This is a genomic window from Pseudomonas sp. AP19 (assembly GCF_001728855.1).
In the GTDB taxonomy this organism is placed as follows: domain Bacteria; phylum Pseudomonadota; class Gammaproteobacteria; order Pseudomonadales; family Pseudomonadaceae; genus Aquipseudomonas; species Aquipseudomonas fluorescens.
Genome location: NZ_LXJP01000008.1, coordinates 115,343 through 159,259 on the forward strand (window position 1 = coordinate 115,343; position 43,917 = coordinate 159,259).

Genomic DNA, 43,917 nt, shown 5'->3' on the forward strand with positions numbered 1-43,917 from the left:
GAGGCGGAACATTTTCCAATGCCAGCTTCAGACCCAGTGGAAGCGATTAAATTTCGTATGGAGCAGTTGGGCATGACTGCGCGTGACCTTGAGCCTTTTATCGGTACAAGCGGGCGCGTGTCCGAAGTGCTGAATCACAAGCGAAAGCTGAGCCTGGCGATGATCAAACGCCTGCATGAAGGCTTGAGTATTCCTTATGAACGCTTGCTGGCCGAGGTTTAGGCGCTGACTGAGCCGGCTTCATCACAGGCGAGCCCGTGATGAGGCCAACAGCATCAACCCATAAACTACAGGCTCAACGGCCGATTCGACGCCTTGATGAACTCTTTTTTCAAGTCCTCAAACGTATGCACCGCTGGGAACTGCGGGAACTCGCGAATCACATTCTCCGGCGCATGGAACAGAATCCCACGGTCAGCTTCGCCGAGCATGGTGGTGTCGTTGTAGGAATCGCCGGCGGCGATCACTCGGTAGTAGAGGGTCTTGAACGCCAGCACCGACTGGCGTTTGGGGTCCTTCTGGCGCAGTTGGTAGCTCACCACCCGGTCGTTCTCATCGGTAATCAACCGGTGGCACAGCAAGGTCGGAAAACCCAGTTGACGCATCAGCGGCTGGGAGAATTCGTAGAAGGTGTCTGACAAAATCACCACCTGGAAGCGCTCGCGCAGCCAGTTGACGAACTCGATGGCACCGTCCAGCGGCTTGAGGGTGGCGATCACTTCCTGGATATCGGCGAGCTTAAGTCCGTGTTCGTCGAGGATGCGCAGGCGCTGCTTCATCAGCACGTCGTAGTCGGGAATATCCCGGGTGGTGGCCCGCAGGGATTCAATACCGGTTTTTTCGGCGAAGGCGATCCAGATTTCCGGAACCAGCACCCCTTCCAGGTCGAGACAGGCAATTTCCACAACACACCCCTATTTATAGTGTTCAAGTTGAGCGAGCAAAAGGACTGCCGAACTCTAGCGACTCAAGCTCGGCCCCGCAACGCAGGGCGGATTTTGATACCATCGCTCCCCTATAGAGCGCTCAGCGCCACTGACCTGTAGGAACCGTCCTGATGAACCAAGCCTTTGACGTCGCTGAACTCGCTGCGACTTACGCAAACAAATCCGCCCAGGACATTCTCAAGCTGGCCTTCAGTCAGTTCGGCGATGACCTGTGGATTTCCTTCAGCGGCGCCGAGGACGTGGTGCTGGTAGACATGGCCTGGAAGCTGAACAAGAACGTCAAGGTGTTCAGCCTCGACACCGGTCGCCTGCACCCGGAGACCTACCGGTTTATCGAGCAGGTGCGCGAGTTCTACAAGATCGACATCGAGCTGATCTCGCCGGACCAGCGCGCGCTGGAACCGTTCGTCAAGGAAAAGGGCCTGTTCAGCTTCTACAAGGACGGCCATGGCGAATGCTGCGGCGTGCGCAAGATCGAGCCGCTGCGCCGCAAACTGTCCGGCGTAAGCGCCTGGGCCACCGGCCAACGCCGCGACCAGAGCCCGGGCACCCGCAGCCAGGTGGCGGCACTGGAGGTCGACAGCGCGTTCTCCACTCCGGAACGCACGCTGTACAAGTTCAACCCGCTGGCACAGATGACCAGCGAGGAAGTCTGGGGTTACATCCGTATGCTGGAGCTGCCTTACAACAGCCTGCATGAGCGCGGCTTTATCAGCATCGGCTGCGAGCCGTGCACCCGGCCGGTATTGCCGAACCAGCACGAGCGCGAAGGCCGCTGGTGGTGGGAAGAAGCCACGCAAAAGGAATGTGGCCTGCACGCCGGGAATCTCATCAGCAAAGCCTGAAGACCAGCGCAGTCAACCCTGTGGGAGCGGGCTTGCTCGCGAATGCCGTGGATCAGTCGACCTATTCAGTGACTGGCACTGCACATTCGCAAGCAAGCCTTCTCCCACATTTGCGTTGTGGCGAACATAAATCTTGTACACACCAATGTAACCATCGGTGCCATTTATGTGTGCAATCCATTTAAAAGCGCACCATAACGTAACACCTGTTCCCGGCTCTTTTCGTTCTGTCCCGCACTGCCTCTGCTGCCTGAAAAATAAATACCTGTTCAAATGGTCAATTTATATCGCTTTTAATTCAGTCAGTTATTTGAGAAGCCTACAAAAACGAAATTAATTACCCGTTTCATAGATCCAAAACTGGCACGCATGTGGCTTAAGGTGAAAAGCGCTTTGTATACAATAAATACAAAACATACATACACTTTGCCATCCGCGGCTCGCTCGCCGATGCGCTGGAGCCTGCCGGAATGCGTACCAGCCTCTCAAATAACATCGCACTGGATCTGCCCTCCTCCGCCCTGACCCCGGAGGCTGCAAGCCCCGGCCCGCTGGTGCTCAGCCCTCGCCTGCACAATCGGGACCTGGCGCCCACCAAGGTTGAGGGGCGTCGCTGGGGTCGCTATAGCATTTTCGCGTTGTGGACCAATGACGTGCACAACATCGCCAACTATTCGTTCGCCATCGGTTTATATGCACTGGGCCTTGGCGGTTGGCAGATTCTGTTATCACTGGGGATTGGCGCGGCGCTGGTGTACTTCTTCATGAACTTGTCGGGGTACATGGGGCAAAAGACCGGCGTGCCGTTCCCGGTCATCAGCCGTATCAGTTTCGGTATCCACGGGGCACAAATTCCGGCGCTGATCCGGGCGGTGATTGCGATTGCCTGGTTTGGTATCCAGACCTACCTGGCGTCAGTGGTTTTCCGCGTGCTGTTATCGGCAATTCATCCAGGCTTTGCCGACTACGACCACAACTCGATCCTCGGCCTCTCGACGCTGGGTTGGGCGTGTTTCGTGACGATCTGGTTTGTGCAGCTGGCGATCCTGGCGTACGGCATGGAAATGGTGCGCCGCTATGAAGCGTTCGCCGGGCCGGTCATTCTGGTGACGGTGGCCTCCTTGGCCGGTTGGATGTATTTCCAGGTCGGCGGCAATATCGCCTGGTCGATCCGCGAGCCGCTGAGCGGTTCCGAGATGTGGCGCAATATCTTTGCCGGCGGCGCGTTGTGGCTGACGATCTACGGCACGCTGATTCTCAACTTCTGCGACTTTGCCCGTTCCTCGCCGTGCCGCAAGACCATCCTGGTCGGTAATTTCTGGGGCTTGCCGGTGAATATCCTGGTGTTTGCCGCCATCACCGTGCTGCTCTGCGGCGGGCAGTTCCAGCTCAATGGACGGGTGATTGAAAGCCCGACCGAAATCATCGCGGCGATTCCCAATACCTTCTTTCTCGTGCTGGGCTGCCTGGCATTCCTGATCGTCACCGTGGCGGTGAACATCATGGCCAACTTCGTCGCACCGGCCTTTGTGTTGAGCAACCTGGCGCCCAAGTACCTGAACTTTCGTCGTGCCGGGCTGATCAGCGCCACCGTGGCGGTGCTGATCCTGCCGTGGAACCTCTATAACAGCCCGCTGGTGATCGTGTATTTCCTGTCCGGACTGGGCGCGCTGCTGGGGCCGCTGTACGGGGTGATCATGGTCGATTACTGGCTGATTCGTAAAAGCCAGGTGGACGTTCTGCAGCTGTATAGCGAAGACCCGAATGGGGTTTATTACTACAGCCGAGGCGTCAACTTACGCGCAGTCGCGGCGTTTATTCCTGCGGCGGTGATCGCGATCCTGCTGGCGCTGTTGTCGGGCTTTACCAGCGTCGCTCCCTTTTCCTGGCTGTTTGGCGCTGGTATTGCAGGGCTGTTGTACCGGCTGATCGCCAAACGCCAACCGTTCTACGCCGATGTCAGCGGCGAAAGCATTGCAGTCGATAACGTCAGTCATTAACCAAGGACATTCCATGCGCATCCTCGTGGTCAACGTCAACACCACCGCATCCATCACTGAAACCATCGCCGAGCAGGCCCGCGCTGTGGCCTCGCCCGGCACCGAAATCGTCGGTCTCACACCGTATTTCGGCGCCGAGTCGGTGGAAGGCAATTTCGAAAGCTACCTGGCCGCTATCGCCGTGATGGACCGGGTGATGGCCTACGATCAGCCGTTTGATGCGGTGATCCAGGCCGGCTATGGCGAACATGGCCGTGAAGGTTTGCAGGAACTGTTGAATGTACCGGTGGTGGACATCACCGAGGCGGCGGCCAGCACGGCGATGTTCCTGGGCCACGCCTACTCAGTGGTGACCACCCTGGACCGCACGGTGCCGCTGATCGAAGACCGCTTGAAGCTTGCCGGCCTGTATCAACGTTGCGCGTCGGTACGCGCCAGTGGCATGGCAGTGCTCGAACTCGAAGAAGACCCGGTGGCCGCCATGGAAGCCATCGTGCGCCAGGCGGAACTGGCGATCCGCGAGGACAAGGCCGAAGTGATCTGCCTGGGCTGCGGCGGTATGGCCGGGCTGGATGAACAGATTCGCCAGCGCACCGGCGTGCCGGTGGTGGATGGGGTGACGGCGGCAGTGACCATTGCCGAATCCCTGGTTCGGTTGGGGTTGTCGACATCGAAGATCAGGACCTATGCCACGCCGCGGCCGAAGAAGGTCATTGGTTGGCCGGGCAGGTTGGGCCGGTAGACCGAGTCGCCTGCGATGGCCGCGACTCCCTGAGCAGCCGTCGTCAAATCGCGCTGAACCGCTGCCCCAAGCCCTTCTCGGCAAACTGCTCGATGATGAAATCCACAAACGCCCGGGTCTTGCCGGGCAGCAGCTTGTGTTCGGCGTAGTAGATGGAGATGTTGCCATCGTCGACGTACCAATCAGGCAACACCCGCACCACCGCACCGCTGTCGAGGAACGGCACGGCCATCGGCATACTGACCAGCGCAATCCCCAGGCCTTGAGCGCTGGCGCAGCAGGCGGCTTCGGAATCGCTCATGGTCATGCGCGGCTTGAGCACCAGCGGGCGTTGCTCACGCTCCGGGCCGGTGAGCTGCCAGGTTCGCACGCGGCCGGTTTGCGGCGACCGGATCAAGATGCCCAGGCAATGCGATAAATCTTCGGGCCCCCTTACGGGCAGGCGTTGCTCCAGGTAAGACGGCGAGGCCACCAGGATTCGATGCGCAGGTGCCAGCTTGCGCGCCACCACGCCTTGGGGCAGCTCAAAGCCGCCGCCGATAGCGGCATCAAAGCCTTGGCCGATCAGGTCCACCTGGCGATTCTCAAAATGCCAATCCGGGCTGATCGCCGGAAAGCGCCGCATAAACTCCGCCAGTAACGGCACCACATAACGATTACCGAACACCGTGCCCATGCTGACCTTGAGCGTGCCCACCGGGCGGCCTTGCGCGCTCGCCAGGTTGGCCACTGCGTTCTGGATGGTGATGAGGCTGTCACTGACTTCTTCAAGGAACAGCTTGCCGGCTTCGGTCAGGGTCAGGCGTCGGGTGCTGCGTTGAAACAGGCGAACACCGAGGCGTGTTTCCAGCTTGGCGACGCTCTTGCCAACCGCCGCCGGCGTCAGGCTCAGGTGCCGGGCCGCCTCGGCAAAGCTGCCGCCTTCAGCACTGCGCACAAAGCATTCGATACTGCCAAAGCTTTCCATATCGCACCATTCTAAACTTTTGGTTTACACAGACTATAGCAATCACGGTCTACCGGGCTGGCTGGGTGAGGTCGATACTCGGCCCATCAACTACTTGGAGATCGACATGACCACACACAACCTCACCGGCAAAGTCGCCTTGATCCAGGGCGGTTCCCGCGGCATTGGCGCTGCCATCGTCAAGCGCCTCGCCGCACAAGGTGCAGCCGTTGCCTTTACCTACATCAGCTCGGCCGCCAAAGCCGAGGAACTACAGAACGCGGTGATCAGCGCAGGCGGCAAAGCCCTGGCGATTCAGGCCGACAGTGCCGACGCCACGGCGATTCGCAATGCGGTCAACGCGACCGTCGAAGCGTTCGGACGCCTGGATATCCTGGTGAATAACGCCGGTGTATTGGCGATCGCCGCGCTGGAAGATTTCAAGCTGGAAGACTTCGACCAGACCCTGGCGATCAATGTGCGCAGCGTGTTTATTGCCACCCAGGAAGCGACCAAACACATGGGTGAAGGCGGCCGCGTGATCAACATCGGCAGCACCAATGCCGAACGCATGCCGTTTGGCGGCGGTGGCCCCTATGCGATGAGCAAGGCCGCACTGGTAGGCCTGACCAAAGGTTTGGCGCGGGACCTGGGGCCACGCGGCATCACCATTAACAATGTGCAGCCGGGGCCGGTTGACACCGATATGAACCCGGCGAACAGTGAGTTTGCCGAGACGCTGATCGGGCTGATGGCGGTGGGGCGTTATGGCCATGCCGAGGAGATTGCCAGTTTTGTGGCGTATCTGGCCGGGCCTGAGGCGGGCTATATCACGGGGGCAAGCCTGACCATCGATGGCGGTTTCAGCGCCTGACCCACTGGCAGCGGGCGTGCCGGCGACAGCGGTCTTGAGGACGCTATCGCCGGCACACCCGCTGCCACAGTGTTGCCCGTGTTCAGTCAGGGAAAAGGTGGCAAGCCATAGGCGGCGAGGTCGAAGTCCGCAAGTTTGCGGATGATCTGGTCGGCATGCGGGTACTTGCTGTCAGCCATGGCTTCATCCGGCACAGCGATGGCCGTCATGTTGGCGGCTTTGGCGGCCGTCACACCGAACGGCGAGTCCTCGAACACCAGGCAATCCTGCGGCGCGATGCCCAGGCGACGCGCGGCGGTCAGGAAGATATCCGGCGCAGGTTTCGCGGCGCCGACTTCCGGGTCATCGGCGGTGACGATGGTGCCGAACAGGCCAAACCATTCGCGGTGCAAAGTGGTCTTGTGGCCAAACGAATTGCGCGATGAGCTGGTGCCCACTGCGATCGGAATGTCATGGGCCTTCAAGTGCCGCACCAGCGCCTCGGCCCCCGGCATGCCCAAGGCATTGGGGAAACGCTCGCTCATCAGCGGTTCACGGATTTTGAGAAACTCGGCTGCCGTGATTGGCAAGTCCAGTGCCTTTACCACATAGTCAGCCAGGTCCTGAGCGCCCCGGCCGATGATGTGCTGCTTGATGCCCCAGTCGTAGGTTCGGCCGTAGCGTTCGGCGATGATCTGCGTGACTTCGGTGTAGATGCCCTCGGTATCCAGCAACAACCCGTCCATATCGAAAATCACGGCCTTGATCGGGCCGACTGCGGTACGCGGTGCATTCATCACAACAGAACCTTGGGGGAAGGACTAAAAGGATTCAGCACAATAACGGCCCACGTTGCTTGCAAGCAACCATCACCGCCACAAACCTGCGCCCACCGTCACGCCTGACTCGGCAAAGCCCGTGCCCGACTTGCTAAGCGGTGAGTCGGTAAAAACACTGCTCGACGGGCTGATCCGCAGCGCGTGGCAGGCGAATGACTTGGTTGCCGTAATATGGCGAAAAACGGCCTGTGTTTATCGACGACCTGCCAGAACACTTCGGCGCCTGACACCGGCCCACTTTAATAAGCGAACCCGATCATGCTCTACCGCGTAGCCGCCGACAGCCTGGTGCTGTTCCACCTGTGTTTCATCTTGTTCGTGCTGTTCGGCGGGTTGCTCGCCCTCAAGTGGCGGCCCGTCATGTGGCTGCACCTGCCAGCCGCTGCCTGGGGGGTGGCGGTGGAAGTGTTCCACCTGCCCTGCCCGCTGACCCGTTGGGAAAACCTGTTGCGCCATCTCGCCGGGCAGGACGGTTATGGCGGCGGGTTTGTCGAGCATTACATCCTCACGCTGATCTACCCGGCCGGGCTGACCCCGAACATTCAATGGGTGCTCGCAGCCGTGGTGTTGCTGATCAACATTGCGGTGTATGTGCGCTTGATCAGGCAGACGCAGGCAAACAACCCAGTTCGGCCAATGTAGCCTCCACCGCCTGCTCCAGCGGCGTGTGCGGCTCGCGGCCCAAGGCGCCCAGCAAGCGCTGGTTATCCAGGCACAACGGGGTTTGCCACAGGTAGCGCATTTCCTGCATTTCACGGATTGTGACGACAAAGGGCGCTACCAATTTCATCAACCACCAAGGGAAACGACCTACGCGCGGCTGATGACCCGTCCGGCGCAGCACCACGCGCTGGATTGCCTCGGCCATCTGCGTGCCGTCGGCGTCCATATGCCCGGCCATATGAAAGCGCGCGAACGCATCGAGGCTCGCCCGGCGCTCAATCAACTCGAGCATGGTGCGCGCCACATCCGGCAGGTACGCCCATTGATGTGCCACCCCGGGAGTGCCTGGGTAGCTGACCGCGCGCACCGGTTTGCCGGGTTTGACCAGGCCTTGAGCAAACCAGTTGTTGGCGACCCGCGCGCCGAAAAAATCCCCGGCACGCACGATCAACACCCGAGCGCCCTGACGGGAAGCGTCCTGTAGACGCTGCTCCAGTTGCACACGAATCGCGCCTTTGCGTGTCTGCGGGTGCTGAGGCGAGTCTTCGTGCAATACGGGAAACGCATCCGGCCCGAAGTTGTAGACCGTGCCAGGCAACACGATGGTTGCGCCCTCGGCAATCGCCGCCGCGATGCTGTTATCGATCATCGGCACCACCTGCTCGGCCCAGTTGCGATAGCCCGGCGGGTTGACCGCATGGACGATCACCGCACAGCCACGCGCCGCGGCGAGCACCGCCTGGCGATTGAGCGCATCGCCCTGCAGCCAGGAGAAGGCAGCATGCTCACGACGCGCCTTGTCCACATTCCGAGTCAACGCACACACCTCCCAGCCTGCCGCACTCATCTGCCGCGCCACTTCGCCTCCGATCCCGCCCGTCGCTCCCAGTACCAGAACTTTGCTCATGACCCTCTCCCACGTTGGTTGGTGAGGCCATTGTGTGGCGGGCTCGGCTATCGATAAATTGCCGAAGAGCATCGAGCCGCTATACATTTATGCATGCCTGCGAATATTGGTTGGGAGCTTTACCGGTCGTTCCTCGGTGTACTGAAGGAAGGATCGTTGTCGGGGGCCGCGCGGTTGCTTGGCATCACACAGCCGACGGTCGGCCGGCACATCGCTGCGCTGGAATCGGCGCTGGGCGTGGTGCTGTTTACTCGCTCGCCCAGCGGGCTGTTGCCGACGGCAGTGGCCCACACGTTGCGCCCCCACGCCGAAACCATGGAGCGCACGGCCGCCGCCCTCGAACGCGCCGCGTCGGCTCAAGGCGATGAAGTGCGTGGCGTGGTGCGGATCTCGGCCAGTGAAGTGGTCGGTGTGGAAGTGCTGCCGCCGATCATCACGCAGTTACGTCGCCAGCACCCGCACCTGCGGGTTGAACTGATCCTGAGCAACCGCCTGATCGACCTGCTGCAACTGGAGGCCGACATCGCCGTGCGCATGGTCCGACCGAGCCAGGCGCAATTGCTGGCAAGGCGCGTCGGCCTGATCGAAGTCGGCCTGTATGCCCGCGATGATTATCTGCAACAGCACGGCATCCCGCTGCTGATGCACGACCTCGTCGGCCACTCGGTGATTGGCTTTGATCAGGAAAGCGCGTTTATCCGCAGCTTGCCCATCAAAGGCTTTGATCGCAGTGTCTTCGCCATCAGCAGCGACAGCGACCTGGCACAACTGGCGCTGATCCGTGCCGGTGCCGGAATCGGCGGTTGCCAGGTGCAACTGGCCAAGCAAACCCCGAGCCTGCAGCGGGTACTGCCCGACGCGTTTGCGTTCAAGATGGACACCTGGGTCACCATGCACGAAGACCTGCGCAACAGCCCGCGCTGCCGGGTGACCTTTGATGCGCTGGTGCAGGGTTTACAGCGTTACGTACAGGATTGAGACAGCTGAATTGGTAAAGAATCAGACTCCCTCATTCCGTTCGTAGACGCCCCCATGTCCGAAGCCTTCGAAGTCCCCAGCCCCCACGAAAAGCACATCGAACACACCACCGAACATGCCCATGGCCGCGGAGACAATTTCGCCAGCCGCATCGCCGTGATGACCGCCCTGATGGCCACCCTCGGTGCCATGCTCAGTTACCAGGCCGGCTCGACCGAAAGCGAAGCGGCGATGGACAAAAACAACGCCGCCATCATCAAGACCGAAGCCGCCAACCAGTGGAACTACTATCAGGCCAAATCCAGCCGACAAAACCTGGCGGAACTGGCCACCCATATCCCCGGTGTGGATGCTGCGCATTACAAGGACGAAATCGAACGCTACAGGGGCCAGAAGGAAGAAGTGCGCAAGCAGGCCGAGAAGCTTGAGGCGACGTCACGGGACTGGGATCAGAAGTCCGAAGAGGCGCTGCACCAGCATCACCGATGGGCCCAGGCGATGACGGCGATTCAGATCGCGATTTCGCTGGCGGCGATTACGTTGCTGACGCGCAAGGAATGGTTGAAGCGGATGTCATACACCGCCGGCGGCGTGGCCGTGATATTGGGCAGCCTGGCGTGGCTGCATCTCTGACTGACCGAACGCGGTCAAAAAGTGGGCGCTGGCTGGCCTGCGATGCGGTGGGTCAGGCCGCATCAATGTTTGCTGAAACCGCGCTATCGCAGGCAAGCCAGCGCCCACAGGTGCTCTTCGGGGTTATCAGAGTTGGGCTCTGCATCGTATCGCTATATAGTAAAACGCATAGCGACCAGTACAGCTTGAACGCGAGGGAAAACCGGTGACTGCACAACCCAAAGAAGCTGTGGGCGCCGCCTACAGTATCGACTGCATGCGCTATGCCCAGGCCATGACGTGGCAAGCCATCGACCACCTTGCCCAACGTATACGCCCCGGCATGCTCGAATCCGAAGCGCGCGAATTGGGCAAGCAGGTGCTCACCGAACTCGACATGCAACGCATCTGGCACCCGCTGCTGGTGCGATTCGGTGCCAACACCCTCAAGACGTTCAAGCAACGCTCGGACGGCGACCCGGTATTGGCTGAAAACGATATCTTCTTCATCGACATGGGCGCAGTCTGGCAAGGCCACGAAGGTGACGCCGGTGCGACCTTCGCCACCGGCAACGACCCACAGATGATCGCCTGCGCCAGCGCCGCCAAAGCGCTGTTCGACCGCGTACAGTCACGCTGGAAAAGCGACCAGGTCGCAGGCCTTGAGCTTTACCGCTACGCCGAGGAGCAGGCCCAGGCCATGGGTTGGCAACTGAACCTCGACATCAAGGGGCACCGCGTCAGCGACTTCCCCCACGCGATCCACCGTGGCGGCGACCTGGGCGATTTCGAACACTGCCCGAATGCCGGGCTGTGGATCCTGGAAATCCAGATCGCCCACCCGAACAAGCCGTACGGCGCCTTCTACGAAGATTTACTCGCCTGACCCACCAAGGAATCAAAATGGAACACTCCACCCAATTTCCCGTGCTGTTGTTTTCCTACGGCACCTTGCAAGACAAGGCCGTGCAACTGGCCAACTTTGGCCGGGAATTAGTCGGCCAGCAGGACGCGATGCTGGGCTATTCACAAAGTTGGGTAGAAATCACCGACCCCGAAGTGCTGGCCACCAGCGGCAAGACCCACCACCCGATTCTCGCACCGACGACAGAGAAGGCTGCCAGCGTTGAAGGCATGGTCTTTCAGATCAACGAGCAGGAACTGGCCGCGGCGGATGCGTATGAAGTGTCCGACTATAAACGGGTCTCGGTCGCGCTGGCTTCCGGGCTGACGGCTTGGGTGTACGTACAGGCGTGACGATCAAAATGTCGACTGATTGATGTCAATCCGCCCTGGCCACGTTTAAAGTGTCGCCCCCTCGTGAATTGAATCGCGAGGGTTAGTCCATGGAGTTACACAGTGAAGTACGTCAGTAAAGTGGTTGCAGCAGCAGTTCTCGGTTTCGCACTGGCAGGCTGCACCGGCACCGCCATCAAATCCCCGCAGTACGACAGCAGCCAGTACACCGTGCTGGGCCACAGCGAAGCCAGCGCCACCGGCATCATGTTGTTCGGGGTTATCCCGATCGGCCAGAACAGCCGTTTTGTGCGCGCTCAGGATGCAGCCATCAAAGCCAAAGGCGGCGACGCGCTGATCAACACCCAAGTGCAGGAAAAGTGGTTCTGGGCATGGGTATTGAGCGGTTACACCACCAAGATCTCGGGTGATGTGATCAAGCTGAAAACCGCGCAATAAATGTAAAAGTGTCAAAATCGCCAGGGCATTAGCGCCTGCGCGAGACGTATCATGGGCCTGACCTTCGAGGATGGCCCATGAACCTCAGTATCCTGTACGCACTGGCCGCTGCCGCCCTCTTCGGCGCCAGCACGCCGCTCGCCAAAAGCCTCGGCCTGGGCCTCTCGCCCGTGCTGCTCGCCGGCCTGCTCTACCTCGGCAGCGGCGTCGGCCTGGCCGGCGTGCGCCTGATCCGTGATCGCGGCTGGAAACCCAGCGGGCTGACCCGTTCCGAATGGCCGTGGCTGATCGGCGCCATCGCGTTCGGCGGCATCCTCGGGCCGGTCGCATTGATGTTCGGCCTGACGCGCACGGCCGGCGCGACCGCCTCCCTGATGCTCAACCTTGAATCGGTGCTGACCGCCGTTATCGCCTGGCTGGTATTCCGAGAAAATGCCGACCGGCGCATCGTCCTGGGAATGCTCGCCATTGTGCTCGGCGGCGTGGTGCTGTCAGGCGCCGGCGGTGGCGGCACAAGCCACGATTGGACCGGGCCGTTGGCCGTAGCGGTTGCCTGTTTGTGCTGGGGGATTGATAACAACCTGACGCGCAAGGTGTCTGCGTCTGACGCGGTGTTTATTGCGGGCGCCAAGGGTTTAATTGCCGGGGTGGTGAATTGCAGTTTGGCGCTGTATCTCGGCGCGCAGGTTCCGGGCGTGGCGCAGCTGGCGCCGATCTTGCTGGTCGGGTTTCTGGGGTATGGCATCAGCCTGGTCATGTTCGTGCTGGCATTGCGCGGCCTGGGCAGTGCACGCACCGGCGCCTACTTTTCGACCGCGCCATTCCTCGGTGCCGCGGTGGCCTTGCTGGTGATGGGCGAGTCGGTGAGCGTGGCGTTCTGGGTTGCGTCGGCGCTGATGGCCGTGGGTGTGTGGCTGCACCTGACGGAGCGGCATGCGCATGAGCATCTGCACGAGGCGACGGAACACGGGCACCGGCACGTGCATGATGAGCATCATCAACATGAGCATGGGTTTGAGTGGGACCCGGCAGAGCCGCATAGTCATGTGCATGTACACAGTGTGATGCGGCATAGCCATGCGCATTTTCCGGATGTGCATCATCGGCACAGGCATTGATGCACTGACGGCTGGGCGGCCGGACATTGTGAGAAATGGCGAGGTAGCGTCGCCCTGCTTTTCAAGGCCAATCGTCAATAAAAAACCAGCTGATGGTGAGGCCGAAAAGGGAGAGACAGGTAACGAACGTTGGTACGACCATCCAGTACTTTAGGTGCCGAGGTATTTTTTCAACATCCTCAACAAGTACCATCCCTCTCCACTGAATGACTTTTGGGATAAGAATGACGGTAGCCATGGCGTATACGCGTTGGGGCCTTCCTTCAAAGGGCGCATTACGAAAAGTGTGCCTGCATCCGACTATGTAGCTGCTGTATTGCATATAGCGCTCGGCGGCATCGAGTTTTTTGAACATGGCAGAAAACATGATCGGGAAGCTTAGTAGCAAGAGGGCGCACGAGCCCAACACAAAATATTCCAAGTACATTCAACTCTCCACGGACTTATAGAGAAATTTTCCTACAAATTCTCCAGCGTTGCTTCCGAACTTGCCTGAGGTGAGTCCGCCCGCAGCACCGCCGACGATGGCGCATGCCAAAGCTCCGGCGCCCATTGTAGGTATGCCAAAAACAATCGCGCAGGCACTGGTACCGACAAGAGCACCCAGTGTCCCGCCCACGGATGCGCCGCCAACGCCAATCACCAACTTGCCGCCTTCAACATACTTCGCCTGCGTACACTCTTGCTCACGCCCAGTGGAACACGCCTCCGTTATCTCCAGCGCCGTCGCCCCAACATCCAGCGCTATACCAATGTAAGTCCCCTTCTTCAGCATCTGCGAAGCCTTGGCTAAACGCTTGACCCGCGCCTCATACCCCCGAATTTCTCCATGCTGCCAGTAGCTTTTACTGGAAATCCCGAGCATTTTTTTAATCGAACCTTGGTTTTTCAACCCCGTACCAAAGCGCGCCATGCCCGAGATTTGACTGTCCAACCTGGCAAACAGCGCTCTACGCTTAACCAGAAAGTCCTCCCTCGCCCCTGTGGTGCCCTTACTCAAATACTGCTTATGCAACGCCTCGATTTCCAGAAGGGTCTTCTCGACTTGCGCCAAATGCTTGCTCCAAGCGCTGCTGGCACTGCCGATGCCAACGGAGGAATAGGTCAAGATGGCCTGCAACTGATCATAGTTGTTGATCAAGAATTGGTCGGTTGCCGAGTACGCCAACAAGGCGAGCTTAATATTCAACGCCGAGCGCATCAGCTGTGCCTCTTCGGCAGTGCAAGAGGCGGTGCGGCTATCCCCGATGATCACCAATTGCCCAGGCAACACCAGCGTGTTGCGGATGTGTTGGTTGAGGGTGTCGAATTTGGTCTGGGTATGGGGATCAAGCGCCAGGCTCAGTTTAAGCAGCGGGTAAGGCTGCGGTCGTTCGTTGATAAATGCGTAGGGTCCCTGCATGCGTGCACTTCCAAATGACTGAGGCGCAGGACTATAAGAAGGTGCTACAACCGAGGTAAGACGCATATAGGGGTGGTTTTAACGTTTCAGAAAAAGACTACTTAAGTCGAAGCATATGCCTACGATTGCAGGTTCCGGCTGATCACCTGCCCCCATCAGTCAAGGGGATTGCGTGGATCTGAGCGAGATTGATTACTTCGGTAATGTCCTACAGGCCACTCAGAAGCATCGGCCTGCCGCTTCGATACCGCCAGGCCTATAGTCATGCGGTCGCCCACATGGCGATCGGGTTTGGCGACTCGACGATAAATCGACAGAAACGTCTCGGCGTATTTGCGGGATGCTTCTGCGCGCAATAAGCTGCTCAACGGTAGCTGTGCGCGGGAGACCTTCGGGTCTGCCGGTTTTTCCGATTGTCCCGGTTCGCCAACCTGCGTACAGCTGCCACCCTTTTGTTTGGCGACAAATGTGTGGTTGCTATCCTTCGACAACCGGAGTTCCACATATGAACCAATACATAGCCCTCACCAGCAACGACAGCGCCACCCCTGCCCTTTTTGTCGATACCACCGTGCCGCTGGAAATACTCCTCGACGCTGCGACCTATCGTCTTCGTGCCGTTACCCAAGTTATTGAGAACCTCGCACTACGTAGCGAGATAAGTAGCGATGCAGTTGTGCTCAGCGATTTCGCGCTGCTCTGCTCAATTCCGCTGCGCGACGGTTGCGACTTGCTGGACGTCATAGGGCGGCGGATGGATACGCCGTGCTCGTGATACAAGAACGGCACGCTTTCAAATTCAAGAAATAACAAAACCTCTGGTTTCTTACGAAATCAGAGGTTTTATTTTTCTCGTAGTTGGCGGTGAGAGAAAGCAAATATGTCCGCCCCCTTTTCTGCGCAGTTCTCGGTCTGGGCAGTGCGCGCACCGAAGCCTACTTCTCGACCGCGCCGTTTCTCGGTGCCGCAGTTGCCTTGCTGGTGATGGGCTAGTCGGTGACTGTCTGTGGCTTTCTGGATTGCGTCGGCGCTGTTGGCCGTGAGTGTGTGGCTGCACCTGACGGAGTGGCATGCGCACAACGCGGCGGAACACGGGCACCGGCATTGACGGCGGGTGCTCATGCTAAAGAGCTAGCCCATCAAGGCTGCTCAGCCACCACGCAATTGCGCCCGTTTTGCTTGGCCTGGTACAACAGCTGGTCAGCCCGTTCAAGCACCACCGCAATCGAATCGGCGCCGGGGTGCCATAGCGCGACGCCCAGCGAAACCGTCAGGTGCCCGACCGTTTCGATGGCCGCTGCGTCGATTGAAGCACGCAGTCGCTCGGCAACATCGATGGCCGCCTGAAGCGAACTATTGGGCAATAACAACACGAATTCCTCGCCACCAACCCTGCAGGGCAAGTCGTTAGACCGTGAGTTCTGTTGCATGAGCTGCGCGATCGCCCTCAGGGTTTCATCACCTGCCGCGTGGCCGAAAGTGTCGTTCACACGTTTGAAGTGGTCGATGTCCATGGAAACAACGGCGAACGCTTTTTCAGCGTCCTCCCAACGCGCCAGGACATCCTGCATCGCTCGCCGGTTGGCGAGCCCTGTCAGCGCATCGGTTTGCGCTTGCTGATTGAGCTTGCCGATTTTCTCTTGCAGCAGGGTGGCGCCGAGCAACAGTGCTCTGCGAATCTGCCAGCTTTCGAAATAACGCGCCGGGACTGCGCTGATGCGTTCGTAGCTGTCGGGTGTGTCCAGCCGTTTAGCGCACTCGGCAAGCCTGGACAGTGGCGCCGAGATCCTTGCGCCCAGCCACCAGATCAAGATGATGCCGAACAGCGCCAGCGGCGCTATACCCTGCATGACTTTGGCCATGGTGTGCTGCAGGACGGCCTGGATGTTTTCCAGTGGCTGTTGCGAAATCACTCCCCAACCACTGCTGGGCACCTTGGCGAAGCCCGCGAGCATTTCCACGCCATTGGCATCCGTCGCCTGTAAAGTACCGGCGTCCTGACTGAGCGCTGCATCGGCGATCAACCCCGTTCCCGTGACGCTGCCTATCTGCGCGGGATCGGTGTGATAGAGCACACGACGGGCGCTGTCGATGAGATAGACATGCGCCCCATCCTTGCGCACATTGGTATCCATCAGCGCCTGCAGTGTATTTCTCTGCTCAAGCCGGACACTGCCGCCTATCAGGCCCAGGTATTCGCCTTTCGCGTCAAATACGGGCTGGGTAATGAACACCACCAGATTGCCGGAGAGGGACCTGAACGCATTGCTGATTCTTGGCACACGAAGGCTGAGCGGCTCCTTGTGTTGCAGCGTGCGCCCATCGAGATGAAGGCTTTGCGGGGCTGAGGCAATGATTGTTCCGCCCGCGTCGGCGATCAGCACGGAGTTGAAGCTGGCGTCCTGGCCAAACAGTCGATCGGCCTCCTCTGCCAAATAGCGCTTATCGTCAAACGCCTTACCAATGAGCACGGAGCCAAACTTTAACTTGTCCAGGTCCGAGTCAAGCACCTGCTCCACACTCAGCGCGATCCGAGAAGCGTAGGCCTTGTTCACTTCAAGGGCATTCTCAATCAACTCCTGCTTCTGAATCTTGAACGTCACCCAGAAACTGTTGACCAATGTTGCAAAGGCAGAGAGCAGCACAAAGATAAGAATCAGCGTGCGAAGGTTGAGCTTAGGCTTCGGTCGAGTGGTCATTGTTGAACTATCCGGGTGTGCGGGAGAAAGACAAACGATTTCACCCTTGGTATCGCATCCTGGCCGAAAGCAGCCGCTGCCGTTGGCGAGGACGCCCGCCAGCCAATTCTGAACGCACTGAGCCGATGTGTCTGAGAGTCGACGCTATAAAACACCGTCAGTCCCAGATTGGACCTATATGGCCTTTTTTCAGACGCCAGAGACCACAAACCCCCGACTTTCACTAGGAAAATCAGGGGTTTGTGTTTACTTAATGTGGCGGTGAAGGAGAGATTCGAATTAACCACACCTACGGGCCTTTAAACCCTGTATTTAGGGGCTTACAGCTTGGATAGTAGTACAATCGAGTAGTACAATTCGCTGTACCACTCTCCTCTCCCAGCGTGATCCCATGGCCGATAACCTGATCCAGAAACGCGGCGAATCCACATGGTATTGCAGACTTGCTGTACCTGCTGATGTCCGGGCGGCTATGGGCGGCAAGACAGTACTCATTCGCTCACTACAGACCGGCCTACGCTCCGAAGCGATGGAACGTCGCTTGGTGGTGCTAGCGGAATGGAAGGCGCAGATTGCACAGGCCAGAGGGAAACGGGCTGCCCGTGGGGATACGTGGAAAGACCCCGTAACAAACGTGGCTCATGGATTTGCACCGGCCACACGCAAGCTCAAAACAGACGTTGCCCTCGGGGAGGCTGACGAACCATTGGCGTTCGCCGCTGAGGATGTTGAAGCGCTTTACCGGGGGTTTTTCGACGACTCGCCAGAGGGTAAGCAACGCCGGGCGAAAGCAGACCGGGTTTACGCCATGACAGGCATGGATGGCGAAGTGGCTAACATCGACTTTGCTACAGAAATGGCGCAGCAGCTCATGTCGAAGGTGTTTGGTGTAACGCAAGGACTCTCACCAATGGAAGAGACCGAGGCACTACAGATACTAGCGGCGCCAGATGCCCATAAACCAAAGTCCCCCATCACGCCCGCCAGACTCAAGGCATATCGAGAATTCCGGGAAAGCCGTGGGGGCGCTCCGAAACACGTGGACCAGCAAGTGGGCAAGATGGACCGGCTTTCGGACTACTTGAAGGAAGAGGGGCTGCCCCTCAACTTCGACACGGTAGACGGCTGGTTGAAATCCTTGAACCGGGCACCAGCAACGTTAGGCCAATATCTCATGGCTGGCACTTCGTTTTGGAAGTGGGCGACGAAATATGATTCAGGATGGCGCGTGGAGTTTGCAGATAAGGCAAACCCATTCACGGGCCACGAACTGCCAAAGGGTGGCGGCTCTGCGATAGCGGGGCAAGATAGAAAAATCTACGCACCCGAGGATGCCTGCAAGCTCCGTAACGTGGCATTGGACAATGCGGATCAACCGCTCGCCGACCTCATTACGCTGGGATGGTATACCGGTGCCCGGATTGAGGAGCTTTGCCAACTATCGAAGGAAAGCGTGATCACCGTGGATGGTGTCCAGTGCTTCGACTTCCTAGAAAGCAAAAGCAGGGCAAGCGAACGCATCGTGCCCATTCATCCAAGCTTGCTGCCAACCATTGACCGCTTGAGCAAGGCAAGCACTGATGGCTTTTTGATCCATACTACCTCTCGCGACCGCTACGGAAAACGCTCACACGCAATCTCAAAGGCGTTTGGTCGACTGCGTACAGCGGCTGGATTTAGCAAGCTCCACGTGTTCCATGGCTTTCGTCATACAGTAGTGACTGCACTGATCAGGGCGGACGTACCGGATGCACTGGTTAAAGAACTGGTAGGTCACGAGGTGGGCAATGTCACCCACGACACCTATTCGAAGGGTGCGAGCACAGCGCAGAAGCTGGCGGCTATCAAGAAGCTGCCTACGATCCCAACCCATTAACTATCACCAGTAAAAATGAGGACTGATAATAGTCAATGGCAAGAAGAGTCTGATGCTTGTTAGCAACTCCTGAAACTTCACGCTACTCGATTAAGTGCGTAACGCTGTCATCCCCGAGCAGTGGAGGTGTCACGCCCGATGGAAGGCCCTCAGCATGAGCGTGAGTCCGCCAAGATATGCCGAGAATGGCTTTGGCGACCTTTACTATAGGCTCTGCGTTCTTGCCTACCTTACCCGCCACGATACTTGCTTCAATTGCAAGACAGTACAGATGATCTAAGGTGGAAAGTTTTTTGTGGAGCTCTCGCTGAACCTCCTCCAAACGTTTCAGTAGACGCTGCCTGTGATCCGCAGAAAGCTCTTCACTGCCTACGATCAGTTCACGGAGACGATTAACAAGATCCTGCACTTCGTTTAGATCACCATCCGTTAACTCATACCCAAAGCTACCAGTGATCAACCGATTCATACGCTGCTCGATGTCAGACTGAAATTGCTCAGCCTTGCTGCGAGCCACCACAGCCTCTAACTCTGCATTCACACCAGAAATGTAATGGAAAAAATCGAGTGGATTCCTAGGTCTGCCTGCCACAATCGACGGAAGCTCGGATTTCGTAGTGATTAGCTTATTTCTAACCATCGAGTCGATGATCAAGCCGGCCTCGAGTAGAAGGTCACCCTGCGAGTTAGCGTTTGGCACCGAAACACCCTGTTTAATACGTTTACATACTTCAAGGGCGACCGCTAAAGGCTCATCATTAATCTTTGACAAAAACTCATCCGAAAATTCCACATCCAGCTCCTTAGTTGATACCAAAATGCTATCATCGCACATGCATGATGTAGGAGTGAAGAGATAGAGCCTATAGACTGTGCAGCTCTCCTCGCCAAAGAAGAGAGGAAATCACGACCAGCCAAAACCGTGCCGGTTTGACAATATCGTCGGTTCCGCTTTGGTGAGTGGGAGGATGTCTGCCATCACCACCGTAGTCCGCCTCGTTAAGGCGTAGCGTCAAGCCACCAAGCTTGTGCTGATTTGGTGGCCCCATGTTGCAGCACCTCTCTAGGCGAGCCTTTCGCCAGTCGCAACACCTTAGACCTTCCGGTCTGTCCTCGATCAATACCCAGTCTCCAAAAAACCAACTCCTAACCCTTGATCTATCTATTTATCAATATTGATAGCTAAAAGCTATCGAAAGCTTCTCTCGCGACGGAACGTCGAAGGGGTATCCACTTGAGAGCTACCGCTCTCGGGCAGAACGCCAGCAGTGGGCGCACTACGTGCCTTTATATAATCCAACGCTATATCGAGCTGGATATACGACCTATCTAGATCAATGCTTACAGCGCTGCTGTAGAGGGATTTGCCCAAAGGCGTTTTTCTGGGAGTACCCTTTTCCGCCGAAAAATTCGGACCACCTTGACGGGTGTTTGGATTCGCCAGCCTGAAAACGATCATGGCACCCGGATAGTTCCTCCATGTTCTTAACGAGCGGCCCTTACTCGCACGCAAAAGCCAAGTGAATATAAAATAAATGCTGGTCTGGGTGCCGCTGGGCTAGCTTCTGGCAGGCGCAGAGCTGTGTGCTGTCACTTGGTATCAAATGCAACGAAGCCCGCTCAAGGCGGGCTCTGTGGGCCGTTACAGTTAGGCTTTCAGTTCACGCTTGATCCTGTACACCGTCGCAACGCCGCAGTCTGCCAGCTTGGCAACATCATCCGCCGACAGGGTTGGATTCTTCACGATCAGTGCCTCTACCTTCTTCCACAATTCGGCATTCTTGCCCTTACCGGCTGGCTTCCAGCTGGGGTCTTCTGCTCGCTTCTTGGCTAGTCCTTGGTTGATCCGTTCAACACGCTTTTCTTGATCAAGGCGGGCCATGGTCGCCATCAGGTCAAGCAGCATGTTGTTGATCACCTCCATGATTTGCCCGGTGATGCCTTTGTCCTCAACCATCATGTGGGAGGTGGGCAGGTCAGCGATCACTAAGCGAAGGCCCTTCGCCTTGATAGCAGCCCTTAGCGTATCCCAGTCGCCCATGGAAAGACGGCTCAGGCGGTCTACAGACTCGCAAAGAAGGATGTCTCCCGGTTGAGCTACATCAAGCAGTTTCATCAGTTCAGGGCGGTTGAGCTTCGTCCCACTGATGTTCTCGGCGTAAACGCCTGCAATGGTGAGGCCCTTCTCAGCAGCGAATGCCTCAAGAGATTCCTTGGCACGATTTGCATCCTGATCCTTGGTGCTGGCCCTCAAGTACAAATGTGCGTTCATGGCTGCCTATCCTTTAGTCTATTGAGTTGATAGATCAAGGATAAACTATCCTGATAGCCAATTAAGGATAGGTATTTGATAGTGGATTCACCTATCGGACGGGCGGTTATCCGACTACTAGAGAAGTAGACTTCTTTGATAGAGATCCAGAGAAAAGGCGAGAAAGCAAAAGCCCTCTCGCCTGAGTGTTATTTCTTCTTGCCGCCGCTCGGTGGCTTCTTCGGAGCAGGCTTGTCTTTTTCTTTCACCGTCTCCCTTGGCCTCTTCTCCGCCTCTCGCTCAGTTACATATTCCCCAGTAACCGCATCACGATATCTTGTAGGCATATCAGCTCCTTGGTAGCACGTCGCCACACCGGCGACCATACCGAGGCTAGTTCAGGGAGCCGGGTTAGCAAGGCAGAAGAAACGAGTTTTAAGGCTGGCCTACCTACGTAGCACCCTGATCATGCTGGCGATGCCTTCATTGCTTGTATTGAGAGTTTCAAGGGCTCCAGCAATGTTGCTGTGAGCTGCCTCTGCCCCCTCTTCACGAAGCCATAGGGCTATCTCTTCGATACAGGCGCCCAGAGCGTTCTGGTTCAGCATATGCAACTCCAAGGCATCGGCTGTCACTTCGTTCAAATCATCGTCCATGAGGCATCCTCGGCTGTGGTGCCCGAAATCCTAGACCATTGGCGAGCTGGCTGGGGCTGGGTGTCGCCGTGTTGCACGAAAACGGTGATTCCGGCACAGAAATGGCGTTCTGGCGTCAAAACCTCGATTTGAGCGCAGCCTCGGGAAAAGGCTTAGCCGTATCCATCCTCAAGCCCCGGAAACTGAGGCTTACGAGCCATCCCAACGTAGATAATCATCCCCGTAACTCCAGCTAAGACGCCGTATAACAAGGTTAAAAGAGAGTTTTCAGAGGTTACTGCAAGGGTTGCCAAAACTCATCGACATTCATGTAGTATCGCCAGAAAATAGAAATCCGGGGGCATAATGAGTTTTTCTAAACGAATCGGTATCACTCCGAGCACCAAGGCCATTCAATCCGAATCTATGGATATGGACCTAAGAAACTCACTCTGGAATGCTATAACAGCGTTTTACTGGAGCCTCTATAACCCTCCTTACAACAGCGGAATGGGAAGAGGCGATTATGTAAAAGGCTCCAATCTGCATCAGCTAGCCTTAGCAATTTATATGTTTCACTACAAAAAACCCATCGACACCATTGAAACATACTGGGAATACTTCCTCAGTGACATCAGAAAAACATTTTACAAACTCCAGTGGTACGAAGTTTACGACTTTGTAGAGTTCATTGCACAACATGGCCCAGAAACAAACAAAAAGAATTTTCTTGCCGCTTGCAACCAAATATATGAACGTGAAAGCTCAGCATATCGATTCGTCGCCGAGCAAATCACCCCGATAACTTCTCCACAAGAAATTAATGAAATCGAGCAAGCGATACTCGGCTCTGACCGTTACAATGGAGTAAAGACACATCTTCAAACAGCTCTGGGCTTGCTAACTGACAGACAGAATCCTGACTATCGAAACTCAATAAAAGAAAGTATCAGCGCTGTTGAGTCGCTCGCTAAGCATTTGGTGGGCAACCCCTCCGCAACCCTCGATGGCGCTTTGAAAGTGCTAGAGAAGAGTCACAAGCTGCACCCTGCCTTAAAGAAGGCATTCTCCTCTTTGTACGGATATACCAACGACTCTGACGGTATACGCCATGCACTAATGGAAAACTCCGAGCTAACTCAAGCAGATGCTCGGTTCATGCTCATCTGCTGTTCAGCGTTCATCAACTTCGCCATCGACAGCATGAAAGGTTAGTCACTCCCATGGCAGAGGGCCCGCCTCATACGCTGCCGCATGTACCTGTAACACCGGTAGCGGCACGCCACCCATATGTTCGTCCAGCTCATCAGCGAACGAACGGAATGTCTTATGAACCACTACAGGGGGCTTGGCTGCTGAATGAGGCTGAGACACCACATTGAACACGATAGGAGCGTATGCCGGGATACGTTCACCGTGATCCATGACACTCGTGTGGCGGGCAATGTATTCATCTAGGATGTTCTGAATGGCTTCAACAGGCTGGCCGTGTAACACGTCAAAGACTGCCTGTTGCTCTAGGGCGTTGAGATTGATCCTACTCAAGTGCTGCGATGTAAACGGGGCTACACGCTTCCGCAGGATGTTCATTACATGGGCTAGTTCTGGCCGGTACGTAGAGTGGCGCTCAAGCTCAAGCAGGAACACGTCAGAGGCTGTGTAGGTGGTGGTCTTCACCACGAAAGATCCTTTTCCTTCTCTGCCTTCCAATGTCGCCTTGAGAGCCCTCAAGGCTTGAGTAGTCATGCCGTCGAGGCTGTCTAGGTAATCCCGCTGCTCTGGAACAACTGGGTCTAGGTGATCCTGTAGCCAAGCTGTCAGGGCATGGCGCTGGGTTGACTGGATCTTGGCAACCCTCACCAGGTCAGCTACTACATCAGGCCCAAGAAAGGTGATGATGCGTTCTACCGTTTGTTTACGTGGGGCGCCTTTGGCTACAGCGTGCTTGGATACCAAGCTGCTACGGCTGATGCTGAGGCCATGGCCGTAGTATTTCGTACCGTGAGCGCGGTTGAGGTGAGTCGGCGCCACGACAAGGTTTTCAGCGTGGTAGAGGCCAATGAAGGCGTGGCCTTGCACAGGGACAATGTGGCTGATCTCGAAGTCCTTGGTTTGGCCGTACTGGTTGCCTTTGAGCTTGAGTTTGTAAACGTCGTGCAGTGCTACCAGCGAATCTACGGTGTGGCCGGTTAGGATTTGCAGGGTCCCTGCACGCTCACATTCGTAGGCCAAGTGGTACAGGAATGCAGAATTGTTTGCTTTGGCAAGGCGTGCAGTTCGTCTCTTGGTGGAGGCGGCGAGCTGTTTGCACTGACGTGTGCAGTAGATGGCTGTAGCGCTCTTTGTACGGAATCGTTGTTTACATTCAGGGCATGTCGGACGGCGGTAAACTGCCTTAGTGGTGGTCTTGCTCGGTGCTGCTGTTGTCACTGGTATTGACTCCTACTTGGGTCGTCGAGGTATTGGTTTGGTTATCTGATTGGTACGTGATACGGCATGCCCCGGAACAAAAGGGCATTGGCTTGGAAACGGTGAAAGCTCGCCCGCAGGCGCGACATGTGCATGTCTTCATGCTGAAAACTCCAGATAGGGAATGGCCGGATTACCATCCGGGTGAACTACCACCCAGCGGTGGAGCCCTTGGTGATTAATCACTTCTTGAACAATGAACCGTTTGCGGGTTGTCCCGCACAGAGTCATGGCGGCTGTAAGCGCCGCCCCCGATGATGTGAATTCGTATGGCCTAGCCATATATTGGTTCTCCTGTGAGTGGGTAATGTTGTGTGCGTAGCACACGGAGGATGTCCACTAAAAAGTGGCTCCAGCCCTTATGTAACGTGGGTTGTGGCATATGCGAGAGGAAGCATTCGCCTACTAGAGGCATGATTGTTTGTTAGTCACGCTCTGGCGGTGGCAACCTGTGATCGCCCAGAATTGTTATCCAGCAGAGCCCTTCTGGCATGCCCATCATCACGCAAGACCAAACGGTGTCAGCGACATCTGGAAACTGGAGAGTAACTTGCTCTCCGTATGTTTCGATCACGTATTGGGTTGCAGCAGCGTGGTAGTCAAGCTGACTTGAAATATCGTCGTACCTCACTGAACCTCCTTCGGTAAATAACTCTGGAAAGTCTTCTGCATCTCTTCACGAACTTGTCCACTAACAGCCGTTGCAATCTCAGTAGCGTTAGCATCCGTCTTCACGTTCACTGTGATTTCAACAGGGGGAGCGTTTACAGTTGTTTGGTTATTGATGGTTGTACCGGCTTTAGCAGACTGATCATCGGCAACCATTTCACCCCTACTTCCCGGCGTAGAACGTGATGCTGTTGCAACTGCTTGAGCTGCAACTTTGGCAACTGCATTTTTTGGGTCGGACTGGCTCAACAGGTCTTCAAGATGGCGACCAAAGTTCGGCAGACTCTTGGTGTTCAAACCTGACATATCCAAGGCTGGAATTCTTGGATCGAGTGGAGCGTGTTGCTCGTCAAACCCAACCTGATCCCAACGCTTGCGGTTATCGCTGGCAACTTGCTGCAAGTCCCTGCCAACACCCAGCAAACGCCAGAGCTTGGAAATCGGATCACGGACATCTGCATCAAGCTTTTGCTGAGTTGTGCGGGTGTCGCTACTACCACCGGGCAAAGTTAGAACCCCGTCTACACCAGCGTTGCCAATCTGACGGGCTCGGTCTTCTGGTGTCATTGCCTCACCGGTGGAAGTTTTACCCACGGACATACGCAGTACGGATGTAGCGAGCTTGTTCAGCGCGATATCCAGTTGAACAGCGGTCTCTTTGAGAGGCTTCATTGCCTCATTGAGGTCCATTTCAGACTTCAAACGCTCGTTGATGGCCCCAATCAATTCTGGATTCTGATCCAAACCTTGTTGCTGTAAGAACTGGGCGTTGGACAGTCTTGTCGCGTTGGCGTCGATACTGGCGCTCTGTCGGGCGATAGCGTCGGCGTTCTCTTTTACAAACAGCTCGATACCTTTGGTGAAATCGTCAGCTTTGAGATTCCCGGCTGTAGTGCTTGCACGGAAGTCCTTTTCTAGGTTGCCGTCCAAGGCGTGCTTATTACGTGCAGCCCAAGCCCTACGAATTGGCTCTACCAGTAACGGAGCGGCTTCGCTAAAAGTATTCAGGTCTTCACGGTCGCTCTGTGATTTGCTGGCAATTTGCTGGAGCTGCAAGTTGGCGCGGCGCTGTTCCTCGGTAGTCATCCCAGCACCACGGAATGCCGCTTGGCGGGTCTCGTAGGTGCCTGTGGCCTGACTCAAGCTACGACCACGCGCCACCTCGGCCATTAGGAACGTTCGGTATGCCTTCGCAGACTCAAGGCTGGCTTCGGTGCCATATTTCGCATTGATCCGTAGCCACTCGGACTTGGCAAACTCAGCATTTGCGGGGTTCTTGCCACCGGCTTGGGTGAGCACGTTTTCAAGTTGCTGACTCTCGCTGACGCGGCCTTGCACAGCCTCCATACGAGCGCCTAAAGCACTGATAGCGCCCACAATGGCAGCCACGCCAGCGGCGGCACCGCCAACAGCCAAAGCGCCTGTACCAAGCCCAAGGAAGCCCGTAGAGGGTGCTGGTTTGTTACGGTTAGCCTCCCATTGAGCCTGTCGGGTTTGAGCCCACTGGAAGCGCTCTTGCCGTTGCTGGTGTGCAACATCCTGACGATGTGCCCGCACCTTGGCCGCTGCTTGGGCGTCGACAAACTTTTGAGCTTGTCGCTGACCTCGTTCACGGGCTTGCACCATGGCTTGCTCAATACGAGCAGTGGCGCTCATGGTGCGTTGCTGCTGGGCCTGTAGAGCAAGGGTACGTTGCTGCTGGGTGGCAAGAATTGACTCGGCTTTCACCTGACGAGCCTTCGCCTGTGCCAGTGCATCCTCGTTCTTGATTGCCAAGCCCTGTACCTTGAGTTTTGCTGCTTGGGCGGCTTGTTCTTTGGCTGCGAGAACGGCCAAAGCTTGCTTGTCTCGGATGGCTGCGCTACTGAGGAAAGCTAACTCTTTCTGTCCGGCAAACTGCAATTTTTGGCCCTGTAGTTCAGCCGACAACGTGGCGCGACGTGCCTTCTGGACAAGGATCTCGCCTCTCAACTCACGATCAAGTGATGAGCGTACTTGCTTGTCGAGTTTTTCACGGTCAGATGTATCTACTTTGAGCCCAATCTTGGCGCCCATCTTTGCAGAGAGCGCTTCGGCTTGTTTGCCCACTCGCTGCATGGAAGCCTCGGCAGTTTTCAACATGCCTAGAAAGCGCTGTAGACCAGTCGGGTCGACTTTGAAAAACAAACTACCCGTTAGGCGTGCAATTTCTTCATGGGAACCACTCACGGATTGGTCCCTCCAAACGAATGTTGCACAGAGGTAACTTCATACTGACGCAATTGTCGCTCTACGTGCGCTTCGAAAGATCCAGCGCCCATGCCTGCGTAAACGATCTTTCCAGACTCAAACAATCCAGACATGCGACCATGAGCTAGAAACAGTTCAACATGAGCAATTACAGGGCGAGTGCCAGCGATTGCAACGGTGATACTTCCGTCTTTGCAGCGAAACCAAAGAATGCTGTAAGACTGTTGGCTGTAGATGCGCTGAACTACCTCCTTGAAGTTTCCAAGGATACGGTTGATATCGAGGGATGTATTGGATTGAAGCTTGAAGATAATTCTGCGTGGAGCTGGTTCTGCGAGTTTGGCGATTCGTGCCGCCAGTTGTTCCGATACTACGGGTTTTTCCATTAATCATTTTCCTTTTGTGTGACGAAGACCCACGAGCCAACCGGAATACCATGTTGACTTACCGGCAGGGTGAAAGAGCGTGACATTAGTTCTGGGTGTTGAGTATTGAACTCACGGATTGCATTAAAAATGATACTATCGCCATAATCACTTGAGCTCATAATAACAATCATGCCTGCAATCTCCTGTATAGCCTCTGGGGCGCTTTTAGCTATAGGGTGCCGCACTGGTGGCGCCTTTGCCTTAGTTGTTGCTGAAGGCTCTTGTAGCTTATCTGGGGCGTACTTGGTTAATAGTAGTCGAGTAAGTCCATCCATCAGCGTTTTACTCTGGATGGCGTAGCTGTCTTCGCCTCCTCTACCGGCAGTTGCGGCGTATAGGCAGCACGAACTTCGGCCTCAATCTCTGCACGGCGTTTGGCTGCTGCCTCTGCAAGTTCTCGCTCTTGGCGACGCGCCTCAATGTTGACTTGAGCTTGCACTTCCGACTCTATGAAAGCTGCGTTATGCTCTTCGATCTCTTTGGTGTACTGAGCTGTTACATCAGCGGCAATCTTGTCCAATGCTAGCTTCTGAAATTGGGCTGGCCGATGGGTGTACAGTTCAAATTGTGGGCTGCCATGAAAGTCCAAACCAACCTGCACAAGTCCAAGCTGGTGAAGCGTGTTACCTGCTGCCATAGCATCAAGGTAGACCGGCAAAACTTCAAATGCGCTTGGCACTGGAAAAGTTTCAACACCACCGTCGATGTACTTGCTGATTGGGCGCCCAGATACGGGATCAACATCAGCGAAGTGGTCAATACCTGATTTCCGGTCTTTGTATAGGGCTTGGGCTTCGGCAATACGGCGAGCCAGTTCTTTTGGATCAAGGGATTTAAGCATGGGTGGATTCTCCTAGCTGAATTGGTTGTTCGTTGTTGTCGCGGATAATTTTCAAAATCTCGGGCGTTAGTGCGTCATGCACCATCTGCTCAAGCACTTCTTGCGTGGTACTGGGGTTAACATCGCGAAAGATAACTTCAAGTCGCCCAACGACTACTCTTCGTTCGGTGACTTTTCGAATCCGGTGATGTTGGGACTTACATGCGGCGCTGCAATACACTCCGCGAGAATTCTTTGAATCAAATGCTGCACCACACTGGATACAGTTTCGCTTTACTACGGCCATAGGCTGGCTCCTTCTGAACTAGGTGATTTGGGTTGGAGGTGTGTCTTAGTTTGAACTGAAACGCACTAAGGAATAGCGCGGACAAAAAAGAAGGCGGGGTAGCTAGAAGGCGCCCCGCCTTAGTTGTGTAGCTGATACTCTTTGTGTGTTGCGAAGTCATGTCCATTTGAAGAGTCGAGGACTGCGACTCGATCAAGGAACCACCCTCGATCTAGCAAGTTTGGGCCAGTGACTTGCTGCACTGGAGTCGGATGGATACCGGGCCGGGTGAAGCTCGTGAAAGCCTCAAGGAGAAACTGGGAAGTGTTGCGAGGGGCGAGATAGTCGTTTTTCTCCATCTCTGTAACACAGTATACCACACCTTCCTGAAAATACAACCCACACATACAAATAAAATGCAAGAGTTTTATCATGTTTTGGACGAGTGGTAATTCCGACAGGCGTGAACCGTCTTTGATGGGCGTGGGAAATAGTCAGGGTGCGGCGCTGCAAGCAGTAGGGTTACGGCGAAGGGGATGTGATACGAGGCGAGTAGTACAATTGAGTAGTACAAACGAAAAAGCCCGTGAACTCTAAGTAACTGAATTCACGGGCTTTTCTAAATGTGGCGGTGAAGGAGAGATTCGAAAGTACCCGCACCCTCAATCGCTCAGCCGAGGCCCCGGAATACAAGGGCTCCAGCGGTGCCAGTTGCGCAAAAGTATTCCCACGCCATTCCCATGATCATTAACGAGACACCGGTTACGCGTGCGCATCACACGTGTAGGGCGCAGAAATTCCGAAAGTGGGTAGGGGTAAAAAAAAGAGTAACATAAGTAATCTTGACCGCTTTCTCATCCCAAGCTATTGAATTTAAAGGGTTTTAGCTTTCTTTCAAAAGGTAATCTTTAAGTAATATTGAAGTAATCTGATTACTCTTTATAAATGTAATTCTCTAATTTTATAAAACCCTTTAAAATCAATACGTTGTCAAATAATTACCTTTTCAATTACTTCTCTATTACTCCTTTTTGTAATCTCATAGCCCACGGAATACGTGGCCTCCAGACCGTTTCTGTGGGGAGATTACTGAAATTACTCTTTTTGAGACTCCCCCCCTCCCCCTCAATAGAAAAGCCTCCAGCCCCCTTCTACGAAATGCCCCATCGGTGCAGGGTTCCGCAGGCTTTTGACCACCCCACAACGCCGAGCAGCCCCCCAGCCGGTGCCGCGTTGAGCTGTCCGCAGGGCCGCAGAAAAAACGACCCATTTAGCCCGCAGGCGAGGTGGGGGGACGACGGCGCGCGCCAGGTCCAGGTCGGGCTATTTTTTCTCTTTGTAGCACGTCAACTCCCCAAATCTTGATTTTGTGGCACGCCACAACCCCGACCAGCACCAGACCGCACCGAGTTGCCGATGGTCACCACCTCGGACACCATCGAACTCCCGTATTTACTGAGCCAAACAGCCCTTCACGCTTGCCGTGACACCCTGCAAATGCTATGTTGAACTGGGTTTTTTCATGCTGATGAACGGCAGACTTTCGTTCATCCGGGCAGGATTTTTCTACCCCAAAGACCCCTTTCACGAGCAGCAAAAAGCCGCCTCATGGGCGGCTCAATGTTTTGCAGAGAAGGTATCGGAGAGTATCGAGGCGATGTGCAGTTAAAGCCTGCCGCGCGAGTGCCAGCCGGGGTCGATGACCCGTATGCGCAAGCCACGATGCTCTACCAATGCAGTCTGGTCAGAACAACCCTCCCAACGCTGCCGGCTCCCAGTTCATGATGACCAGCTCTCCGCTGACGTCAGCCTTCCCCTGCCGCTGATTCGTCGTGCTATAGCGAATGTCCACAGTCTCGAAGTGAAACCCCTCAAACACCCGTCGGATGTCTGGGTGGTCGTTGATGCTGACCATCACCTTGCCCTTGCACCGCCGCATGAAGTCGGCCATCCGCTCATAGTTCTCAAACGGAAAGTCCACCCCATAACCAGCGGTCTGCCAGTAAGGCGGGTCCATGTAATGGAAGGTGTGCGGTCGGTCATAGCGTTCAGCACACTCAAGCCAGCCCAAGTTCTCGACATAGGTACCCGACAGCCGTTGCCAGGCCGCAGACAGGTTCTCCTCGATCCGCAACAGGTTGATGGCTGGTCCAGTGGTGGCGGTACCGAAAGTTTGCCCACTGACCTTGCCGGCGAAGGCATGGTGCTGCAGGTAGAAAAACCGGGCAGCCCGCTGGATATCGGTAAGGGTCTCCGGCCGGGTCATCTTCTGCCATTCAAACACCTGCCGCGAGCTGAGCGCCCACTTGAACTGGCGCACGAACTCTTCCAGGTGGTTCTGCACAACGCGGTACAGCGTCACCAGGTCGCCGTTGATATCGTTCAGGACTTCAACGGGGGCAGCCTGGGGCCGCATGAAGTAGAGCGCGGCACCGCCGGCAAAGACCTCGACGTAGCATTCATGGGGTGGAAACAGTGGAATTAGACGATCTGCCAGGCGGCGCTTGCCGCCCATCCACGGGATAATTGGTGTGCTCATTAAGTGATCCTTGTTTCGACAATTGGATTCGCTTAGGCTTCGCACCCCCTGCGCAGTGGGGCGAGGCCTTGGTTGGAGCACTCGGCGTGTTCGAGTGATTCAGCGTCGAATCTGTGTTAGCGCACAGGTTCGTCGCCTCGTTTATTGCGCAGGGGGCTTTACGCCTCCCCGCCAATTTCGTACGGCTTGAAGCGGATTACGTTCTCTCCGATCCAGTCATTCAGTTGCTGCATACGTGTCTGAATCGGCTCTATCTCATTCGCCGCATAGATCTGTGCCGCTTCCCTGATCGATCCAAAACCTCCCGCGTTCTGCGGCACGATGCCCATCAGTTGCGGCGGAATGCGCAAGCTGGCCAGCACATCGTCGCGGGTCTGGTTTTTGATCGAGTTGAATTCATCTTTGGCCGCGACCTCACTGACCGGAATCAGCTGGATTCCGTCCTTCTTGCCGGTGGGCGAGTACACGAACAGATTGCGAAAATTGCCTGGTCCCTTCGAATCCTTGAGCGCCTTGCGCAAAGCGTCGATATCGGTCTCTGTCTGCGCGGCATCGGTCATGTAGAGAATGAAGCCGGCGTGACTGCCGTTCTCGTAGTACTTACGGCGGAACAACGTGGCCGATTCGTTGAGCAACGCCGACTGCAAGGCACTGATCCACTCCGGCAAGCCATAAATCTCCTGGTGCAAATTCGCTTCCCGCAGGTGGAAAATGCTGCCCGGTTCAAACTGGTGTTCATCCTTCCAGCCTTGCACCTGGTAATAACGCCCTTCCGGGCCGGCTCGCATGTACTTCGCCAGCGGTGGTACAAGTTGCCGGGTGCCACCGAGCACCGAGCGCCGCGCTTCAAGGTACCCATTACCCAGGCACAACCAGTCCAGGGCGAACTGTTCGAACGCAGCACGCGACAACATGGGGTGTGGAATAAACGTCTTGCTCAACAGGTTGCGCTTGAACATCAGGCCCGAATGCAGATGAACGCTGGAACCAACAGAACGGGCCAGGCCATCAAGCGACAACGGCGGCTCATACCACCGCCCGTTGTACCAACATTGCAGGTAATCGAAGACCTCCCGACTACCCAGCACAGGGGTCGGCTCGCCAAAGCTGAACACTTGCATGCCCTGCCCTGGCGCTGCTGTGGTTGGCACCAGGCCAGAATTTGCGTGTTGTTCGGTCATCAAAAAATCTCCATCCGCCCAGTGTTGGAGGCGGTCTGCCCCTCAAGCGGCTCGTTGTGCAATGCGTGAAAGAGCGCCCAGGCCAGGTCGGCGTGGCCGGTGTTGTCGTTACGCCCTGCGGTGTAGGTGTACTGGCGGCCGCCCGCGGTGACTGTCTTGCGGATCGCCATCAGTGACTGCGCCATGTCGGTCCATCCGGCGTCGAACTCCAGCCGGCCGTTGTGGATCACGTCATAGGCCTTGAGCACCAGGCGCGTTTTGACTTCGGGCGAATAGCTGAAGGTGGTTACAGCTGGGAAGAACTGGCGCACCAGCTGGGCCACGCCGCTGCCCAGCCCAGTGACATCGATCCCGATGTAGGTCACCCAGTAGCGGTCGCAGACGCTTTTGATAAATGCCGCCTGGGCCGCAAAGTCCATGCCCCGGAATTGGTGCCGCTCCAGGACGCGGAATTTGCCGCCCGGTACCAGTGGTGGCGCGACCACCACCAACCCAGAGCAATCACCGGTTTCCGCTGGGTCGTAGCCAATCCAAACCTGGCGGTCACCGAACGGCCGCATGGCGAACGGCTTGTAGTCCTCTGCCCATTCAACCCAACTGTCGACCATGCAGCTCTGCAACAACGCCAACGGAAAGATGCTCGCGCCATCATCAACAAACTCGCACATCAACAGGTTGGCGAACGCCTCGGGGCTATACTCCCGACGCAGCTCCTCAATGTCGAACAGGTCACAGCCGCCGTGCTCTGCGTCCAGGATGGTGACGATCTGTCGCCACAAACGGTCCTCGCAGAACCTCCCCTGTTGGAGCGCCCCATGGGAAACGTCGACCTTGGTGTGCTGGGCCGCTGGCTTGCCCTTGTTGAAGCGTTCGCCGGTCCAGAAGGTGTAGGCTTCATGGGCCATGCTGGATGGTGTCGAGAAGTAGGTTTTGCGCCACTTCTTGTGCATGGCCATGCCCGAGGCGACCTTGTTCAGCTCTTCAAACTTGAACGTCCAGAAGAATTCGTCGAAGTAGAAATTGCCGTGGTAGCCCTGGGCGGTTCGCGCATTGGTTCCGAGAAAAAACAGCTCGGCGCCGTTGGGCAATACGATGGGATCGCCCGTCAGCTCGACACCGATGACCTCACGGGCAAATGCCTGGATGTACCCGCGAAACAGATAGGCTTGGTTTTTCGATGCGGACAGGAAGATCTGATTGCGCCCGGTCTCCAGCGCATCAAGAAACGCCTCGCGGGCAAAGTAATAGGTCGCCCCGATCTGCCGGCTTTTGAGGATGACGCGGGTCCGTTGATTGCCAGCCCGGTACCAGTCTTTCTGGTAATCGAAACAGCCGTCGATAAACGCTTCACGCAGCAGCTCGATTTGCTCTTCGCTAATATCGTTTTTCGGGGTCTTTTTCTTCGGCCCTTCGTTGCGCTTAGCCAGGTTCGGGTTGAGTTCGGTTTCGGTACCACCGCCCTGGAAGCGCTGAATTCTGGCCTGGCGTTCCAACTGGCGATGCAGTAGGTCAATTTCCTTGAAGTCCCCGCCGCTCTTGCCCTCCTTGAGGATCAACTGAACCAACCGGGCTTCCAGCGCCCCGCCGATACGCTCAACGTTATCCGCCCGGTCCCACTCGTCTCGGGCCTTCCAACTGTGTAGCGTTTTCTCTTTTTCGCCAGTAGCCTCGGCAATCTCGCAGATGCGCCAACCCATCCAGTACAGAAACTTGGATTGGCGTCGGGGATCGATAGGGAGCAGTTCGGTCGTAGTCATGGCCGCGATGCTGCCGCCCGCGCCTGCGACTCAGTAGCTCCGCCTCTTGTAACTCCGCTCCCTACAATCCCGACTCGTTGCCGCAACTCGCGCGCGTCACGACCATGCCCCTCATTGCAACGCACTTAGCGCCCAACGCATTGAGGATTCCCGGCATGAAGAAATTTCGCAGCAATTGGTTCCGTGTCGCCGTCGAGGGCGCTACCTCGGACAAACGCACGATCAAACGCAGCTGGCTCGAACAGGCGGCCAAAAACTTCAACCCGGCCACCTATGGCGCCCGCATCTGGCTGGAACACTTCCGCAGCCTGTTGCCGGACAGTCCTTTCAAAGCCTACGGCGACGTGCTGGCGGTCAAGACCGAAGAAGTAGAAATCAATGGCCAGAAAAAGTTGGCCCTGTTCGCCCAAGTCGAACCGACGCCCGAACTGATCGCCATGAATAAGGCCAGGCAGAAGGTCTATACCTCCATCGAAATCGACGACAGCTTCGCCGACACAGGGGAAGCCTACATCGTCGGTCTGGCCGTCACCGACTCCCCTGCCAGCTTGGGTACTGACCTACTCGCCTTCTCCGCGCAAAAACCCGAATCCAGTCCGTTCAAAGACCGCCACTACTCGGCAACGTCCATGTTTACCGAGGCCGTTGAAACCGAACTGACCTTCGAAGAAATCGAGGAAAAACCAGGCATCGGCGCACAACTGCTCAGCACCGTCAAAGCGTTGCTGACCGGCAAACAAGCCAAAGACGACACAGAGTTCAGCCAAATCGGCGAAGCCGTGCAAACCCTCGCTGAACACGTCAAGGATCTGCCCGAGCAAGTGGCCGCCGAGAAGAAGTTCTCTGGAGAGCTGAAAACCAAGGTTGACCAGCTCAGCAAAGACTTGGGCGATCTGAAAACCAAGCTTTCCAACACCCAGGACCACAGCCAAAAGGAACGCCCCCAGGTATCCGGCGGCGATAACCAGGTCGTGACCGACTGCTGACAGTCAGCCCACCACAGCCCCCGAATAACGAAGGACAGCTACCATGCGCAACGATACCCGTACCGTCTTCAACGCCTACCTGGGCCAACTGGCCAAGCTCCACAGCGTGCCCGACGTCACCACCAAATTTGCCACCGCCCCCAGCGTCACCCAGATACTGGAAACCCGGATGCAGGAATCCAGTCAGTTCCTGAGCGCCATCAACATCTACGGCGTCGCCGAGCAGATGGGCGAAAAAATCGGCATGGGCATCGGCGGGCCGAACGCCGGCACTACCGACACCAACACCAAAGAACGCGAAACCAGCGACATCAGCACGCTCGATGACCGTGGCTACTTCTGCTCGCAGACCAACTTTGATACCCACCTGCGTTACAGCAAGTTGGATGCATGGGCCAAGTTCCCCGACTTCCAGGCCCGTATTCGTGACGCCATCCTGAAACGCCAGGCGCTGGACCGTATCCTGATCGGTTGGAACGGCGTCAGTCGCGCCGCGACGTCCAACCCAGCCACCAATCCACTGCGCCAGGACGTCAACATTGGTTGGCTGCAGAAGATGCGCGCCGAAAACGCCGCCCGCGTCATGAAGGAAGTGGTCGAAGGCTCCGGCAAGATCACCATCGGTGCCGGTAAAGACTTCACCAACCTCGACGCCCTGGTGTTCAGCATGGTCGAGGAATTCATTGCCCCGTGGTACCAGGAAGACCCTGACCTGGTGGTGATCTGCGGTCGACAACTGCTGGCCGACAAGTACTTCCCGATCATCAACAAAGACAACGCTCCGACTGAAATGCTGGCCGCAGACATCGTCACCAGCCAGAAGCGTCTGGGTAACTTGCCCGCTGTGCGTGTGCCTTACTTCCCTCCGCGTGGGCTGTTGGTCACCAAGCTGGAAAACCTGTCGATCTACTGGCAGGAAGGCAGCCGCCGCCGCACCGTCGTCGACAACGCCAAACGCGACCGCATCGAAAACTACGAGTCGGTGAATGACGCCTACGTCATTGAAGACTTGGAATGTGCCTCGCTCGCTGAAAACATCGAACTGGCATAAGGCGACCGACCATGACCAACCCTTGCCGTCGTCACTATCAACGCGTCACTGCCGCCCTGGAGGCGGCAGCCGTTGAACCGACTCAAACCATGGCCGGCGCCACGGCTTACGAGCATCAGCTCAACCAATTGCTACAGGATCGCCTGCGCCTGAAACAGGTGCAGTCAAACCAAGGTAAAGCCGAACTCAAGCGCCAGTTACTGCCGGACTACATCCCTTACGTTCAGGGAGTGCTGGAGGCTGGTCAGGGTGCGCAAGACGAGGTGATGACCACGGTCATGGTCTGGCGCTTCGATGCCGGCGACTTTACGGGCGGCCTCGATATCGCCACCTACGTGCTGAAACACAAGATGGTCATGCCTGACCGTTTCGCTCGCACGCTGGGGTGCCTGGTAGCCGAAGAAGTCGCCACGGCAGCGTTTAAGGCACAGAAGGTCAACGAGCCGTTCGACTTGGCAATCCTGCACCGCACGGCCGAACTGACCGAATCCGAAGACATGCCCGACCAGGCACGCGCCAAGTTGTTCCTGGCTCTTGGTCGCGCCACGCTGGTGGGCATCACCGAAGAGCAGCCAGGCCAACCAGGCCAGGTTCAGGCAGGTGTCGACCTGCTGAAACAAGCCATCGCCCTGCACGATGCATGCGGCGGCAAGAAAGATCTGGAGCGGGCAGACCGCCTGCTCAACAAACTCGCTGCCACTGGCAGCTAACCGAGCGTCCCCACGCACCCCGCCGGCTCGGGGCGGATCGGCCAGGCCGCTCCTCCTGAACGTGAAGCCCCGACCACCGGCGACCTATTTTTGAGTGCAGTCATGAGCGCATTTGTAGCCAACGGCACAGTCGACAGCGGCCACATCAACACCGACCCGTTCTGGCCGTCGATTGACCTGGACAATTTGCGCGCCACCCTGCGCATCGACAACAGCGTCACACCGGCCCGCCTGGAGACCGCAGTGATCGCCGCAGCCATCAACCTCAACCGCGAACTGGGCGAATGGCGTGCAATCCAACAAGCTGCTGGCTACACCACGCTGGACGACGTACCAGGTGACCGCATCAAGAATGTGTCAGTAAAAGCACACCTCTACCGTCGCGCCATCGAAGCCGGTACCGGCGCCGAAGTCTGCGAGCGATACCGCTCCTACGACACCACCAATGTCGGCAACCACAAAGCCGAAGAACTCACCCCGAACATCGACGACTACCGCCGCGACCTGCGCTGGGCTGTACGCGACTTCCTTGGCATCGGCCGCACCACCGTGGAGCTGATCTGATGCCCATCACCGTCAGCGCCTATCAAAACGACACCGTCGACTCGTTGTGCTGGCGGTACTACGGTCGCACCGCAGGTGTCACCGAAGCCGTGCTTGAGGCCAACCCCGGCCTCGCCGACTACGGTCCAATTTTGCCGCAAGGCCTTGTCGTCAACATGCCAGAAGCCCAAGCCAGCGCCCCACAGCGGCAAATGGTGAACCTATGGGACTGATCCCCTGCAACCAAGGAAACCCACACCATGGCTGATCCGACTTCCAGCGCTGTGACCGGCCTTCTTATGGGCCTGGGCCTGGCGACCGTTACGCCGATCATCGACGGGGAGGCGCTATTCGGCGCGATCCTCGGCGCCTGGCTGGTGACCAGTACCAAGCATGACCTCAAGGTTTGGCAGCGTCTGGGCTCACTGTTTCTGTCGGCCGGGGTGGGTTACCTCTTCGCGCCGATGGCCCTGCAGGCCATCCCGTTCATCACCAGCGGCGGCGGTGCATTCGTCTGTGCCCTGGTAGTCATCCCGGTCAGCATCAAGTTGATGGTGTGGGTGGAAAAAGCGGACATCTGGGATATCTGGCGTCGCATCCGAGGGGGCAGCTGAAATGCCAAACATCGAACTGGCCGTGCAACTGATCACGGCAATCGCCTACTTGCTGAGCGCCTTCCGGTTGGCCTGCTACACCCGAGGCGCATCCCGATACCGGCGCAGCATCTCATTACTCGCCAGCATGTTCGGCTCCGCGCTGTGCATCTGCGGTCTGGAAATACTGCTGTACCGCCAGCCCACCAGCCTCTGGCAAGCCGTCTCCATCGTATTGCTCTGCACCCTGATTTTCCGTTCACGCGGCAATGTCGCCGCCCTGTTGAGGCCCAGCGCATGACCACCACCCTACGCCACGGCGACCGCTCACAAGCCGTCCGCATTCTGCAAAAGAACCTCAACAACCACGGGGCCAAGCTGGTGGTGGACGGCGACTACGGCGACGTCACCGAAACCGCCGTTCGTGCTTATCAGGTGAAAGTCGGCCTGGTCGCTGATGGCGTTGCCGGGACCAAGACCCAAACCAGCCTGGCAGGTGGCGACTGCGCCCAGTTGCTGCGAAACAACGACCTGGTGAAAGCCGCCGAACGCCTCGACGTTCCCCTGGCCAGCATCTATGCGGTCAACGAAGTGGAATCCAATGGCAAGGGCTTCCTCGACAATGGCAAGCCGGTGATCCTGTTTGAGCGACACATCATGTACCGCCAGCTATCCACGCCACGGCATGAAGGCGATGATCCGGCCGAACTCAAACGCCAGGCCGACCAGCTCGCCACCACCAACCCGGCCTTGGTCAACCAAAAGCCCGGTGGTTATGTCGGCGGTACCGCCGAACACCAGCGTCTGGCAATGGCCCGACTGATCGACGACACCGCCGCTCTGGAATCTGCGTCCTGGGGTGCATTCCAGATTATGGGCTTCCACTGGAGGCGCCTGGGCTATTCCAGCGTGCAGGACTTCGTGACAGCCATGAGTGCCGGCGAATCGCAGCAGTTCGACGCCTTCACCCGATTCATTGAAACCGATCCGGCGTTACATAAGGCCCTGAAAGCCCGCAAATGGGCCGAGTTCGCCAAGCTTTACAACGGGCCGAACTATCAGCGCAATCTTTACGACACCAAACTCCAACGCGCCTACGAGCGCCATGCCGGCTGCGAATGCGGGCAAGTGGTGGCGGCATGATCGACTTCGACGCGGTGGAAAAGCTACAGGTGCAGGACGGTGACCTGCTGGTGGTCCCGGAATCGACCGAACAGGACGACATGGTACGGCTGGCCGAGTGCATACAGCTGATGAACAACGCCAGAGCCGTAATCGTGCGCGGCCCGATCAAGCAGCTCGACACCGCTGCCATGAACAAACTTGGTTGGTACCGCGCGTGAGCACCCTGCGCCAGGCCCTGTACGGCTTCGCCCTGCTCGGTGCCCTGGCGCTATTGATCTGGGGCCAGCAACAGCGCATCGATGTCGCTGAAGGCCAAACTGAGCGGGCAAAGGATGCGGCCAAGACTGCCCGCAAGGACGCCGACCGCAACCTGGCGACCGCCAACACCCTCACCGCGACCCTGCAACAGGAACGCGAAGCACAAAGCGCCCTGCGCGCTCAACAGGACCTGTTGCGCCAAGGCCTGGCAAAACGTGAGCGAACCATAGAGGAACTGAAACTTGAAAACGCTGAACTACGCGACTGGGCTGCTCAGCCTTTGCCTGACGCTGCTCGCCGGCTGCGGGAGCGCCCCGCCCTTACCGGCGCCGACGCTTATCGTCAGTGGCTGTCCGGCCGTGGTGCCGTGCCAACTGCCGGCCACCAGCCCGCGCAGTAACGGCGACCAACTCACCGACCAGGACCGCATCGAAGCCGCCTGGGCCGACTGCGCCGCCCAGGTCGACATGGTTTATCAGCACCAACAGGCCCAACCATGAACAAGCACGAAAGCCTGCGCGCTCACTTGCTGGCCTGCGTGGCCGAGCTGAAGCACAACCCCGAGAGCCTGCTGATCTTCATCGACAACGGCAAGGTCCGCTGCACTGCTGCCGCAAGCCTGTCCTTTGAGTACAGCTTTGACCTGCAGATCATCCTCACCGACTTCGCCGGGCACCCCGACAGCGTGATACTGCCCATCCTTGGTTGGCTCAGCGTCAACCAGTCCGAGCTGCTGGAAAACCTCGACAAAGTGAAGACCGGCATTCAGTTCGAAGCCGATATCATCGACACCAGCAAGGTCGACTTCAGCCTAACCCTACCGCTGACAGAGCGGGTGATTGTCGGCAAGGATGACCAGGGCAACACCACCGTCAAGCATGCCGGCGAGCCGCAACGTGTCGCGGACTATCTTGATCCGAACTGGGTACCAGGTGCCCTGGGCAACGCCAGTGAATGGGTCGTGCCCAAATGAATGGGAGCTTGGAGGCACTTGAGGACTGGGTAGGCCCGCTGCTCAAGAAACTGCAGCCAGCAGAGCGCGGAAAACTTGCCCGCAGCCTGGCCCAGCAGCTTCGGCGCAATCAGCAACAACGTGTGAAAACCCAAGCGAACCCGGATGGCAGCAAGTACACCCCCAGGAAGAAGCGCGACTTACGTGGGAAGAAGGGCCGCATCCGACGCAAGCTGGAGATGTTCCAGAAGCTGAGCAAGGTGACATACCTGAAGGCTAAAGGTGATGGCAGTGCCATCAGCGTAGGCTTCACCGGCCGGGTCGCCCGGATTGCCAGGGTCCACCAGTACGGCTTGAGGGATCGCGCAGAGCGCAACGCGCCACAGGTCCAATACGATCAGCGAGAGGTTCTGGGCTTTACCGACGCTGACCTCGACTTGATCCGCGATGGCTTACTCGCACACCTGACACTGTAGCGGCCCTTCCTACAAGGCAACGGAGCTGCACCCGCGCGTGCGTGGCGCCACCATCGGCGTCATGAACGACTTCGCAGCCCTCTCCCGCATGCTCGAAAACCTCATCCGCCTCGGCGTCATTGCCGAAGTCCAGATGGAGCCTCCGCGCGTGAAAGTAAAAACCGGGGAACTGACCACCGCCTGGCTGCCATGGATCGCCCCGCGCGCCGGAACCGATCAGGTATGGGACCCGCCGACAGAGGGTGAACAAGTCATGTTGTTCAGCCCGTCCGGCCAGCTCGCCAATGGTGTTGCTGTGACAGGCCTTTTCAGCGACCACATTCCAGCCAACGGCAAACGCGCGGGCCTGCACCGCCGCACCTACGCCGATGGCACCGTGATCGAGTACGACAGCATTGCCCATCACCTAAACGCCACCCTGGTCGGCGGCGGCACCACCAACCTTATCAGCAAGGGCGGCATAAACATCGTCGGACCGATCACACACCAGGGCGACTACACCCAAACCGGCAATCAGAACATCACCGGCCGGGTCGACGTTTCGGATGACGTGGTCGCGGCGGGCGTCAGTCTGGTGAATCACCTGACCTCTGGCGTTAAGCAAGGCGGCGACCAATCCGGGAGGCCTATCCCAACATGAACCGACAAACCGGCGGCGCCATCGACAACCGCGCCCATATCAGCCAGTGCATCACCGACATCCTCACCACGCGACTCGGCACCCGAGTGATGCGCCGCGAATACGGCAGCCTGCTGCCCGAGCTGGTGGACCATCCGTTCAATGATGTCATCCGTTTACAGGTCTACGCCGCGACGGTCATGGCACTGATGCGCTGGGAACCGCGTATCAGCCTTAGCCGCGTGCAGTTCACGGGGGCCAGCTTGCAAGGCCAAGCGGTGCTGGATCTGGAAGGCAGTATGGTCGACACCAATGAACCACTGAGCCTCAGCCTGCCGCTGCAACTGGGAGGCAGTGTATGAACAGCTTCGCCGCCATCGACCTCAGCCAGCTCCCGCCGCCGCAGATCGTCGAACAGATCGACTTCGAACTGATCCTGGCCGAGCGCAAGGCTTACATGATCAGCCTCTGGCCGGCCGAAGAACAGGCGGAAATCGCCGCACGCCTCGACATGGAGTCGGAGCCGCTGACCAAGCTGCTGCAAGAGAATGCCTACCGCGAAACCATCTGGCGCCAGCGGGTCAATGAAGCCTCCCTGGCTAACCTGCTCGCCACTGCTCGGGGTACCGACCTGGAACAACTGGCGGCCAACTTCAACGTGAAAAAGCTGGTCATTCAGGAAGGCAAGCCATCGGCGGTGCCGCCTGTGCCAAGGCTAATGGAAAGCGACGACAGCCTACGCGAGCGGGCACAAATGGCCTGGGAAGGCCTTAGCACCGCAGGTCCGCGCAACAGCTATATCTTCCACGCACGGGCGGCTGACGGCCGGGTTGCCGATGCCACCGCCGAAAGCCCGTCGCCTGCCGTGGCCGTTGTCACGGTGCAATCCTTACTCGGCGATGGCACGGCCTCTGCTGACCTGCTCGCCAGCGTCAACGCTTACCTCAGCGACGATGACCGCCGCCCGGTAGCGGATCGATTGACTGTCCAGGGCGCGCAGATCCTCCGGTACCAGGTAAAAGCCAAGCTCTACCTGTTGTCCAGCGGGCCGGAGTCAGAGCCGATTCTTGCCGCTTCTGAAGCGCGCTTGCTGGCCTACGTCAATCAACGCCGGCGACTCGGTATGGAAGTGTCAGAGTCGGCACTGCACGCTGCAGCACACGTTGAAGGGGTGCGCAAGGTTGAGCTGGAAGGCTGGGTTGATATCGTCGCGACCAAAGCCCAAGCGCCCTACTGCACCAAAGTCACCGTCACCCGAGGCGCCGAATAATGGGTGCCCAGCAGCTGCTGCCGGGGAACTCCACGCCGCTGGAACGCCAAGCGGCGCAAGCGCTCGCGCAAATTCAGCGAGTGCCCATTCCACTGCGTCAGCTTTGCAATCCCGACACTTGCCCGCTGGAGCTGCTGCCATACCTGGCCTGGTCCTTTTCGGTCGATCGCTGGGACAGCAAATGGCCTGAGGCGGCGAAACGGTCGGCCATTCGATCATCCCACTTCATCCATTCGCGCAAGGGCACCATCGGCGCCCTGCGGCGTGTGGTCGAGCCTTTGGGCTACCTGATCGAAGTCCTGGAGTGGTGGCAGACCATCCCTCTGGGTGTGCCTGGCACCTTCTCCATTAAGGTCGGCGTGCTGGAAACCGGCATCACCGAAGAGATGTATCAGGAACTTACCTGGCTGATTGATGACGCCAGGCCGGTCACCCGTCACCTCACAGGCCTGGCCATCAGCCTTGAAACCACGGGCATGCTCAACATCTTCGCCAGCGTTTATGAAGGCGATGAAATCGACGTTTATCCGCCGGTCATGCGTGACATTGAGGTCACCGGCTCCTTTGGCGTGGTCGGGCGTGAACACTCCATAGACACCCTGGACGTTTATTATGATTGATGTGAATTCACAGTTTTTCGCCATCCTCACAAAAGTAGGGAGAGCCAAGCAGGCAAACGCCGACGCGCTCGGTATCCCCTGGAAAATCACTGAAATGGGCGTGGGTGATGCAAATGACACTGACCCCATTCCAAGCGAGACGCAAACCCGCCTGATCAATGAATGGCGCCGCCGTCCCTTGAATCAAGTGCGGGTTGATCCGGCGAACCCGGCGGTGATCATTGCCGAGCAAATTATCCCGGCCGACGAGGGTGGGCGCTGGATTCGCGAAATCGGTCTGTACGACGCAGACGGCGACCTGGTGGCGGTGGCTAACTGCGCGCCGAGC

General features: G+C 57.3%; 51 protein-coding genes and 2 pseudogenes (1 of these 53 running past the window's edge). 34 read left to right on the forward strand and 19 right to left on the reverse strand.

Going from position 1 to position 43,917, the window contains the following annotated elements; all coding sequences use genetic code 11:
* Positions 1-222 carry the 3' portion of a type II toxin-antitoxin system HigA family antitoxin gene (locus A7D21_RS08850; RefSeq protein ID WP_053257499.1) on the forward strand. Its footprint begins 135 nt before the window's first position, so the window shows 222 of its 357 coding nt (coding positions 136-357); its start codon lies off the left edge, out of view; it ends in the stop codon at positions 220-222.
* A 65-nt stretch (positions 223-287) separates the two neighbouring features.
* On the opposite strand, the gene thrH is transcribed toward A7D21_RS08850, so the two are convergent.
* Positions 288-905 carry a bifunctional phosphoserine phosphatase/homoserine phosphotransferase ThrH gene (gene thrH, locus A7D21_RS08855; protein ID WP_027603662.1) on the reverse strand — a complete coding sequence of 206 codons (618 nt, stop codon included), beginning with the start codon at positions 903-905 and terminating at the stop codon, positions 288-290.
* 152 nt (positions 906-1,057) lie between these two features.
* On the opposite strand from thrH, the gene A7D21_RS08860 reads away from it, so the two are divergent.
* From A7D21_RS08860 to A7D21_RS08870, 3 genes are all read left to right on the forward strand, one after another.
* The gene (locus A7D21_RS08860) at positions 1,058-1,792 is read left to right on the forward strand and encodes a phosphoadenylyl-sulfate reductase (protein ID WP_069551501.1); all 735 of its coding nucleotides are present in this window, start codon (positions 1,058-1,060) and stop codon (positions 1,790-1,792) included.
* A gap of 470 nt (positions 1,793-2,262) precedes the next feature.
* Entirely contained in the window at positions 2,263-3,792 is a 1,530-nt protein-coding gene (locus tag A7D21_RS08865; RefSeq protein ID WP_069551502.1) for an NCS1 family nucleobase:cation symporter-1, read from the forward strand.
* Positions 3,793-3,805: 13 nt separating this feature from the next.
* Entirely contained in the window at positions 3,806-4,534 is a 729-nt protein-coding gene (locus tag A7D21_RS08870) for an aspartate/glutamate racemase family protein (RefSeq protein ID WP_053257502.1), read from the forward strand.
* A 43-nt stretch (positions 4,535-4,577) separates the two neighbouring features.
* Here A7D21_RS08870 and A7D21_RS08875 read toward each other — a convergent pair whose 3' ends face one another.
* A complete protein-coding gene (locus A7D21_RS08875) occupies positions 4,578-5,501 on the reverse strand; it encodes a LysR family transcriptional regulator (protein ID WP_053257503.1) in 924 nt (307 codons plus the stop codon).
* 106 nt (positions 5,502-5,607) lie between these two features.
* On the opposite strand from A7D21_RS08875, the gene A7D21_RS08880 reads away from it, so the two are divergent.
* Positions 5,608-6,354, forward strand: a complete 747-nt coding sequence (locus A7D21_RS08880) for a 3-oxoacyl-ACP reductase family protein (RefSeq protein ID WP_053257504.1) — start codon at positions 5,608-5,610, stop codon at positions 6,352-6,354.
* An 86-nt stretch (positions 6,355-6,440) separates the two neighbouring features.
* Here the strand turns inward: A7D21_RS08880 and A7D21_RS08885 are convergent, their stop codons facing one another.
* Complete coding sequence (locus A7D21_RS08885) at positions 6,441-7,130, reverse strand: HAD-IA family hydrolase (protein WP_053257505.1); 690 nt, start codon at positions 7,128-7,130, stop codon at positions 6,441-6,443.
* 300 nt (positions 7,131-7,430) lie between these two features.
* On the opposite strand from A7D21_RS08885, the gene A7D21_RS08890 reads away from it, so the two are divergent.
* Complete coding sequence (locus A7D21_RS08890; RefSeq protein ID WP_069551503.1) at positions 7,431-7,814, forward strand: DUF2784 domain-containing protein; 384 nt, start codon at positions 7,431-7,433, stop codon at positions 7,812-7,814.
* On the opposite strand, the gene A7D21_RS08895 is transcribed toward A7D21_RS08890, so the two are convergent.
* On the reverse strand, positions 7,774-8,742 hold the full coding sequence (locus tag A7D21_RS08895; RefSeq protein WP_069551504.1) for an NAD-dependent epimerase/dehydratase family protein: 969 nt from the start codon (positions 8,740-8,742) through the stop codon (positions 7,774-7,776). The two genes, A7D21_RS08890 and A7D21_RS08895, sit on opposite strands and share 41 nt — an antisense overlap.
* Positions 8,743-8,835: 93 nt before the next feature.
* Between A7D21_RS08895 and A7D21_RS08900 the strand changes: the two genes are divergently transcribed.
* The 6 genes from A7D21_RS08900 to A7D21_RS08925 all read left to right on the forward strand — a co-directional run bounded on the left by A7D21_RS08900 (position 8,836) and on the right by A7D21_RS08925 (position 13,145).
* Positions 8,836-9,720, forward strand: coding sequence for a LysR family transcriptional regulator (locus tag A7D21_RS08900; RefSeq protein WP_069551505.1), 885 nt, complete (start codon positions 8,836-8,838; stop codon positions 9,718-9,720).
* Positions 9,721-9,774: 54 nt separating this feature from the next.
* Positions 9,775-10,353: a DUF4337 domain-containing protein gene (locus tag A7D21_RS08905; RefSeq protein WP_053257509.1), complete on the forward strand. Its 579-nt coding sequence runs from the start codon at positions 9,775-9,777 to the stop codon at positions 10,351-10,353.
* Positions 10,354-10,558: 205 nt separating this feature from the next.
* Positions 10,559-11,218 (forward strand): M24 family metallopeptidase, encoded by a 660-nt coding sequence (locus A7D21_RS08910; RefSeq protein ID WP_069551506.1) that lies wholly within the window; start codon positions 10,559-10,561, stop codon positions 11,216-11,218.
* A 17-nt stretch (positions 11,219-11,235) separates the two neighbouring features.
* Entirely contained in the window at positions 11,236-11,589 is a 354-nt protein-coding gene (locus tag A7D21_RS08915) for a gamma-glutamylcyclotransferase family protein (protein ID WP_053257511.1), read from the forward strand.
* Between the two features lie 102 nt (positions 11,590-11,691).
* A complete protein-coding gene (locus A7D21_RS08920) occupies positions 11,692-12,027 on the forward strand; it encodes a hypothetical protein (RefSeq protein ID WP_053257512.1) in 336 nt (111 codons plus the stop codon).
* 77 nt (positions 12,028-12,104) lie between these two features.
* A complete protein-coding gene (locus tag A7D21_RS08925) occupies positions 12,105-13,145 on the forward strand; it encodes a DMT family transporter (protein WP_053257513.1) in 1,041 nt (346 codons plus the stop codon).
* Positions 13,146-13,206: 61 nt separating this feature from the next.
* Here the strand turns inward: A7D21_RS08925 and A7D21_RS08930 are convergent, their stop codons facing one another.
* Positions 13,207-13,572, reverse strand: coding sequence for a hypothetical protein (locus tag A7D21_RS08930; RefSeq protein ID WP_053257514.1), 366 nt, complete (start codon positions 13,570-13,572; stop codon positions 13,207-13,209).
* Positions 13,573-14,547, reverse strand: a complete 975-nt coding sequence (locus A7D21_RS08935) for a hypothetical protein (RefSeq protein WP_069551507.1) — start codon at positions 14,545-14,547, stop codon at positions 13,573-13,575.
* Between the two features lie 505 nt (positions 14,548-15,052).
* Between A7D21_RS08935 and A7D21_RS08940 the strand changes: the two genes are divergently transcribed.
* Entirely contained in the window at positions 15,053-15,322 is a 270-nt protein-coding gene (locus A7D21_RS08940) for a hypothetical protein (RefSeq protein WP_064453662.1), read from the forward strand.
* Positions 15,323-15,447: 125 nt separating this feature from the next.
* Positions 15,448-15,652 (forward strand): annotated as a pseudogene (locus A7D21_RS35205) (EamA/RhaT family transporter); the annotation flags it as partial.
* A gap of 34 nt (positions 15,653-15,686) precedes the next feature.
* On the opposite strand, the gene A7D21_RS08945 reads toward A7D21_RS35205, so the two are convergent.
* The gene (locus A7D21_RS08945) at positions 15,687-17,246 is read right to left on the reverse strand and encodes a sensor domain-containing diguanylate cyclase (RefSeq protein WP_069551508.1); all 1,560 of its coding nucleotides are present in this window, start codon (positions 17,244-17,246) and stop codon (positions 15,687-15,689) included.
* Positions 17,247-17,637: 391 nt separating this feature from the next.
* Between A7D21_RS08945 and A7D21_RS08950 the strand changes: the two genes are divergently transcribed.
* On the forward strand, positions 17,638-19,122 hold the full coding sequence (locus tag A7D21_RS08950) for a site-specific integrase (RefSeq protein WP_069551509.1): 1,485 nt from the start codon (positions 17,638-17,640) through the stop codon (positions 19,120-19,122).
* A gap of 82 nt (positions 19,123-19,204) precedes the next feature.
* Here the strand turns inward: A7D21_RS08950 and A7D21_RS08955 are convergent, their stop codons facing one another.
* The 3 genes from A7D21_RS08955 to A7D21_RS08970 form a co-directional block, all read right to left on the reverse strand.
* On the reverse strand, positions 19,205-19,915 hold the full coding sequence (locus A7D21_RS08955) for a hypothetical protein (RefSeq protein ID WP_069551510.1): 711 nt from the start codon (positions 19,913-19,915) through the stop codon (positions 19,205-19,207).
* Positions 19,916-20,770: 855 nt separating this feature from the next.
* Positions 20,771-21,394, reverse strand: coding sequence for a recombinase family protein (locus A7D21_RS08960; RefSeq protein ID WP_069551511.1), 624 nt, complete (start codon positions 21,392-21,394; stop codon positions 20,771-20,773).
* A 425-nt stretch (positions 21,395-21,819) separates the two neighbouring features.
* Positions 21,820-22,029, reverse strand: a complete 210-nt coding sequence (locus A7D21_RS08970) for a hypothetical protein (RefSeq protein WP_069551513.1) — start codon at positions 22,027-22,029, stop codon at positions 21,820-21,822.
* 345 nt (positions 22,030-22,374) lie between these two features.
* Here A7D21_RS08970 and A7D21_RS08975 point away from each other — a divergent pair, with 345 nt between their 5' ends.
* Positions 22,375-23,223 (forward strand): AbiJ-NTD4 domain-containing protein, encoded by an 849-nt coding sequence (locus A7D21_RS08975; RefSeq protein ID WP_069551514.1) that lies wholly within the window; start codon positions 22,375-22,377, stop codon positions 23,221-23,223.
* On the opposite strand, the gene A7D21_RS08980 is transcribed toward A7D21_RS08975, so the two are convergent.
* From A7D21_RS08980 to A7D21_RS09020, 9 genes are all read right to left on the reverse strand, one after another.
* Positions 23,224-24,438: a hypothetical protein gene (locus A7D21_RS08980; RefSeq protein WP_141718209.1), complete on the reverse strand. Its 1,215-nt coding sequence runs from the start codon at positions 24,436-24,438 to the stop codon at positions 23,224-23,226.
* A 666-nt stretch (positions 24,439-25,104) separates the two neighbouring features.
* Positions 25,105-27,354: a tape measure protein gene (locus A7D21_RS08990; RefSeq protein ID WP_069551517.1), complete on the reverse strand. Its 2,250-nt coding sequence runs from the start codon at positions 27,352-27,354 to the stop codon at positions 25,105-25,107.
* Positions 27,351-27,761, reverse strand: coding sequence for a hypothetical protein (locus A7D21_RS08995; RefSeq protein ID WP_069551518.1), 411 nt, complete (start codon positions 27,759-27,761; stop codon positions 27,351-27,353). The genes A7D21_RS08990 and A7D21_RS08995 overlap by 4 nt, the downstream gene beginning before the upstream one ends.
* Entirely contained in the window at positions 27,761-28,078 is a 318-nt protein-coding gene (locus A7D21_RS35210; protein WP_141718210.1) for a hypothetical protein, read from the reverse strand. The genes A7D21_RS08995 and A7D21_RS35210 overlap by 1 nt, the downstream gene beginning before the upstream one ends.
* A complete protein-coding gene (locus tag A7D21_RS09000; RefSeq protein ID WP_069551519.1) occupies positions 28,078-28,644 on the reverse strand; it encodes a hypothetical protein in 567 nt (188 codons plus the stop codon). Before A7D21_RS09000 ends, A7D21_RS35210 begins: the two co-directional genes overlap by 1 nt.
* The gene (locus A7D21_RS35215; RefSeq protein WP_141718211.1) at positions 28,637-28,930 is read right to left on the reverse strand and encodes a hypothetical protein; all 294 of its coding nucleotides are present in this window, start codon (positions 28,928-28,930) and stop codon (positions 28,637-28,639) included. Before A7D21_RS35215 ends, A7D21_RS09000 begins: the two co-directional genes overlap by 8 nt.
* A gap of 1,723 nt (positions 28,931-30,653) precedes the next feature.
* Positions 30,654-31,448: a DNA adenine methylase gene (locus A7D21_RS09010; RefSeq protein WP_069551521.1), complete on the reverse strand. Its 795-nt coding sequence runs from the start codon at positions 31,446-31,448 to the stop codon at positions 30,654-30,656.
* A 158-nt stretch (positions 31,449-31,606) separates the two neighbouring features.
* Complete coding sequence (locus A7D21_RS09015) at positions 31,607-32,629, reverse strand: phage portal protein (protein ID WP_069551522.1); 1,023 nt, start codon at positions 32,627-32,629, stop codon at positions 31,607-31,609.
* Positions 32,629-34,386: a terminase ATPase subunit family protein gene (locus A7D21_RS09020; RefSeq protein WP_069551523.1), complete on the reverse strand. Its 1,758-nt coding sequence runs from the start codon at positions 34,384-34,386 to the stop codon at positions 32,629-32,631. The genes A7D21_RS09015 and A7D21_RS09020 overlap by 1 nt, the downstream gene beginning before the upstream one ends.
* Before the next feature lie 155 nt (positions 34,387-34,541).
* On the opposite strand from A7D21_RS09020, the gene A7D21_RS09025 reads away from it, so the two are divergent.
* The 18 genes and pseudogenes from A7D21_RS09025 to A7D21_RS09105 form a co-directional block, all read left to right on the forward strand.
* A complete protein-coding gene (locus A7D21_RS09025; protein ID WP_069551524.1) occupies positions 34,542-35,372 on the forward strand; it encodes a GPO family capsid scaffolding protein in 831 nt (276 codons plus the stop codon).
* A gap of 43 nt (positions 35,373-35,415) precedes the next feature.
* Positions 35,416-36,423 (forward strand): phage major capsid protein, P2 family, encoded by a 1,008-nt coding sequence (locus tag A7D21_RS09030; protein ID WP_069551525.1) that lies wholly within the window; start codon positions 35,416-35,418, stop codon positions 36,421-36,423.
* 11 nt (positions 36,424-36,434) lie between these two features.
* A complete protein-coding gene (locus A7D21_RS09035) occupies positions 36,435-37,133 on the forward strand; it encodes a terminase endonuclease subunit (protein WP_069551526.1) in 699 nt (232 codons plus the stop codon).
* Between the two features lie 102 nt (positions 37,134-37,235).
* On the forward strand, positions 37,236-37,697 hold the full coding sequence (locus A7D21_RS09040) for a head completion/stabilization protein (protein WP_069551527.1): 462 nt from the start codon (positions 37,236-37,238) through the stop codon (positions 37,695-37,697).
* On the forward strand, positions 37,697-37,909 hold the full coding sequence (locus tag A7D21_RS09045; protein ID WP_069551528.1) for a tail protein X: 213 nt from the start codon (positions 37,697-37,699) through the stop codon (positions 37,907-37,909). The genes A7D21_RS09040 and A7D21_RS09045 overlap by 1 nt, the downstream gene beginning before the upstream one ends.
* Before the next feature lie 27 nt (positions 37,910-37,936).
* Entirely contained in the window at positions 37,937-38,290 is a 354-nt protein-coding gene (locus A7D21_RS09050) for a putative holin (RefSeq protein ID WP_069551529.1), read from the forward strand.
* 1 nt (position 38,291) lies between these two features.
* A complete protein-coding gene (locus tag A7D21_RS09055) occupies positions 38,292-38,570 on the forward strand; it encodes a phage holin family protein (protein ID WP_069551530.1) in 279 nt (92 codons plus the stop codon).
* Positions 38,567-39,412, forward strand: coding sequence for an N-acetylmuramidase family protein (locus A7D21_RS09060; RefSeq protein ID WP_069551531.1), 846 nt, complete (start codon positions 38,567-38,569; stop codon positions 39,410-39,412). The genes A7D21_RS09055 and A7D21_RS09060 overlap by 4 nt, the downstream gene beginning before the upstream one ends.
* Complete coding sequence (locus A7D21_RS09065; protein WP_058410908.1) at positions 39,409-39,612, forward strand: hypothetical protein; 204 nt, start codon at positions 39,409-39,411, stop codon at positions 39,610-39,612. Before A7D21_RS09060 ends, A7D21_RS09065 begins: the two co-directional genes overlap by 4 nt.
* Positions 39,609-40,052 carry an Rz-like lysis system protein LysB gene (lysB, locus tag A7D21_RS36180; RefSeq protein WP_069551540.1) on the forward strand — a complete coding sequence of 148 codons (444 nt, stop codon included), beginning with the start codon at positions 39,609-39,611 and terminating at the stop codon, positions 40,050-40,052. Before A7D21_RS09065 ends, lysB begins: the two co-directional genes overlap by 4 nt.
* Positions 39,967-40,152, forward strand: a pseudogene (gene lysC / locus A7D21_RS36040) (Rz1-like lysis system protein LysC); the annotation flags it as partial. The gene lysB and the pseudogene lysC, both read left to right, overlap by 86 nt.
* Positions 40,149-40,625, forward strand: coding sequence for a phage tail protein (locus A7D21_RS09075; RefSeq protein ID WP_069551532.1), 477 nt, complete (start codon positions 40,149-40,151; stop codon positions 40,623-40,625). The pseudogene lysC and the gene A7D21_RS09075, both read left to right, overlap by 4 nt.
* Positions 40,622-41,080 (forward strand): phage virion morphogenesis protein, encoded by a 459-nt coding sequence (locus tag A7D21_RS09080; RefSeq protein ID WP_069551533.1) that lies wholly within the window; start codon positions 40,622-40,624, stop codon positions 41,078-41,080. Before A7D21_RS09075 ends, A7D21_RS09080 begins: the two co-directional genes overlap by 4 nt.
* 61 nt (positions 41,081-41,141) lie before the next feature.
* Positions 41,142-41,720, forward strand: coding sequence for a phage baseplate assembly protein V (locus A7D21_RS09085; protein ID WP_069551541.1), 579 nt, complete (start codon positions 41,142-41,144; stop codon positions 41,718-41,720).
* Positions 41,717-42,061 carry a GPW/gp25 family protein gene (locus tag A7D21_RS09090; RefSeq protein WP_069551534.1) on the forward strand — a complete coding sequence of 115 codons (345 nt, stop codon included), beginning with the start codon at positions 41,717-41,719 and terminating at the stop codon, positions 42,059-42,061. The genes A7D21_RS09085 and A7D21_RS09090 overlap by 4 nt, the downstream gene beginning before the upstream one ends.
* On the forward strand, positions 42,058-42,969 hold the full coding sequence (locus A7D21_RS09095) for a baseplate assembly protein (RefSeq protein ID WP_069551535.1): 912 nt from the start codon (positions 42,058-42,060) through the stop codon (positions 42,967-42,969). The genes A7D21_RS09090 and A7D21_RS09095 overlap by 4 nt, the downstream gene beginning before the upstream one ends.
* On the forward strand, positions 42,969-43,589 hold the full coding sequence (locus A7D21_RS09100) for a phage tail protein I (protein WP_069551536.1): 621 nt from the start codon (positions 42,969-42,971) through the stop codon (positions 43,587-43,589). Before A7D21_RS09095 ends, A7D21_RS09100 begins: the two co-directional genes overlap by 1 nt.
* A partial coding sequence (locus tag A7D21_RS09105) for a phage tail protein (protein WP_171902600.1) occupies positions 43,582-43,917 on the forward strand: 336 nt, incomplete at its 3' end. The genes A7D21_RS09100 and A7D21_RS09105, both read left to right, overlap by 8 nt.

Excerpts from the sequence above, each read along its gene's own strand:
- A7D21_RS09020 (WP_069551523.1), bottom strand. The coding sequence starts at position 34,386 with ATGACTACGACCGAACTGCTCCCTATCGATCCCCGACGCCAATCCAAG.
- A7D21_RS08865 (WP_069551502.1), top strand. The coding sequence starts at position 2,263 with ATGCGTACCAGCCTCTCAAATAACATCGCACTGGATCTGCCCTCCTCC.
- A7D21_RS09050 (WP_069551529.1), top strand. The coding sequence starts at position 37,937 with ATGGCTGATCCGACTTCCAGCGCTGTGACCGGCCTTCTTATGGGCCTG.
- A7D21_RS08895 (WP_069551504.1), bottom strand. The coding sequence starts at position 8,742 with ATGAGCAAAGTTCTGGTACTGGGAGCGACGGGCGGGATCGGAGGCGAA.
- A7D21_RS08880 (WP_053257504.1), top strand. The coding sequence starts at position 5,608 with ATGACCACACACAACCTCACCGGCAAAGTCGCCTTGATCCAGGGCGGT.
- A7D21_RS09075 (WP_069551532.1), top strand. The coding sequence starts at position 40,149 with ATGAACAAGCACGAAAGCCTGCGCGCTCACTTGCTGGCCTGCGTGGCC.
- A7D21_RS09040 (WP_069551527.1), top strand. The coding sequence starts at position 37,236 with ATGAGCGCATTTGTAGCCAACGGCACAGTCGACAGCGGCCACATCAAC.
- A7D21_RS09000 (WP_069551519.1), bottom strand. The coding sequence starts at position 28,644 with ATGCTTAAATCCCTTGATCCAAAAGAACTGGCTCGCCGTATTGCCGAA.
- A7D21_RS09085 (WP_069551541.1), top strand. The coding sequence starts at position 41,142 with ATGAACGACTTCGCAGCCCTCTCCCGCATGCTCGAAAACCTCATCCGC.
- A7D21_RS09080 (WP_069551533.1), top strand. The coding sequence starts at position 40,622 with ATGAATGGGAGCTTGGAGGCACTTGAGGACTGGGTAGGCCCGCTGCTC.
- A7D21_RS08925 (WP_053257513.1), top strand. The coding sequence starts at position 12,105 with ATGAACCTCAGTATCCTGTACGCACTGGCCGCTGCCGCCCTCTTCGGC.
- A7D21_RS09035 (WP_069551526.1), top strand. The coding sequence starts at position 36,435 with ATGACCAACCCTTGCCGTCGTCACTATCAACGCGTCACTGCCGCCCTG.
- A7D21_RS08905 (WP_053257509.1), top strand. The coding sequence starts at position 9,775 with ATGTCCGAAGCCTTCGAAGTCCCCAGCCCCCACGAAAAGCACATCGAA.
- A7D21_RS08875 (WP_053257503.1), bottom strand. The coding sequence starts at position 5,501 with ATGGAAAGCTTTGGCAGTATCGAATGCTTTGTGCGCAGTGCTGAAGGC.
- A7D21_RS08870 (WP_053257502.1), top strand. The coding sequence starts at position 3,806 with ATGCGCATCCTCGTGGTCAACGTCAACACCACCGCATCCATCACTGAA.
- A7D21_RS08860 (WP_069551501.1), top strand. The coding sequence starts at position 1,058 with ATGAACCAAGCCTTTGACGTCGCTGAACTCGCTGCGACTTACGCAAAC.
- A7D21_RS08935 (WP_069551507.1), bottom strand. The coding sequence starts at position 14,547 with ATGCAGGGACCCTACGCATTTATCAACGAACGACCGCAGCCTTACCCG.
- A7D21_RS08915 (WP_053257511.1), top strand. The coding sequence starts at position 11,236 with ATGGAACACTCCACCCAATTTCCCGTGCTGTTGTTTTCCTACGGCACC.
- A7D21_RS09030 (WP_069551525.1), top strand. The coding sequence starts at position 35,416 with ATGCGCAACGATACCCGTACCGTCTTCAACGCCTACCTGGGCCAACTG.
- A7D21_RS09025 (WP_069551524.1), top strand. The coding sequence starts at position 34,542 with ATGAAGAAATTTCGCAGCAATTGGTTCCGTGTCGCCGTCGAGGGCGCT.
- A7D21_RS08945 (WP_069551508.1), bottom strand. The coding sequence starts at position 17,246 with ATGACCACTCGACCGAAGCCTAAGCTCAACCTTCGCACGCTGATTCTT.
- A7D21_RS08885 (WP_053257505.1), bottom strand. The coding sequence starts at position 7,130 with ATGAATGCACCGCGTACCGCAGTCGGCCCGATCAAGGCCGTGATTTTC.
- A7D21_RS08930 (WP_053257514.1), bottom strand. The coding sequence starts at position 13,572 with ATGTACTTGGAATATTTTGTGTTGGGCTCGTGCGCCCTCTTGCTACTA.
- A7D21_RS09015 (WP_069551522.1), bottom strand. The coding sequence starts at position 32,629 with ATGACCGAACAACACGCAAATTCTGGCCTGGTGCCAACCACAGCAGCG.
- A7D21_RS08960 (WP_069551511.1), bottom strand. The coding sequence starts at position 21,394 with ATGAACGCACATTTGTACTTGAGGGCCAGCACCAAGGATCAGGATGCA.
- A7D21_RS09090 (WP_069551534.1), top strand. The coding sequence starts at position 41,717 with ATGAACCGACAAACCGGCGGCGCCATCGACAACCGCGCCCATATCAGC.
- A7D21_RS09045 (WP_069551528.1), top strand. The coding sequence starts at position 37,697 with ATGCCCATCACCGTCAGCGCCTATCAAAACGACACCGTCGACTCGTTG.
- A7D21_RS09095 (WP_069551535.1), top strand. The coding sequence starts at position 42,058 with ATGAACAGCTTCGCCGCCATCGACCTCAGCCAGCTCCCGCCGCCGCAG.
- A7D21_RS09055 (WP_069551530.1), top strand. The coding sequence starts at position 38,292 with ATGCCAAACATCGAACTGGCCGTGCAACTGATCACGGCAATCGCCTAC.
- A7D21_RS09100 (WP_069551536.1), top strand. The coding sequence starts at position 42,969 with ATGGGTGCCCAGCAGCTGCTGCCGGGGAACTCCACGCCGCTGGAACGC.
- A7D21_RS08940 (WP_064453662.1), top strand. The coding sequence starts at position 15,053 with ATGAACCAATACATAGCCCTCACCAGCAACGACAGCGCCACCCCTGCC.
- A7D21_RS08975 (WP_069551514.1), top strand. The coding sequence starts at position 22,375 with ATGAGTTTTTCTAAACGAATCGGTATCACTCCGAGCACCAAGGCCATT.
- A7D21_RS08890 (WP_069551503.1), top strand. The coding sequence starts at position 7,431 with ATGCTCTACCGCGTAGCCGCCGACAGCCTGGTGCTGTTCCACCTGTGT.
- A7D21_RS08900 (WP_069551505.1), top strand. The coding sequence starts at position 8,836 with ATGCCTGCGAATATTGGTTGGGAGCTTTACCGGTCGTTCCTCGGTGTA.
- A7D21_RS08995 (WP_069551518.1), bottom strand. The coding sequence starts at position 27,761 with ATGGAAAAACCCGTAGTATCGGAACAACTGGCGGCACGAATCGCCAAA.
- A7D21_RS08970 (WP_069551513.1), bottom strand. The coding sequence starts at position 22,029 with ATGGACGATGATTTGAACGAAGTGACAGCCGATGCCTTGGAGTTGCAT.
- A7D21_RS35215 (WP_141718211.1), bottom strand. The coding sequence starts at position 28,930 with ATGGCCGTAGTAAAGCGAAACTGTATCCAGTGTGGTGCAGCATTTGAT.
- A7D21_RS09065 (WP_058410908.1), top strand. The coding sequence starts at position 39,409 with ATGATCGACTTCGACGCGGTGGAAAAGCTACAGGTGCAGGACGGTGAC.
- A7D21_RS35210 (WP_141718210.1), bottom strand. The coding sequence starts at position 28,078 with ATGGATGGACTTACTCGACTACTATTAACCAAGTACGCCCCAGATAAG.
- A7D21_RS09060 (WP_069551531.1), top strand. The coding sequence starts at position 38,567 with ATGACCACCACCCTACGCCACGGCGACCGCTCACAAGCCGTCCGCATT.
- A7D21_RS09010 (WP_069551521.1), bottom strand. The coding sequence starts at position 31,448 with ATGAGCACACCAATTATCCCGTGGATGGGCGGCAAGCGCCGCCTGGCA.
- A7D21_RS08950 (WP_069551509.1), top strand. The coding sequence starts at position 17,638 with ATGGCCGATAACCTGATCCAGAAACGCGGCGAATCCACATGGTATTGC.